Genomic DNA, 56653 nt, shown 5'->3' with positions numbered 1-56653 from the left:
GGGTGGTGCCATGGGGGTATATGGCACGCGCTATCTGTGTGAGCGGGGCCTTGTTGGCGCGCTGAACGTGTTTGTCGAGCCGTCGGGCGACGGTTACTTCGATGCCTCCACGACCTCGATGACCTATGAAATCCGCATGGATGGGAACGACTCGACGGACGACTTTCCCGAGCGGGGTGACAACGCGTCGCTGATCCTCTCGTTCATGGCGCAAGAGATGGCGCGCTCGCTGGCTGAACCGGTCAAGGCCCTGGACGTGAAGATGACACTGGCGGGAATCCATACCGGTTTGCACCATAACCGCGTCTACGGCAGCGGGCATTGCCTGTTCAATTTCAGCTATCGCAGTGCCGATGCAGGGCGCCAGGTGGCCGAGCAGGTCGACCAGGCCTACGCTGCTGCGCTGGAGTGTTGCCGGGTGGCGTTGTCCGGGCTTCATCCCTTCAGCTTCACCATCGAACGCCTGTTATCCACGTGTTCGGCCAGTTGGCTCAAGCGTGACTTGCCGGTGTTGAACAACCGCGATGCCGCCATGGAGACCGTCCTAATGAACGCCGGCATCAACCGCAACACTTGCAGTGCCGAAGCCTTCACCTGCGATGCGATGTGGGCCCAGGCAGATGACGCCTACAGCATCGTCTGGGGGCCGGGATCACTGGCACTCAACGGTGCGCATACCGCGCTCGAACACGTACGCCTGGATGACCTCGAATCATTCACCCGCGCGGTTCATCGTTTGATCACACAGTTCGCTACGGCGACTGCCCACACCCCGAATTAAGGATATCGCTATGGATTTCTATCAGGTGACAGCGCCCGCGCTGCACGCTTTTATGGTGGCAGCCTTCCGAGGGGCCAGGTTCGATGTTGCGCAAGCGCGGCGGGCAGCCGATGTACTGCATTACGCCGACCTCAATGGCCATGACACCCACGGTGTGGCCAACCTCGCCAATATTTACCTGGCAGGGGCGCGAAGCGGTGAAATCGACCCGCGTGCCGAGGGTGCCTGGGTCGCGGACCAGGGCGCCTGTGCCACATTCGACGCACAAGGCGGGCTGGGCCTGCTCGCCGGGCAAGTCGCCATGGCTCGTGCGTTGGACAAGGCGCGGGACTTTGGCATCGGTTGTACTGTGGTGCGCAACAGCTCGCATTTTGGTGCGGCAGGTTTTTACGCAAGCATGGGCCTGGACCAGGCAATGATCGCAATGGCCATGACCAACCTGGGGCACGCACCGGTGGCTCACCCGCTGGGCAGTGTCGCGCCCTTGCTGGGCACCAACCCCATCAGCTTCGCAGCACCACCCACCAAGGGGAGCGTGCCCTTCGTGCTGGATATGAGCACCACTGTGTGTGCCAGTGGCAAGATCAAGCAGGCCGTGCGGCTGGAGCAGAACGTCCCGCAGGGCTGGTTGTTCGACGCCCAGGGTGAAACGTCCGGTAACCCCCGGGACTACCTTGACCAAAGAGCCAGCTTGCCCATGTTGGGCGGTGCATTTGCCGAGCAGGGCGGACACAAGGGGCTGGGGCTTGGGCTGATGGTCGAAGTCCTCTGTGGGGCACTGGCGGGTGCGCAAACGGCTGCCGATAAAGGGCAGGACGGGCGTAATAATATCGGGCACTTTTTCCTGGCGATAAACCCTGGCTTCTTTGGCAGCAGCAACGCTTTCACCGGCAGTCTCGATGCCTTGCTGGGGTCTATCAGCGGGGCCCCGGTTCACCCCGCCTACGCTCCCCTGAGCTACCCCGGTCAACCCGACTCAGTCACAAGGGCCGAGCGCCTGAAAAATGGCATTCGGTTGGACAGCCACTTGGTTTCGCAGCTGGACGAAGTGGCGGACCACTGCGCAATTCCACGGCTGGCGAGGGCTGCATCATGACAATCGGTGTGGGCATTATCGGCATGGGCGTCATTTCCCACTATTACCTCAAGGCATTCGAGCGCAAGCAGGCCTGCCGGCTCGTCGCCGTTTGCGACAAGGCTCCCGCGCGGTTGCAGGCTTACGTCGATTCTCCCAGTGTTCGCACCTACGGCGATTATCATTCGTTGCTGGAAGACCCACTGGTTGACGCGGTCGTCATCAACCTGCCGAACAACCTGCATTTCCAGGCCTGCATCGACGCCCTCAAGGCGGGTAAACATGTTTGCTGCGAAAAGCCATTGACCCTTGACCTGGAGCAGGCCGAGCAATTGCGCGACATGGCCCGCCGGTTGAACCTGACACTGCTGACCGCCTTTCACCGACGCTATAACACCTACCTTATCAATGCGGTGGAGCACGATGTGTTTGCCCAGGCGGTGCATGTGCGCGCCCGTTATCACGAACGCATCGAAGACCATGCTGGGCAAGACACCTGGTACCTCAATGCGGCAGCGTGTGGTGGCGGGTGCATCGCAGACAACGGGCCGAATGTGTTCGATACCCTGCACGTGGCCGTGGGCCCCTTGCGTGTGGTGAACCTGCAGGTTCGCCATGGAGAGACAGGCATCGACCTGGGGGCAAACATTTCCCTGGTCACGCCCCAGGGGCTTGCTGTCAGCGCTGAACTGAGCTGGGACTACGCCCTTGGCGAGCAGAAAGACTTGGTCGTCACCTATGCCGACGGAACCACCGCCACGGTCGATCTGTTGCAGGACTCGGCCGGTTTCAAGACGTCGCTGTACCACGAATATGAAGGTGTCCTGGCCCACCTGGCGAGCTCGATCCAGGGCTTAGCCGAAGACGGCACGATGGGCGTGGAGGCAGTGCGGCTGGTGCGTGATTGCTATGCCATGACGCGGTCGCCGGCATGAACTCCGAGCTCCGCGGCACCCCGTCCAAAGGCCCGATCAAGGCGCGCCTGATCAAGCTGCTGTTCCACAAGCAACTGACGCGCGGCATGACCCTTATCGAGTTTCAATCCCGCTGTGTGCGGCGCACCGAGGTGCATGAACTGGTTACCACCGATCAACTCGATGCTCGACCGGGTGATCGCATCGATCGGGTCGGCTTCATTGGTTTTGTCGAAGTGCTCGAAGCGGGTGTGTTAGAGGCAGGCGATGCCTTTTACATCGATGGACGCTGTATCGGCCACGTATTGGGGTTCGACGAGTGCCATTTTCCAAATCACTACAACATCCTCATCGGTACGGACAGGTCGCTGTCCGGTAACGATATTGAAGGGTGTGTCCTGGGCAACGATGTCGAGTTCAAGGAGCTGATATGACAGAGATATTCGAGGTGGCGGTGACCGCCGCCGTACGTGATGCGTTTCCGGGGGCGGGCGTCCTGGCGGTCTGGCACAAAGGGGGGGCGCCGGCGTCTGCCCAGGTACTGGACTGGTCGTTGAGTCGGGCTATCTGGTCGGAGGTGGACAAGGATCAGCTATTGCTGCATCCCGCCGTCGCGCCGTTCTGTGAGTACTACCGGCAAGTTGCGATCAACCCTCGGAAGAGCCCACCGTCGGTCGCCAATTTTATCTACCGGGCCTTCTGCAGGCCTGATGCACGGCTGCCACGGATCAACGCGATTGTTGACACCGTCAATTGGGTAGCCGTGTCGACGATGACCTCGTTGGGGGCCTTCGACGCAAGGTCGATTGTCGGCGAGCTGTGCCTTGACGTGAGTGTGGAAGGCGACTGGTTCGAGCCGGTTGGCAGCGAATCCAGGGAGGCGATTCCCGGTGGGCGCCTGGTGCTGCGCGACAGGGAGAAGATTCTGTCGCTGTTTTCCATTCGCGATACGGTGCATACCGCGATCCGTGGGGCCAGCTGTGACCTGCTGTTATTGGGCTGCCTGATGCCAGGCGTCAACCCGCTGCAGGTTCGTTCGGCATTGAGCCTCTTGGACCAGAAACTACGCGGCGACACCGCTCCGCCAAGCGCCGAGGTGCCAGCCAAGGGGCCGTGGTATGACTCCTTTGGCGGCAGTTTTATCGCCGAAACCCTTTCGCCGCCCGTGGCTGAACTGAACGAAAGCTACGAGCGAATCATCGCCAGTGAGTCGTTCCAGCAACGCTACCAGGCTTTGCTCAAGCATTACGTCGGCCGACAAACCCCATTGACCCTGGCGGAGAATTTCTCCCGGCACCTTGGCGTCAAGGCTTACCTTAAGCGCGAGGACCTGGCCCACACCGGCGCCCACAAAATCAACAATGCCCTGGGCCAGGCATTGCTCGCCCAGGCCATGGGTAAACGGCGGGTGGTGGCCGAAACCGGCGCGGGCCAGCATGGGGTCGCAACGGCGGCCGCGTGCGCGTTGCTGGGCATCGAATGCGTGATCTATATGGGCCTGCGGGATATGCAGCGCCAGGCCTTGAACGTTCAGCGTATGCGCCTGATGGGCGCGACGGTGGTGCCTGCCGAAGGGGGCAGCCAGACTCTCAAGGATGCGATCAATGACGCGTTGCGGGATTGGGTGGCACATGCCGATACCACTTACTACCTGCTGGGGTCAGCCTTGGGGCCGCACCCTTATCCGGCGATCGTGCGTTACTTCCAGAGTGTGATCGGCAAGGAAGCGCGGCAGCAATTTGCAGCCCTGGAGGACGGTGCGTTGCCCGATGCCGTCGTTGCGTGTGTCGGTGGCGGCTCGAATGCGATCGGCTTGTTTTCGGCCTTTATCGATGAGCCTCAGGTCAAGCTGTGCGGTGTTGAAGCCGCCGGTCAAGGCGAGGCTTCAGGCTTGCACTCGATTCGTTTTGGCGATTCGGGACAAAGTCGCCTTGGAGTCCTGCAGGGCTGCCAATCCTACGTGTTGCAGGATGAACACGGGCAAATCATGGAAACCCATAGCATCGCGCCGGGCCTGGACTATGCCATGGTCGGTCCGGAGCATGCACAACTGCGGGACAACGGGCGTGCGCAATACCTGCAGGCGACGGATGAAGAGGCGATTGATGCGCTGAAACTGTTGTCACGCTGCGAAGGCATTATTCCGGCCCTGGAAAGTGCCCACGCGGTCGCCGGGGCAATCAAGCTGGCCAAGAGGCTTCCCGCTGGCGCCCGCATCATCATCAACATCAGTGGTCGTGGTGACAAAGACATGGAAACCATCAGTCGGCTGGTAGCCGACACTGTCCAGGAGGGTGAAGCCAATGAATCCCATTGACCGAAGTTTTGCAGGCCTGGCCCTGCAGGGGCGCAAAGCCCTGATGCCATACCTCACCGTGGGTTACCCGGCGCGTGACTCTCTGCCTGGATTGATGGCGGCCGCAGTGGAAGGTGGGGCGGATATTGTCGAGGTGGGGATTCCGTTTTCCGACCCGGTGGCCGATGGCCCTGTGATCCAGGCCACCAGCCAGCGCGCCATCGAAAATGGCATGACCTTGACTCTGGCTCTCCAGCAGATTGCCGACTTGCCCCGTGATGACCACACGCCACCGATCGTGGTAATGACGTACACCAATTTGTTGATGAGCCATGGTTATGCGCGCTTCGCGGCGCAGGCTAGGGCGGCGGGTGTCAGCGGGTTGATTGTCCCGGACATGCCGGTGGAGGCCAGCGACGAATTGCGGGCGCAACTGGAACCGGCGGGCATCCATATGATTTTCATGGTCACCCCGAACCTGAGCGATGCCCGGCTGCAGCGTATTGCTGCGCAAGCCAAGGGCTTTTTATACCTGGTCTCGGTACTTGGCACGACCGGGGAACGCAGCGAAATGGCGGATATTTCCGCGTTTATCGCCAGGGTGAGACAGCACTCCACGCTCCCCCTGGCTGTGGGTTTCGGGGTGGGCACGCCGGAACAGGCGCGGCACCTGTGGGAGCAGGTGGAGGGCGTGATTATCGGCAGTGCCCTGGCCCGTCGCCTGTATGACGTCGACCAGGCTCCCATCGAAGCTCAACGTTACCTGGCGAGTTTCACGGACCGAGTGCGTAATCATGCCGGTGCCTAGGGGCCTGATCAAAGTGTGCGGTGTGCGTTCCCTGGAGGATGTACAGGCATGCGTGGAGGCGGGGGCGGACATGATTGGTCTGGTGATGGTGCCAGGTTCAAAGCGTCAACTGCTGGAACACCAGGCATTGGTTTTGCGTGAGCGTATTGCCGGTGACGCTCAGGTGGTTGGCGTATTCATGGATCAACCCTGGGATGAGGTTCGGCGTTTGAGCGAAGTGCTGGCACTGGATCACGTCCAACTCCACGGCAGTGAGTCAGGGCAGCAGTGGGAGCAATTGGGCCGTTGCACGATCCGGCGGATCAAACCTGCGTGCTATCACGTTGGTTGCCAGGAGCCAACGATACTACCGCTGGTGGATGCAGGAGCCGGTGACGGGGTGGCCCTTGATTGGCCGCCGGGCGTGTCGTACCCCGATGCGCTGATTGCCGGCGGCCTGACGGTGAATAGCGTGGGGGCCTTGATACGACAGTTGAAACCGTTGGGGGTTGATGTTTCATCCGGCGTCGAGGCACAACCGGGCATCAAGTCAGCTCGGTTGATTCATGAGTTTTGCGCCAGTGCGAGGGCGGCTTTTCAACAGATTTAATGTTCAAGAAAGTTAGATAAAACAACAGTGTATCGGGTGTCTGCAAGTACATGACGCGGCTCCCGGCTGCGCGAATGCTAACGCGTGTGAGGATTAGAAAGTGCCAGATAATGTTCAGTCAGTTGTATCCAGGCTTATTGAAGGGTTACCAGTGTGCCAGGCAACAATGCAACAGGCGTTCAGAACGATGATGCGTGGGGAGTTGCCTGATTCACTAGTGGCGGCACTGTTGGTGAGGTTGCCGACCAAAAACCTGACCGTCGCCGAATTGACCTCTGCGACTCAAGTCGTGCGTGAGTTTCTGATTCCGGTGAACGCCCATTGTGCGCAGCCCCCGATTGATTTATGCGGAACCGGCGGCGATTCACAAGGGACCTTCAATGTCTCTACCACCGCCAGTTTTGTGGCGGCAGCGGCGGGCTGTTATGTGGCCAAACACGGCAACCGCAGTGTTAGCTCAAGTTGCGGCAGCGCCGACTTATTGGAGGCCGTTGGCATCAACCTGGCACTGACCCCCCCGCAAATAGCGTTGTGTCTTGAGCAAGTGGGCATGGGGTTTATGTTTACCCCTTTGCACCGTCCTGCTTTGCCGGGACTTAACAAGGTGCGCAGAGAACTTGCGGTTCGCACGGTGTTTAACGCGATGGGGCCATTGACGAATCCGGCGGGCGCAAAAATCCAACTGGTGGGTGTATTCAGCCGGGAACTGGTCCCCGTGATGGCTCACACCCTGAGAGCGTTGGGCAGCGAGCGCGCACTGGTGGTTCACGGTGAAGAGGGACTGGACGAAATCTCACTCTCGGGAACCACATTCGTCGCAGAGCTGCGTGGGGGCGAGATCCGTGAGTACACCCTGCATCCCCATGAGGTGGGCCTCGACACTGCGTCACTAGACGCTATCCGGGTACGCAGCCCCGAACACGCCAAGGCCATGTTTATGGCCGTGCTGAATAACGAAGCCGGTCCACCCCGGGACATCGTCCTGCTCAATAGCGCGGCTGCGCTTTACCTGGCGGGCAAGGTCGAGACCCTGGCCGAAGGGGTACCGCTGGCCGCACAAACAATCAAGACGGGTAAAGCCCTGGGCAAATACCAATCCCTAGTGGCTTACACACAAAGCTTTTTGCGCTGAACGAAGTGACTACTTCAAGGAAAGAACGATGAACAGTACATTTGGAACCGTTGCTGTCGTGGGGCTGGGGTATGTCGGGTTGCCGTTGGCGGTTGAGTTCGGCAAGCACATGCACACCATTGGCTTCGACATTTCCACCACCACGCTTGAGCATTACCGCGATGCGATCGACCCCAGTGGCGAGTTGACCTCCCAGCAATTGCAGGCCGCCATTCACCTGTCCTATAGCCACGTTCCCGAGAGCCTGAACCAGGCGGATATCATTATTGTGGCCGTACCGACGCCGGTCGATATTGCCCATCAGCCGGATCTTTCGCCTTTGCTCAGAGCCACTGAGTGCGTAGGGCGGCATATGAGGCGCGGTGCCTTGGTGATCTTTGAGTCAACGGTGTACCCAGGGGCGACGGAAGAGCAATGCGTGCCGATGCTGGAGCTGCATTCCGGACTGACCTGGAAGCGCGATTTCAATGTGGGTTATTCGCCCGAACGGATAAATCCGGGAGACCGAACTCATACGCTGACGCGGGTGATCAAGGTGGTATCCGGTGACTGCAGTGACTCGCTCGATTGCGTCGCGCGCCTGTATGAGTTGATTGTCGAGCCGGGTGTCCACCGGGCTCCCTCGATCAAAGTGGCTGAAGCGGCCAAGGTCATCGAGAATACCCAGCGCGACCTGAACATTGCCCTTATGAATGAGCTGTCGATCATTTTTTCCGGTCTGTCGATAGACACCACCCAAGTGCTGGAGGCCGCCAATACAAAATGGAATTTTCTCGACTTCAAACCGGGCCTGGTCGGTGGCCACTGCATCGGTGTAGATCCTTACTACCTGACCTATAAAGCCGAGACCACCGGCTATCATCCGCAAATTATCCTCGCGGGTCGGCGTATTAATGACGGGATGGGTAAATGGATCGCCGAAAAAACCATCAAGATGCTGATCGCATCCGGTCGCCCGATCAAAGGCGCCACGGTCAATATGCTAGGGGTGACCTTCAAGGAAAACTGCAGTGATGTCAGGAACTCAAAGGTGATCGACATCGTGCATGAATTGGTTTCCTATGGTGTGACGGTGCATATCCATGACCCATTGGCGGATACGGCGATGGTCCAGCGCGAATATGGCCTGACGTTGACGCCGTGGGAGCAGTTGCCCCAAGCCGACGCCCTCGTGGTAGCGGTTCCCCATGACGAGTTTAAGACTCGATCCATGGAAAAAATGAGCAAGAAATTAGCACCACGTGGCTGTATAGTCGATGTCAAGTCGATACTTGACCGACAGCAGTTTGTTGATCGCGGCTACAGTTTCTGGCGACTCTGATTCAATTCAAGCGGATGGTTAGCTGAGGACCGAATTCTGATACTACGAACGATGATATCTTTGCCCCTAAATATCAGAAGCCTGCTTTGCCCGCCGTACTAGAGTCCTGTGCTCCACAGGACTCAGACCTCTAAGCTCCAATCTGATTCGTAAATGTTTGTAGCGGCATGTAGATTTCTATATCGGCTTAAAGCTCATCTTGTTTTTATTTTTTACCTATTAAATAATTTAAATTTTAATGTGAAAAGGCATTGATATTGCTGTGTCGTCTTGATATTTCTTCCGCGGCGTAGATGGTGGATGGCGTAGCCAACCACTATTATGGTCTTGCCGGTTCCGGCAAAAGTCTAGTCCTTCGGCGTCTCAGCGGTAGAAGAAAAATGTGCCAATATTCTTGAATCTACTGTATGTGCAGTTCCTAAAGATATTTTTTGAAGCTTGAGACAGTGATGTAAACCGACACGCCCAATAACGACGCGCACGGCAGCAAAATAAGCAGGGGGCTGATGCTGATCGGAATGGCTAGGTAGACCGTCCAGGGCACGATGGTCAGCGGAATGATCGTCCCCCGGGCTTTGTGATACAGGTAACTTGACTCGCGGCCGGAGCCGAATTTTCGTAGATCACGCCGCACCAGACCATCGACCAAGCCAGTGAACGCCGCCAGTGCGAACAGTGGAATCGTCAACGCCAGAATGACCATTCGCACACAGAAGGTCAGCACTGTGTATAACGCGGCTAAGCCATAGTCCTGAAATTTGATCATCGCCCGACCGAGTTCGTAGCGAAGGTTCAAGGTTCCCGTTTGTTGTGGTGATGTTGAGCGAGCGTACTGTGTCAGTGCATTTATGTTGTCCTGCATGCCGGTTTTCACCATCAGCCAGTCATAGACCGTTTGTGCCAGCCAGGTTGCCGTACGCCCCGGTTCTTTGATGACAACGCTGTGCAGCAGATCCTGGGACAGCCAACCCAGTTCGTGTTGGAACATCTGCTGAGCATGTTTCCAGCCGGCATCCGGCCAGAACGTGTACATGCACAGCCATTCAACGACGATGGCGCCGAGCAAGGAGCCGAACATCACCCCCAAGAAATGAAAAGGGGTAGAGAACAGCATGCCCAGGAAGTTTTTTTGACCTTCCTGTTGTTGCTGGGCTTTTTCCGCGATATCGGCCATGGCTCTGTTCCTTCAAGCCTATGCGGCTTTTCCGTTATTGGCCATCTGGCGGAAGTCGTCTACCAAGTCATCGGGAAGCGACTCACTTAATGCGTCAAATCCCGGCGCTTGCCACCAGTCGCTGCTGGTTCCGGATCCTTTACGCATGCCCTCAACCAAGGCCTGAAGATCCTTGGGCATCACTTCATCGGGATCGCTTGCCGGCAACGGCATACGAATCTTCCACAAATTCCCCCCCTCTATCAGGGCAAAGCACTGCCCCTTGGGCAGGGCAACCACATGCGCCGGTTCGATCATCGGTACGCTGACACTTTGGATCTGATCGTGGGTGTTAGAGGTGAAAGCAGCGTTGCCGTTAATAGCGTCATTTGCACTGCTTGCGGGTGTACTGGTGAACACCTGGACCTTGGGCAACTGGTTGGTCAGCAGCTCGGCGGTTGCAGTCTCACGTACGCGTAGCATGAACAGGTTGTTGAAGTTACCGATGACCTGGCCAGCTTTAGCCCGGTTACCGATTTTTGCTTCAATATCGCTCATGGTTTGGGTGTAGGCAGTGACCTGCATGCCGGCACCGCCGCCTTTGTTGATCATCGGTATGAATTCATCGCCCATCAGTTCGTTGAATTCGTCCGCATGCACGTTAATCGCTACCTTGCCCCCGGTTGCCCCGGGCAAGCCATCATCGATGCCAAACTTATAGATGTGGCCCGCAACTGACACCAGGTCGCTAAACATCGAGTTGCCCACGGCTGCGGCCACCTCTGTATCTGATAAAGCGTCCAGGCCGACATAGACCACTGCCCGTTTGCGGATGATCTGCATCCAGTCAAAGATCGGGCGTGGATCCTCAAGATCCATGTAGTCGGGAGATAGCAGCTCTGCAATCCGGCCTGTGGTCAGTTTTTCCAGCAACGGCAGTAGGCTGGCCACGATTTTGTCGAAATAGGTTTTGTCATAGCGCACCGCTGATCGCAGACCCTCCATCACTGGGTCGGAGATGCGTTGCTGAGTGAGGTACATGTCCAGGGCCACCACGCGTAGCGGTCGGTCCTTCATGGCAAAACTGAGGTTCTTACGATCGATCTTTCCTTCCAGCTCAACGATGGTTTGCCAGGCTTTGGGATCATTTTCAGCAAAGTGCTTCTGCGCATACTCGATGAACAGCGCGTCAATGTTTGTCACATGCTTGAGGATCTGTTCATAGTCCGGCCGACGTCCCAGTGCCACGAGGGCGCGCGCGATGATGTTGACGAAACGCCAGGCGAATTCCCGGAATGCCGCGGAATTGCCTTCCCCCGAAAGTTGGCCGGCAATGCGGGTGGCAACCTCCGAGATCCGACCAAACCGGCCAACGGCGTTGTAGCGAGCGGAGTGATCGGGCCAGCCCAGGTGGAACACGTAGAATTCCTCCAGTCGGTTTGCGCGCTTGCATTCGATGTACATGCGCTTCAGGAGGTCTGCGTCGCCTTTAGGATCGAAGACAATCACCACTTCGCGGCCCAGGTCCAGTTCTACATTGCGCTGGCTTCGATGAACGGGTTGCACGCGTCGGCCCATATGAACGCGGCGCCGGGGGCTACGGCGGGTACGCCTGATGTCTTGGGTGATAAACAACTCTGCCAGGCGGGTTTTTCCAACACGAGTAGTCCCCAATACAAGGGAGTGTCCAACCCGCTCACCCAGTGGCAGGCTGACATCCGCTTCGTTCGGCTCTATACCGTGTAAGCGCGGTAGCCCCCCGACTGGAGGAAGTGGACGCGCCGGGTTAAATGGCACATCCCACGAGGTAGCCTTTGACAGCAATTTGAGTGGAAAGGGCGCGAACTCCAAACGCTCCTCAATTCTGCGAGCAAAGGTATAGATAGACGTGGGCTCGACATACTCGGCGTATTTTGGGAGGTAAGTCTCCATCAACCGCTGAGTATGTTTTTGGGTCCAGCGAAAGCCTTTACCGATGAATAGCCGCTCATTGCTGACCGGCATGTCTTTGCTGGTCATGGTGTAGTGGGGTAGGCGCCGAATATTGCGCCGGTAACGCAGCACCACCAATGCTTGTTTGAGCCGGACGAACCCTAGACCCAGAAAGCCTGTACCGGCAACCATGCCGAATAAAGGCGTCAGAGCAACCGCCCAGGGCGCGAAAATACAGAGCAACGCCGCAGCGGCACATACGCAAACTGTGTACAGCTCAACAGCAGGGCGTAGTAACGACTCAATGGTGTAGGAGGTGGCCATGGATCACTTCCTATGAGTGAAAGGGGACAGTGGCCCCACTGTTTCGAAATGGAAAACGACTGGCTTGCCTGTCTCAGCGATCAGCCCATAGGACTTGGCCAGGCGGTATATGGGGTGGTAGGTGTTGAGGGAGTTGACGTGTCCAGCAATGCGCTCTCGCCAGACCTCTAATGGCATCGCTGCCTTGCTCAAATTACACGGCACGCACGCGGGCATCATGTTGCTGATGGCGTGGTTCTCTGGCCGCCCCAGAATGATGGCACCTGAGTACTTGCCGTCCACCCTCTCTGGTTCTCGCCATACTGCTTCCATGTGGTCCGCATGCCACCGGTCACCCAACAGCACCCCGCAGTATGCGCAATGGCCCGCGAATTTAGCGTGAAGCTCGCAGCGTTGCTTCTTGGTCAGCTTCATGGGGCCGGGATTCTCCTTTGATGGGTGATGATGAATTGGCCAACTCTTGCCTCGCTTGCTCAACTGCCTCGGGCAGGCGTTCTTTTAGCCGCTGACATAGCTCCACCTCGTCACCAGGTACGCGGGCGATGACGGTGCCGCCATAGAGCTTGGCGACATAGGTGACCTGTTCAAAAAGCAGTTGGCCTGCTCGTGGGTCATCTGGTTGCTTGATGACCAAGGTGATGTGCGTAAGAGAGGCCATACCCTGGTTACTGCTGGATCGTTGTGGCAGTGATCAGCAGCGGGTAATGCTGGATTCCCAGGCGCTGTGCCAGATCATTTGATGGTGCCGGGACCACCTGTAGATTTCCTGCCCATCGTTGGATTTCGGCAAACCGCTCGGCGCTGGCCACGTTAACCACAAGGCCAACGGCCTGCAGTTGCTGTAACTGATCGAGGCGCTGAGATAACCACTTTCTGGAGCTTTCATCGTCGCCTACAAGAAACAATGGTTGCAGGCCTGGTGCATTGATTACCCGGCCCTGGACCTGCCCAGGCGTCAGTTGGTCAGAGCGCACTGGAAACGAGCCTTGCCCACGCACACCAATATTGTCTGACTGTGCGGACTGCTCGGTAGGTTCTGGAGCCAAGTCCTGGTAGTAGGGCAGAGCGGAAACACCCCCTCGGTCTTCAACAACAATCAGCGAGGTGGCATGCACCGCTATGGGGGAGGCCAAACACAGCAAAACAGGCAGATGCAGCAATCTATTCATGGATTATTCGCCATCAGGTTGATACCGGTGACCCGGCTGAGGTGTTTGGCAAAAGCTCGTCGGTAGCGGGCAGCGGGTTCACCTCCGGCAGGGCGGTGGTACCGGCCAGCAGCGGTGATCCAATCGCCTCCTTTAGCTTTTTGCTCAGCCAGGATCTGGGCCGTAACCGAGAGGTTTTTGTACGGATCCAGCCCTTCGCAGGGATAGCTATAACGGTGGCCGTTGGCACCGATGTTGGTTTGTCCAAGACCGACGTCGACCCTACTTGGGCCTGCGGTCTGAAGGGCGATCATCAACGCTCTGCAAGCATCGCTGCGTGTCGCAAAGCGATATCCGGCGCCGGCGACATTCAACGTCCAGGGCCAGGGGACGATCTGGCCGCGAAGTCGGGTGCCACTCTCTTGCAGTGCAACGGAGTACAGCACCTCGGACGGAACGCCGGCAGGCAGGGCAATCAACTGATAGGCCGGTGGCGGAACCTCGGCACCGTTAGCAAATGCCGCGGTGAGCAGTAGCCCCCCCGTTAAAGCCGCGCGAATTACAGACGCTGCCATTGACCATTCACCTCGCGTACCACGGCCGGCAGCTCACCGCCGAGTCCAAGGCCAAGCCATCGACCGGCATCGTGATTCAGTGTGATCTGTCGGCTTCTCACGCTGGCCGGTTCGACTCCGGCCAAGATGGCCCAGCGGCGAATTATTTCGTCATCACCTTGACTACCAACGAAGTACAGATCAAAGGACTGTTTCTGGTTTTGTAAGTCTTTGACGCGGTCAATACATGCGTTGCAACTGTCTTGAACAAAAACGGCTAGTCGTCCAGTGCCTTTCACAGCAGTTACCGCTCCCGAGCCTGGAGCAGATGCAGGGTTGGACGATAGTTGGATGACTTTTTCATTGGGGTAAAGACGTGCGAAGGCTTGGTCATAGGCCCTTTGGTACGCCAGTTCCTTATCGATACGCTGTCGCTCGGCTCGCACCTGCAGCTCTGCATAGCGTCGGCGCTCCTCCTCCGACTTCGCTTCGATGCCAAGTGCTGTCAGAGGATCCAGGCCTGGCGAATAGATTCCGCGAGGACCCTCCATCACAGTTTGAAAGCGGGACCATTCTTGGGGGGTTAATCCCCACTCGCGGGCGAGTTCTGTCTGACTGGCTCCTTGAGAAGAGTTGTGAACTTCACTGTTCTGAGTGTTCGAGATCGACGTTGATTGCCCCGAAGCCGCATGACAGCCGTATGTAAACGCGAAGGTGACCAAGCCTGCAATGAAACCCAAAATGTTCCTGGGCTTCATTGTTTTCGAGGAAGTGGTAGGGGAGTGCATAAAGGAGGTCCTATTGCGCGACGGTTACGGTTTGAGGTGTTCCGGCCACGTCAAAGCGTGCGGATCTTCCGTCCAGCGCGTTGAGTCGCCAGGCGGTGCCCGCCACAGCGTCACCAGGTCGGATAAGGTAAATTTGATTCAACTGCGTGCTGCCAGGCGGTGCTACTGACAAAAAGCGTTCACCGCCGCGATACTCGATACCGACAACGGTAAAAGGGGGTGTTTGCGGTGTGACAGTGGTGGTAGCGGGCGGTGTTGGCCGCTTTGGTTGGCGGGCAACGGGCTTAGGCTTGGGCTTGAGGGGAACAGCAGTGGTTTGTTTGATTCGTGATTGACTGAGTTCTTGAAGACGGCTATCGAGTGTTTCGACGCTGGCTTTGAGGACTACCAATTCACCAGCAGACGCAGCATTTTGAGAGATTTCTTGCGCAGACTCCGTCGCTTGCTTTGCATACGCTTGTGCGGCATCAATTCGATTCGATAAAGCCTGCTGCCCGGCTCGGAAGTCCTCATTGGTCACCAGGTGGTTGCCGGCTACCGTGTCCAGTCGCTCATCGACTTTGCCCAGCCGCGTCAACAACGCATCGAGCGACTCTTTGTCTGCAGTCGCAGCCAAGCTGTTGCTGAGTTGGGAGAGTTGATGATGCTCATAACCCAGAATGCCTGCCAATAATGCAAGGCACAGACTGAGTATCGCTGTGGTTCGAGTAGGGCGTGGTAGGTTCATGGGCGTCCTCGCGCAAAAGCGAATACACCCTCTCAAACCGGTCTCTTAGGTGCATCAGGAAATAGGTTTTCCAGGACGCATGGTTTTTGAAGTGTCGAGTTGGCCGCTGGTAAATTGGGATCGTTATAAAAAAATGGCCACCCGAAGGTGGCCGTCAAACTATGAAGCAATGAGCTGCCTTGCAAGTGTCATTTCAACTGAATCACCATCTTGGTTCAGCGAGTCGAGACCAGAATCTGGCACATCTCCCGACGTGCTTTGAGCCACGGCGATTTTCTTGGCCATCAACTGCAGGCAAGTAATCTGAGAGCTGCCGGCATAGCCAAAAAAAACCACCCGCACCGGCTGCTTTTGCCCAATCCGCCATGACCGTCGAGCTGCCTGTTGCAAGGTGTATACGTTGTACCCCGTCTGCAGGAACGCAATGGTCGGAAAATCGAGCAAATCCAACCCGGTCTTGACCAGCTCCGGGTTAGTGATCAGTACGTCGACACCTCTGTCTACCTGGTCGAGGATCCAATCCTCGCGCCTGGCGGTATCCACTGACGCCCTCAGGACCGCTACTTTTAAACCAGATTGCTCCAGCAGTCGTTTCAGGCGAGAGGTGGTGTCTCGCGTGCCGCTGTACACGGTATAGGCCAGAACCTTCCGGCCTTTGGCTTTTTCCGTGAGGCAGAGGTCGAGCAGTGCTTTCTCCTTCGGCATTATTTGCTCATCTGCAAAGATCGAGGGGACGAACGCCAAGGTATCTTTGCTACGAGGGTGCTTAACGATCTCCGGTCGAAAGCAGCAGTCAGGCCAAGCCAGCAGCACGTTGAGTACTACCCCTAGCAAGGTAGTGTCTCGACGGGCCAATGCTTGGCGAAGTTCCTGCGTCAGTTTTCCTGCCAATTGCTGATAGGCCGACGCTTGTTGTGCAGACATGCTGATATCGACAAATTCCTCCTGGTACGCCGGCAACACGTTGCCACCGATATCTTTAAGTTTCAGAAACACGGTGAACGGCAACACAAAGCGGTGAATGCCTTTAGGGCCGAAGCCTGGGGCTTTCACCGTTCGCACCGAGAGTTTTTTTCCCTTGGCTGTTTTGTGTGACACGTTGTCCCGCTCGGTGTAAATGTCCTTCAATACGCCGTGGTCGCGCATGAATGACATCGCGGCCGGAGCCATACTTCCGCGCGCGTTTGGTTTATAACCGTCCTCGATCATTCGCCGGGTAAGTATTCGGAACAGGAGGTAGAACAGATCATCGGCATAGCCACCCATGAGGGTGCCTGTCAGCAGCACGGTTTTACGTGCTTTCGCTGCCAATACACCCATGGCTTGACCCTGGGCCGAGCCACTGTTTTTGTATTCATGTCCTTCATCCACCACCAGCAGGTCGAAATATCCGTCTGGTAGGTAGCGTTTGATGAACTCGGTGGGTTGGTAACCGCCCTCGCCAAAGCCAAACTCAATGTTGGCCATGGCGCGCTCCATGCGTTTGGCTTGGCGGTCGCTGAAGATGAAATTGCCCTGGGCGTCCATCAGATTGATGAATTCGCTGACGTTGTCGATCAGCATCGAGGCGAGGAAGTCCTCCCCGAAGTCATTCAGCAATTTGTCCGCACGTACTGGACCGATAGTCGGAATCCGACACATCGATTTTAGTATGGTCGCACGACGAGTTCCGTTGTCGGCTTTGCCCGGGCGCATCAGCGTCCAGAGTTGTCCTTGGCAATAAGGGCAGCTCCGACGGCGTTCCTCTCGGTGAAACTCTTCGACAGTCACACGGTTGCCTTCTAAGTCCTCCAGAAGGCGTCCGCAGTCGGGGCATCCTGCGAAGTTGTATCCGCCGCTGGCGCGACGTGGCCAACATACCGTACGCCAGTGATACCCCATGCGCATTCGCACGCGTCCGAGAATGAAGAACTCTTTACGGCCATCGTAAGGATCCCCCAGTTGGTCACGTAGCTTGATCAGCTTAACCAGCGTATCGGGTCCATTGAGAACCCACACGCGTGCGTCTGGGATGGTTTCGAGTATCTCCCGTCGCCATTTGTAGACCAGGTGCGGAGGCGAAACCACCAAAGTGCGGCGGTAGCCCGCACTGTGCATGACAGCGGCTACAGCGATGGCCATCATGGTTTTCCCAGTGCCCATTTCTGCATTGATAACGGCTGCCTGCTCGTTGCGGTCTAGCAATAAAGCTGCAACGGCCTGCACTACATCAGCTTGAGCAGGGAACGGCTGGCGTTTGAGTTCGCTCATAACCCGTTGATGGGCTTCGTTGATGCTGCCGGAATAAACCGGTGGGTTAGAGCGATTGAGGGAGTCCAATAATTCATCACCGAATTCGTCGATGAACTCCGTCAGGCCGATGGCCAAGGGCGATACAGAGACTTGGGATAGGTCGTTCATGAGTGTTTCTCCAATAGGAACGAAACAGGGCATGCACGACACCCCGACGGGTATGGTGAATACCCTGCGGGTTGGTTAACGGATGGCCAGGTTGGCGTGGTGGGTCAGTAGTCCGATGGCAGCAACACGGTTGTTGCACTGCGGTCAGCTTCGGTGATGATCCAGAGCCGGGTCTCATCGCCGGCGCATATGTCATAACAGGAGAACAATCGATCCCCGTAGGTCAAAGCCCGTTGGTTACTGCTCCAGTCTTCTTTGGGCAGTTCCCCCCAGTCACCGGAGAAATGCCGTCGCAAGTAAGTGCTTGGATCGAGATGTCCATGCTCAATCAGGTGGTGCACTGACTGGGTCAGCACCAAGCGGCCAGGTTCAAATGTCACTCGTGGTGGTGGGGTCAGTGTTGGCTGTGTCACCGCCTCATCAGGCTCATGCGGCGTATCCGCCGACGAACTGATGGTGATCACGCGGCCTTGGTTGGCAGAGCCTGGCGTCATGTCCCATGCCCGAATGATGGGCACGAAACGATCAGTCAGGATCCTTACCTCGGACACGTTGCCGTCCTGGTCTTCGGTGAACTCGGTCTTGCGGACCTTATCTTTGTAGGTATCGCCTTTGAGTACCAATACTCGGCCGGTTTTGGATTTCACTACGCCGGAAATCGCACCGGCAGCCAATGCCAACGCCAAGTGCCAGCGCGACAGCTCCCTCACGGGAGGTCGCGGCTGAGCGCCGCTTTGACCAAAGTGCAGTGTGAAGTCAGGCCACATGCCACGAAGTCTTTTGATTTCTTCGCTGAGCTGTTCAGGTTCAAGGCTGATACGGTAGAAGTGATCCAGCTCGTTGGATGCCGGGAGAACCCTGTAGGGCTCCCATGGCCAACTGGTTGGTAACGCTTCCGCGCTCAGTGTGCCGGCACCGATCGCCTGAAGGCGTGCGCGTACGTTTTTGACTTCTTGCGGTCTAGCGAGGTCCTGCCGGCGGATTCGTATACCGAAGATCACTACCTGTTTAAAGGTTGGATCAGCGGCTTTGTAGATCCGCAGTTCAGTAAAGTGATTGCATAGCCAACCACACAGCTCATCGTCCAGCACGTAGTGCGGAACAATCAGCACCAAGACTCCCCCGTACTGCAGCAGTGGCAGCGTCCGTTGATAGAACATCTTCTCCAGGCGCCGACGGCCGTTACCTTGGTACTGAGATGCACCTGCATGGTCAGCGACCAGGTCACCGTAGGGCGGGTTGAGCCAGAGCAAGCCGAAGGCCTGGCGGCTGATCATGGTGTCCATCAAGTCGCTGTGCAGCACGCAATCCAGCAGTGTCTTGCTGTGTTTGGCACGCTCCTGGTCATACTCGACTGCGTAGGTCTCAACGCGGTCACGCCCGAGTGCATGAGCAGCTTCAGCTAAGGCAACGCCTTCGCCTGCACAGGGATCGAAGATCCGCATCTTCCCGCTTGGGGATGGTGCCAACGCTAGTAGGGTGAGTTCCAGCGTCGTTTCGTCAGTGGGGTAGTAGCCATTGCGAGCGAAGTTGCGCGCCAATCGTGGGAACATCAAAGCCATGGTGAGGCTCCTGGATCAATGCTCAAACTGAGCGTGGGTTGAGAGCTGCCCCTGGCGAATGAGCTCGCCTAGGGCTCTTTCGAGAACGTCGAGTTGCAACGTCAAACGCCATGCCGCAACAGCACCGGACGTTCCAGGTAACAGCTGCAGCATGTCGTGTTGGGTGAGCAACCCCATTACCTGCTCCTGCCAATGAGGCAGTAGCGGTAATGGACAGGTGTCCTGTATCAACGGCCAAAGCCGTTGATGAGGTGACTGCCCGTTCTCAAGAAGGGCGTAGGCGAAGTGGTTGGCCCGATCCGGCTGTACGCAGCGTCGGTCAAACAACCAGAGGTGAATCAAGCTGCCGAATAACGTACCGCGCATTTGTCGCGTGGTGCGCTTCTCCAACAGATCGATGTTGGGGAAAACAGGAAGACTTCGGCCATCTACAACGATGTGAAACTGGCTTAGACCATCTTCTGTCGTGCCGAGGGTCAGCCTGGCAAGGAACTCCTGCAGCGCCGTGTCTCGACCCCATGCAGAAAGGAACACCAGGTTGCGTTGTTCGTCACACGCGCAAGCGTCGACGAAAAGATCATTGCACTCCTCGATTGGGAAGAGCGGGGTAGGGCTGGGCATGGGAACCTCCACAATGGAGGGGGAACCCGCCCGGAGGGGCGGTGAGCCCCTCGGGGGTGTTAGCAGTAAGTGTTATTGCTTGGGAAACAGCAGGTTGTCCGATTTGAACGTTTTATCGTTCGGGTCAAACGAGACCGTCTCGTCTTGAAATAGAGGGCTGTGCCCAGTGAGAAAAATTTGTCCTAGGTATTTGTGGCGAAGGGCAACGGCGGCATCGGCTTGTTCTGCCGTCATTTCGAGCTCCTCTACGAAGAAGTCCCAAAGCTCCTCATTCGTCGACACCTCGTTATTGGCGAGCTGATCTTCGATGTTTTCAAGGATTTCTTGGGTCAGGTTATTGAAGATTGGATTCATGTGCTGCTCCTGCTAAGTCGAGGAGCGCCCAAGAGGGAGCCCCTCATGGGTTGTGCCGATTGGCTTGGCGTATCGCGGGCTTCGTTAGGTATTGGAGATATTCCATACCTGCAGTTTGAAGTTGTGTACATAGCCGAGCTCAGAGAGCCGACTGCACTGTTGGCGTAGTTGCTGACGATCAACAGTTGTGTCCAGCCTGACTGTATCGCTTAGAGGCCAGATTGTGCCGAACAACTCGGCATCTGCCTCGAGGTCGTTGGTTCCGCCGGTCGGGGTCATTCCAAACGGGGCATCCTCTTTTGATACCTGTTTACGGGTAGCCGGGACGGCGGGCGGATTATTCCGCTGCACTGGCTTGGAGAGGTTGGAGCAAGACTCTTCATCCATAGGGTCAGGCTCGTTTGGCGAGAGCCTGGCGGCGTCTTCTGGTGTCAGATTGTCGACGTCGTCGAGGCTCATGCTTTCCAGCTTTGCACGGATCTCAACGACCAGGCGGCCTGCTGTGGAGTAATACGAAGGACGGATCTCCGTTATCAGAAAGTCGCCTCGGTATTTGCCTTCATCGTACTGATCGAGGAGTGCGTCTTTGATCACGAACTCACCGATAGAGGTCGAGAGCCGTCCGACGTTGAATTCGCCATTACGGCCGCTGATGGTACGGATGGCCAGTTGGCCGGGGATGTTGATCATGGGCAGCTCCACACTGCTACGAATGAAAAAAGCCCGACAGATGTCGGGCTTTGGGTAGTGCTGTGAATGTCGAAGGATTACGGGCAAGAAGTATGAGTTTCATCCTTGAGTGAGATGTACAGATAGAAAACGCCTGGCGGTGATTCTATGCGGTCAAGTTTTAGGTCCAGCCAGACCCGATCAGTGCTATTGCCGGCAGGCAATAAACGATAGAGGCCGAAATGGATCTGTGTGCTGTCAGGTTGCAAATGCAGTTCTCGGTAGGCCTCCAGGACAACTTCGCCCAGTCGCTTACTGACAACACTTGCATCCTGTGGGTTTTCAATATGCACCGCTTCCTGCCAGGCCCGAGGTGTTAAAACGACCGGAAGCTTGAGCAGGTCAGACGACACGAGGTTAGTGGTGGTTTGCATGTTTATCTCCAGGTGCGAAAACCACCTGGCCCGTTCGGGAGATGGTTCCCGGCGGGGTATTGTTTGCTGTGTGATTTATGCTGTCTTTCGAAGGCTTGCTAGAATCGATTGGTACTTAGTCACCTTCTCGGCCGATAACTCTGCCCAGAATGTGTCGCCCATCCTTTCCGCTTCTGCCCCTTGAGAAAGCCAGAGGTTGATTGATTTCTGCGCCTTCTCCATTTCCGCTGCGCAAGTAGCAGTTGAAGAGACTGATGCAGAGTTTGCAGAGTGTGTTAATAGCGAGTTAGTAGTATTCGGGATGAATATGTTCATCTTCCAGTTCCCAGCGAGCTCTTCGATATTCCTTGAGAAGTCCGTACTCCGATAACAGTGGGCTGTTTTTGGGAGTGAATTCATCTCGATGGTCCATCTTTGCCAATGAGATAACGCCATCCAGAACTTCTAACCAAAGGTCAGAAGTAAGGGTGTAGCGCGGGTCGTCATCGGGATCGAGCGCCGGGTTGCTCGGAAGTAGTTTATCCAGCTCGCTGTAAACACTAGCTTGAGCAGCTAAAAGACCAATTTCGGTCAGCAGCGGCAGTCGTTGAGGATTCATCATCATGGTTTATCTCCAGGGTTCGGAAATCACCAATCCCGAAGTGAGGCGTTCCCTTCGGTAAGAATATTGAAAGGCGCCCAGGGGGGCGCCATGATTTCAATCATGCAGATTGACGTTGTTCAGGTTCTGGTTGTCCTTGGGCGTCATCCGAATCATCTCCAGCAGCGCCATCCTGGGCAGGAAGGGGCTCAGCAGAGTCTTTCGGTTTGGCTTCATAGACAGTTACCCCATCCACCTTGATCCAGCCGATAAACAACAGGCGTCCCTTGAGGCTTGCTCCAGGTTGACCTTTTTTATCGCCTTTTTCGTAGGTAAATGCGTCGGTCCAGATATCACCGATTCGGAAGCTCACAAGGACCTTCTTTCCGGCTTCAACGGCTGCTTGGCTGCGACGAATCAGCTTTTCAGCTTCAGCGCCGACCACGTTGCAGTCGATATAGGAATACTCGGCATCATCCATCGAGCCGCGCAGAGCCGCAACGGTAACTGCCATGAATGGCTTACCTTTGCCGCGAGGTTTCACTTCACGGATACGGTTGAGATAACCGATACCAGTGGTGTGAAGGTCGAAGAATTTTGCTTCGTTGGATTGATTAGTGCTCATGGTGATTCTCCAGTTTCGAAATAACAGAAAGCGGAGAAACACTTCGCCCTAGGGGGAAAGTATTCCCCGCGAGGGTGGGTGGAGCTTAAGGTTTTAATGCATCAGCTTCATTGCAGCAATCATTACACCGACAGCTGCAGACAACATGACGCCCATGCGAATGGTGAGCTTGACTTCAAGCTGTGAAATCTCAGATTTGAACTCTGCAGCAAGAGCAGTTAAATCTGCCTTGGTAGCCAAACGTGAAAGCATGTCGGTCTCCAAAGCTTCAATAACAGCATTTGCCTTCTGTTCCGGGACGTTAATCGAAATCAACGCCTGGTAGAGAGCCAGTTCAGTTTTCATCAGACCTCCAAAAGTGAGAGGCCTGCCCTGACGGGGTAGGCCCGTCATGGGTGGGAAAGGTGCTTCCATCGACTAAGTCGACTGATCGCGCTACCGGAAGCTATGGCGATCTTGGGAGTGGATCAATGCGGAAAACCGCATCGTAGTCTTGCGGATCCAGACTACTTGGGCATGTTGCTGACGACGTCAGCGATACATGTGCAGATCATGGAAATACGATTGTCGCTTGTCAAGCCCCTACCATGAAAACTCTGAGGAAACCTTCCCATTGGGAAGGTTCCCTACAGAGGCGAAGGGCGCAGACTTAGCAAGTTGCTGGCACCAAAGAGCGTGCAGCTGGCTTCTTACGCGGTTTCCGAGCAGGCTTTTCGACCACTCGAGTGTTAGCCGCGTACCAAAGGTTCAGGTCGACACCTTTACGAGTTATTGCCGGCACATGATCCATCTCACGTACGAGACGCTCAGGTACGCAGGGCGGTGGAAGCAACGGAGCTGCTTTGGTATGGATAGCTGTGGGCGCAGCGCTGGTTTTCTTTACCGCACGCAGAAACTGTCGCGTGATGGTGCCAAGCGCGAAACCGAAGCCATAAGCAAGTTTGGACATGGTGATTCTCCTGCAGGTTGAATGCGGAGAACCCACTGACCCCGTTGGGGAAGTGATTCCCCGCGAGGTGAGTTGCATAAGGTGCTTCCATCGACGATTGTCGACCGACCGCGCTACCAGAAGCTCAGCGGTCTTGGGCGGATCTGACACGAACATCGTGTCGCAGTCTTCAAGATCCTGACTGCCTGGGCATGATGCTGACGACGTCAGCAAAGCACGTCCATATCATCGAAGGGGGGATGGTGATGTGTCAAGCGGAGAGGGATATTTCGCGGAGGGCAAAGCAGATTCAGGTCGACAGGAGAAGCTACCGAGAGTAGCTGGGTCAACAGTCACTCTCGGATGTAGTAAGTAGCGTCTTTCAGAAAAAAATACCACCTGTGCGGGGTGAAGGCGTTGTTGATCCCTGGGCTGTGATCTGAACGTCTTACTTCCAACACCTGGCCGATTATCGTGGCTGAGGCCAGCTAGCATAAGGCACGCATCCGCGCACAAAGGGAGCCCTGCGTTTCGCCGGCGGGCCACCGGCAAGGAAAAGCAGCTACCAATAGGTAGCCTGATCATCCTTTGCAAGATGATCAGGCTACCTATTGTGTGAGCTTTAAAAAGTGTGGGCCACAACACCAGTGTGGCCCTTAGACTACGGTGCTTCGAACCTCAACAGAGCCCTATGTGCCTTTGAACTCGCAATTCACGAGTTAGACGGCTGCGTGTCTGGCTTGAACAGGGAGACACAGGGAGAGCTCTGAACCAGGTCCGCACGCCCTTCCCGGAGCTAAGCGTGCTTTGGGGTTGGTGATGAGGCAAGCCGCATCACCGGGCGCTACTGATGACCGCCAGTAGCCAACGGGGTGGAAACGTTGTTGTGATCATTATGTTGATAGGCCGGAGCTTATGCAACCCGGGGCCTTTCAAAGTCGGTCGACCCAGACTAATTGACGGCGACGACCGCACCTTCGGGAATGGGGGACGGAATTGCTATACCGGTCGCCCCAGTTATCTGTGAAATCAGCATTCCTGAACGCTTTAAACCAATGGTAGTTGTCTTTGTCAGGTCTACCAGCACAGAAGGCAAGCCTGACGGTGCAGCCCCATCAAAATAAGTATAGGCCGTTCCTGATGAGATGTAAGAGCCAACGCCCACAGGTTTCACAAACCACCCAGGTAGGTTGAGCGCAGAATCGCTCGGTACCCCACTGAAGCCCGGGTTGGCCTGGGCATATTCGGTAGCGGCAGATCGGTACACCAGAAAGCCGCGACCCAGCGAGTCAAGGGTAGCGTAGTCGGATATACGTTGGTCCTGATGTTGGTTCTCCATGAAAATGCTGGAGGCAATGAGCACAACCATCAAAACGAGCCATTGCATTGTCATGATATGAGCTCCATCCACAGAATGGTGGTTGTTACCACCTACGCGTCAATAACAAACCTATTTCGTGAGGAAAATCAATGTTAAGCAAATTCCTACTAGGCCAAGCGCAACGACAGTCCACTTTGCGGCTCGCTTGATGCTCATTGGTTTGCGTTGTGGATTAATTAATTCCATAGTGGCGATCTTCTTCACTAAATAACGGCCAGAGGGCGTTGGGTGTAGCTTGTAAGTAAAGTCGCCGACCTCGAATGCCTCTTTTCCTTCTAATGCGCGACGCCATAGCACAGTTGAGCATATCCTGCTTCGGGTGCTTAGCCAGGTCTGTAATTCTCCAGCGCTATACTCAACGTTATTCTCAAGCGTCTGCACTGCAATAATCCCCATAAACATACAATAAAACGTTTTTTGAAATTTTATAAATGGATGCTTTATTTGAAGCAGCTCCAATAGAAAAGACCTGGCCAGGAAAGTCGAGATGTGGAGAGAAACCATCCACTTGCATTTCTGAAGATGTACCCAGTCTCGCTATCTCCGATGCCAAAAGCGCCAGTTAAAGAACATGACTTCCATGTAGTGTCGCCAAGCGAGCAGGTCACACTTCCTCTGGCAGGCGCCTGGCAGGTACCCTGGATCAGCTGGAATTCCCACCCACCTGGTCTTTTCCATAAGCCTTGTTCGCAGGACAATGTTATTCCCGCGGCGCTTTTTGCAAGAAGGGTTCGGTCACTACACTGTTGCCCCTCGGTAGCAATGCCTCCCAGAGACAAATATTCATTTGTCTGAATGCGATCATAGGCCGTTATCTTGCCAGTCGAGGTTATCTTTCCACCCCATAGTTCACCACCGGTTGAAAAGTTTTTGTCGTTGTAAACTTGGACCCAGTTGGGGCTATTTTGATAAATTCCGCCTCCCCATTTTTCGCTGTACCATCCTGTGTCACCACGTGTTCTGAACCAACCACCTGTGCTGGTATCACCGGTAATGGTTGCAGTAGCGGCATTTACATTGGCTGTGGCGATGACGTTTCGAGCTGTAATGTCGGCATTAGCCGTTATGTTGCCTGAGGCTGTGATATTTCCTGCGTTGTTAATATTGTGGTTGCCCATCGTGATATCAGTATTCATCGTGTTGAATTCTGGACGGTTTGGCACTGCGTTTCGATATAGATAGTCATTAGCCAACACACCATCCATAAGGAAAAGTGCGCTAGCTGTATGTCCTGGGCCAGGAGCTATAGCATAGTTACTCAGTGCTACCTGCCATCCACCCCTCACGCCCTGGACGATGTTCGGGTTGGCTGAAGAGATGAAGCCACCAGGCCCTCCGAGATTTTCGGCGATGGTTCGGATACCCATTTCTGGAATAGTCTGCCCACCAGTAGTAACCACAATCACTTCCAGTTGATTGGGGTTGGGTTTCCGGGCGAGGCCGAGAATGGTCTGCCCAAAGGCGTTAGTGGGGCTGAAACCTGCAGGAAGGTAGTTGGTGTTGACGAGCATCGGAACGGTTATTTGCACCGGTACGGTTGCTGCCGCGTTGGCCAGCACCACGCTGTAGTTATCCTTCAGATATTTGGCCAATGCCTCTGAAATGGTTCTCTGTTGATCAGCAGCAATTCGATAGTCCTGAGAGTCCATCTGCTTGATTTGCCATGCGATCGCCAAAGTGACGACGACGGAAAAAACGGCCAATCCGATCGCCATGTCCAAGCTCAAGAAGCCCCGCTGCTTGTTCCTACTGGTCATTCCAGAGACTCCTTGATGATTGGTGAGCGATGTCGTGATCGAGCATCGTGATCTTTCCTGCATGGACTTTCTCTCGGATGCCCGGTCCGTCATCGCCCGTGAAAAGCAGGCTCTGGAGGGTTAATCGACGACTCCCTTCGTTGCCGCTTGATAAGGACTGGTGAAGAACGGCCACTAACCCCTTGGAGAGCAGCTCTCGGGCGTTATTGAGTAACGGCTGAGCCAGGGCTGATATACGCTCAATGCCTTGAGTAACGCTGCCTGCATGGCCTGTGCTGATGATGAGATGGCCATTGATCGAGGCTTGAATTACTTGTGCTGCTGTCGAGCTGTCGCGAATTTCTCCCACGAACAGGAAATCGGCTCTTGTGCGCAGCGCTAGAATCAACGCTTCCTCGTATCCCCCCATCCGGCGAGAGACCGGAACTTGAATGCAGCGCCCACTGCCATGCCGACCATTCAAAAACGGTTCTGGGGGATCCTCGACAGCCACACAAATGCCTCCCCAGGCCTCAAGGCGAGCTTTCACCAGTGATGCAGCACTGGAGGTTTTCCCTGTGCCCATTTCCCCACAAATGAATATCAGGCCGCGAACCGTGTCACTCATCAGCGCGTCCTGCAGATAGTCGGGCAGACCCAGCATGTCCAATGGACGGATCTGGACTGAGGATTTGCTTACGACAAACACAGGCTTGCCATTCAAATCCAGCAACTGGGTTACACGAAGGACGACGCCATCTTCAATTAGGGCGAACTCTGGATCCTGGGTTGCCTTGTGCTTTTCCTCGCACTGCGCCCGTAAGCGCTCAAGGTCTGCCCGCCATTCGGCGGGCGCTTCCACCCTTCGTGCCTGCCCAGGGAGACCTTTGGCGTCGGCAAATCCATCGCCGAGGTACAGGTCGACGAATTCAGCATCAGAGATCACGCTCACACTGAATTCCTTAGTACGAAGTCCAAGCGATGGTATTGGCGTCCGAGGAGCAGCTGGTCGCAGCTGCCACCGCAGTGATTTCGCCGGCAATTGCAGTGCCGCCGTTGATCGCCGTCGTTGTCTGTTTGTCCTTGGCCATGTTCGACGCAAGGGTGATGCAGGCATTTTTTGGAAGGTTGGATTCTGTGATGGTGAAGGTCATGCCGTTGCTCATCACGGTCACTGCGCCGTTCCAGCGGTTGGACAGGGCATTACCGTTGATGCTCATGCCGCCAGTTGCCTCGAGGTTGATCAAAGAAGGCGCCAAGTTGGTGCCTGCCGTGGCGTAACCCGTGGTGCTTTTCAGTCGTTTTGTATTGCTCAGCAACGTGCCGAGATTGCTCTGTTCAATAGTGACGTCAGAGCTGCCGAACGTTCTGTAGCCCATGAACACGATGAAACCAAGTGCCACCGCGATCAGCATCAACCAGAACATCCCGTCCAAGGAGAGAAATCCGCGTTGTTTGTTTGGAGTGTTTGTTGGCATTTCCAGTACCTCATTTAGGTTTGATTTAAAGCGTTGCAGTCACATTGCCGGCCAACTGGAAGATCCCGATCACTACCAGAATCATCATGACCCCCATGGCCATGGAGGACATGCCGATAAGAGATTTGGCGATGGCTTCGACGCGCTGAAGTGTTTGCTCCAGCCACCGATTGGAAAACCGTTCCATCGACTCAGCGAAGCCTTTGCGGGTGGCGAGCACTTCCAGAAAATGCATCGCCATGGGGTCTGGGAATTGATGACCCGCAAGCTTCAATGCGGTACCGAAGTTTTTGCCGGCGCTCACTCCGTAATGAATGGCGCTCAGGCGCTCTTTCAACCATGGAGAGGCATTGCGTTGAAGAGAGGTCAACGCATCGAGTTGGTTGATGCCGGAGCGCAGCATCACAGTCATGTTGAGCAGAAAGATCGAACCGTGGAGTGCCTTGTAGACTGACCAAGGCGGGAGCCTCTCTGCTCGCACTCGCAGGATCTGGAGCAGCTTGTTCAACTGCAGCTTCCACGACGGACTGGCGGCCGTGATCTGAAGTCCGCAAAAGACGGGGAGAGTCACTATCGATATTAGGATGAAGACAATCACAGCTATCAGCGTCACAAGTCCGTAGTGGGTCACGAAATTCGATAGGGCGTAGAGGAAGGCCGGCACGCCGGTCCACGCCTCGGGATTGGAGCGTCGTGTCATGGAGGGCACCATCCACACTGCAATCACATACAGCAATGCCGCCATGACGCTCCACACCACGGAGGGGAAAACTGTGGCTGATGCCACGAGTTTGCTAATCCGCTGACGTACTTCGATGATCCTCACGCAGTCCCGAAATGCCTGCACCAGGTTGCCGGTGTCTTCCCCGGAAGCGATCAGAGAGTTCTCGTCATAGGGAACCCAGCCTTCGCAGGAAATGCTCAGGGATTTCCCGCCTTTCACCGATTGCGCAATATCCCTGCATGCAAGGGATACCGGATGTAGCTTCTGGCCGTTATCGCTGAACGCTCTTGCCACCGTATGCAGCGCGTCCTCAAGCGACACACCATCCTCAAGGATGCCCATCAGGCTCTCGTAGAACTGGATTCTTTCGTTTTTGCCAAACTGCTTGGCATAGAAGGTCTCTGCCCAACGATTCAGCATTGCTCTGAAGTCACTCAGCATGAGCGAGCTCCAGGATTTGCTTGTCAAAGTCCAAAGGCCCCACCGTCATCTCGGCGTGGCGGGGGTCTACTAAGCCTTGTTTCAGTTTGATGATCGTGTGTGCGGTCTTGGTTATACCGCCCATTTCCTTGACCCAGTGGCGACGTGCCGCACTTGCACCCTGCCCATTGAAAACGCGCATGAACTCAAGGTCGGTGAGCAAAGTTTCCGCAACCACTGTGCGGCCGGTGATGCCCAAGCCTTTGCAGTGCGGGCAACCAGGACCTTTGAGGTAGGTCTCATCAATAGCTTCCAAATCGCGCAAGCGCTGCACCAACGCACTGTTGAGCTGCCCGAGATGGTCGCGTGCGGGGACGCGGCAGTGGGAACACAGCACGGGCAAGAGGGATTGATTGACCACGCTTGTCATCAGTGCAGGATCAGTAACCAGGTGTCGGTCTACACCCATGTCGATCAGTCGTTGAAGAGCTGCTACAGCGTTGTTGGTGTGCAGTGTCGTCAGCACCAGATGACCAGTCATACCGCCGCGGAAAGCCGCTTGTGCTGATGCAAGGTCCCGGATCTCCCCATACATGAGAATGTCAGGGTCGAGTCGCATGGAATTGGTGATACCGTCATTCCAGGTTTCACCGGCGCCCAGCGGTGACTGATTGGCGAGAAGTGGATATTCAGGTGGATCTTCCATCGTCAGAATGTGTTTTGTTCCACCGCACTCTTCGTGCAAGAGGTTCAGGTTTACCTGCAGCGACTTCGATTTGCCGGAACCGGTGGGTCCAGTGATCAGGTTCACCCCATAAGGCAAGCTGCGGATGCGGCTGAATGCATCAATTTGCTGCGTCAGGAAACCGAGATCACTAAGCGTCATTTTGGTTTTGTCGTCATACAGCAGACGCAAAACCATCAGAGGGCCATCTACGAGCGGCCGAGTGGCGACTCGGGCACCGAACAAACCGAGTTGGTCCACATAGGCGCGTTTTACCCTGGCGTCCTGGCTCACCTGCGGCTGGTAGTGGTCTTTCGCGACATCGCACATGCTGTTGTAGAGGGACGAGCAGAGCTCCATGCCCACCTGGCTCTGGTGCTGTTCTGCCTCCCACAAGAGCCCGTGGATGCGAAAGAAGATTCGAGTGATATCGTGACCTACGACAAAGTGGACGTCGCTGGCATTGCGCCGGTGGGCTTCTCCTAAAAGCTGCACCACCTGGGCCTGGCGCTTCGTCTCAGTCGCCGATAGTGCTTTACCATTTGCATCATCATTGGCGCGGTAGAGTGCCTTGATCGTGCTCATCGAGCAGACCTTGACCTCAAAGTGGTGATTCTCGTGTTCCAGCTGGTCCTCGAATGCCATGACATAGGCATCCGTTTGGTGTTGGGCTGACACATACAAAATCCCATCGCTGGTCAGCGCACATAGTTGACGCAGCTCGGGTTTCAGCTCAAACGGTCCACCAGGGGCCGTCAGCAATGTTTGGTGCGACGTCAGTAGGACTGCAGCAGACTCATCACTGTCAGGCTCTATGACATCTGGTTTTTCAGTCAGGATCGTCATCGAACTTCTCAATCAACGTTGGCCAGGGATCAGCCCAGGCGGCATAGGTGCTGATGGGGTAATGCTGGGGGCTGAATTGTTGACGTTGCTCAAGCTGGCCGGGGGCGTACTGGAAAAGCCGAGGGGGTAGCGCTTACCGCCACGCTCGAGAGTCACGTTTTCGACGGAGAGGATGGCCACGCGATAGCCACCGGGTAACTCCCGAGATGAGGCATCTGCGTCTACTTCAAATCCGCTGCTGTAGAGCAGGGTTGCACGCAGCCGTTTTGCTGAGCCGAATACCGCTTTCACGACAGGCAAGTCAGACTGTGTATCACTGCTGTGCGCCGAGGCTGCAGCCGGCTGTGTGAGGTTTCCTTGAGAAAAAAACATAGTTGACGGCTGCGTCGTCGCACTTTGGTCTTCGCCCTTGATCGATCTTTCGGCCTTGGCCTTCTCGGCTTTGGCATTCAACAAGATCGTCTGGCTTTGAATCTGGGCCAGCTCGCCGACGTTCACCCCAGATAGGGTGTTCTCATCTGCCCAACTCGATGGTGCCCCTAACGCAAGGATGGAGCACAAAAAGCACAGCGCTTTATTTCGCATAAAGGTCACCTCTTACTGACCAGACAAGGTGGCCAGTCTCATATTTGGTTGTGATTTCGCGCAGCCGTAAGCCCTGACTGGGTGCGCCGGATAATGAGTCCAGCGGCGTAATGCCAGTGGCATAGCTCAGCTCGAATTGCTTCCATTGAGGCGGTGGGGGCGGCGGTGGCGCAGGTTGGCCCGGTATCGCTGGTTGAATGGGCACAACGACCGGCACTTCTTTCAGCACTGGGGTTTGAGTGAAGCTGTGCAGCCAAGACGACAGGTTCGCCAACATCACGATGGCGTCTTTTAGAGGCTCATCACCGGCTGCGGGTAGCGAGATGTCGAATTTCAACGTGGCCGAGTTGCCCTCGTCAAAGAAGGCCGGCCGATCAGAAAAGTGGCCCTGCGTCGCCTGTATCAGTTTGTCGGCCGTGCTATTGCCCGAGCGCTTATAAGACGACAAGACCTGTGCACCGTCGCAGACGGCACTCGTGAACTGCCATCCCTGAATGGACAGAGGCAACTGATAAATGACGTTGCTGCAACCCTCCAGGAAATCTGCAACAGATGGACGTTTGGCCCAAGGGTGTTCAAGCGCTTGGGGCGTCTGTTCCATACCGGATTCTTTCTGCAGTCTGGCCAACTCTGCCAGGCGTTGTTGTTCAGCCTGGAAAGCCGCCTCTTTGGCTATCTGGTCCTGATGGTTCTGCCATTGAGCCCATCCGATGATGCCGGCAGCGATCAGCACGCCAAGAACCGCCAGCTGTACAAGTTCTGGTTTGGATAGCCCAAAGACGAGTGGCCGTAGCCGGTACTCGCGTTTTAGATGCGACGGCTGAAGCAGCTCTTCCACGTCCAGTGGTTGACCGCCCATATCGAACTCTGGGGGCAGGTACTCGTTGTCGAAGTTGATCCCACGACTGCGTTGTTGCGCGACTCGGCGGCGGACCTCAGCACCAGTGCCGATCATGTCGCAGCCAGAGATCACGCCACCTTGATACACAGCAACGAGGGCATATTGGTCAATCTCGCTTTCAGTTTTCCAGGCCGCGATCCATGAGTCCCCCAGCTGTCCAGCCAGGGTGGCCGCGAGCGAGTACATCCCTTTGGTGACCTCCTCGCTGCGCGCTACAAAACCTGCCTGAATAATGGCTGGTGTTCTTCTAATGGCGACAATGTCGAGGTGGTGCTCACGACCGTACTGGCGCGCTTCCTTCATGTGCCCGGTGACACTACCCAGCGGATGCCAGCGCAGACCGGTGACAAATGATTTTCCTCGATACTGGAGTACCTGGACTCGAGCAGAGCGTGCATTTTTTGAGGTTTCCGCAACCATGGCTTACCCCTTGGAACCTGTGCAATGCAGCAGTGGGGTAGGGCAAGAGCCCCAAGGCTCGTTGGCAGCAGGTGAAATCACCGCGCTGGGGCTGCCTGTGTCGCTATCAACAACAGGAGTAATCAGCACTACGAGTACGCTGTGCCCTGTGGTGCGGACACGGCTGCCGCCCAAACCGAAGAATCCAGGATCCCCTACGCCAGACTTGGTTGCGTTTTCGCTGTTCTCCTCAAAACCAGTCAGTACGAGGGTTTGACCGCTGCGCAATTTGACCTTGGGCGACAGGTTCTTGGTGTCGTAATCCGCTGTCTGGACACTGGAGCCGTTGCTCGTAAAAGTGGTGAAGGTCGGTTTGCTACTCATGCTCAGGGTGATCATCAGCAACATGTTGTCCTGGTCGATGATTCGAGGGAGCAACATCATGTTGAAGCCGCTGGTGATAGTCGCGGGGGTGAGCGAAGTAGACGATCCAACGGAAGCCGTAGTGGTTGTCGAGCTTGATGCGACATAGCTCTTTACGTTGCCGATCTGGATGGGTGCCGGCTGCAGATTTAGCGTGGTGACCGACGGCGAGCGAACGTTCGAGATTCGGCCCTGTTCGGAAAGTGCTTTGATGATTAAGTTGGAGCCAGCCCAAGGAGACTTCGACGTGTCCAAAATACTCAACGAGCCCGACACCGCGCCCGTGCTTATGCCGGTTGTGGCATTCTTCAGCGAAAAGCCCCATTTGTTGCTCAAGGACGTATAGACAGCCGTCCAGTCCAGGCCGGTCTGGTCTGTGTCGGTGAGAGTTACCTCGAAAACTTTGACGTTGAACAACACCTGACGGGTGATACTGCTGTTGATCGAATTCAGGTATTTAGCAACGTTTGAGAGTACTTCTGGTCGATCACTTACCGTCAGGGTGCCAGTGGAACGCGAGAGGAACATCCGACCTTGGGGCTGTTGGCTCAGCATCGCCTTGACGTTTTTTTCAATGTCTCCGATCAGCGAGGTCTTGATGGTAACGGTGGTGCTCTGGTTGCTGCCTGATTCACCCGATGCACCTGTCGACGAAGATCCGCCGCCACCACCACCGGAACTGCTCCCGCTGCCTGTAGCGGTCAGCAAGCCCGACTTCACTGTGCTTTCAATGACCTGGTCATCACCAAATGCCCAGACGTCGAACGTCTTGGTGTCGAAGTAAGTGACATGCACGCTTCGATCATCGGAGGAATAATTCCACGCTAAGCCCAACTGGGAGGTCGCTTGATTCAACAACCCTGACAGCTTGCCGCTGTACTTAATGGGGAATGTGTTGGGTGCAGTCAGCCCAATCGAATTCATTGAGCGGGCGTTGCTCGGAACATTGCCGATGACGCCGGCGGGCATGAAGTTGGTCAGGTTGTCGGCAGAGCCCAAACCAGGTGGAACTGCAGGTCCTGAGTTGCCCTGCGTCGAACTGGAAAGGACGCTTGGGTCGATTGCATCAGGGGCTACGATGACCGGAACACCACATTCGCTAGTGATGTACTGCGCGATCTCAGCGATCCCAACGTTATACGAAGGGCGGTAGGTGATGTCGCAATCCATGGTCAGCGGTAAACCACGCTTGGCGACCAGCGGTTTTTTGGATACCCATGGTTTATCGCTGAACACCACCGTAGCGCGCGCGGACTCTTGCTGCTGATTTCTCAGAAATCGGCTGTATTGGGAGGCTGTCGCAGCGTCATTTTCAGCTCGGCTGGCCGATTCATTCACACGCTGCAGCGAACAGGAACTCACCAGCGTGACCATAAGTGACAAGGCTGTGCCTTTGATCCAGAGACGAGCAGTCATCATTTGTTCCTCTCTGTAATAAAAATCAGCCGCTGTGAGGAGTTGCTGTCGACCACGTCGACCAGAAAGGACCGTGGAGCCGAGTCGTAGAGTGGGAAAATCGACCCAATGGCTTCTTGGAAACTGCCCTCAAATCGAAGTGGAGCGTCAATTGAGTAATCCAAATCATCGACTTGCCACATCAGTTTCCAGCCCGCTTTTTCAGCCCAGCCTTCGACGGTTTGACGAAGGGTTGAGCCAGTTGAAGCCGTCCATGTCTGGGCCAACGGCTTCGGCGCTGCAATGTCCGTCGCAACCGGCTTTGGCGCTGCAGAAACTGCGGACGGCGCGGTGACCAGTTTCGGAGTTGAAGCGGCCTTGGCATTTGGGTTGCTGGACGAGGTCGAGGCCGGACTCTGAGTCGGCAAGGCAGACGTTTCTTTTGTAGAGCCATCCTTGGTAATTACCGTAGGAGGGGCCACGGTTTTGGCTGGTGCAGCGTTCGCCACAGGGGTAGCGGCTGATGCCGTTGTTGTGAAAGGCGCTGTTTGGGGAACGGCGGCGACTACTACTTGGCTGCCCGCATCATTGTTATTGCTCTTCGCTGCGATAGGCTGTGCAGCTGACGATGTGTTGAGTTGAGCAATCTGAGTTGATGCAGGACGTGGAGAGTCCGGGAGCTGGTAGCCAGGGCGCAGGACGTAGCACACCTGACGGTTGACCTCGTCGACCTTCACCTGCCAGGCCGGACCTGCGAGCACCTGCAGGGTGTTACGCAGGGTCATAGGGCCAAGTTTATATTGGGCTGCTGGGAGTGGTCGGGTGTAAAGGATGTTGACGTGGCCAGAGTCTGCCGAGCAAAGCGTATAACCTGAACGGTCCACCACGTACTGCATGGCCTCACGCACATTTGGGTGCATGTTGGCTGGAATGCTGATGTCGATAATCTGAGCCATCAGGTCACGTTGGCCAGAATCTGGCAGCGTGCTGACGAGGGTGTAGCGGCCATAGCGCACTACTGGTTCTTTTTCAGGAACGGCGCCGCCAGGATAGAGGTCTGGCGTCAACATGTCCGGAGTGCGACTGCTGTCGAAAGCGGGCTTGGGTGTCTGCGCCGTTTGGGTCGTGCAACTGGCGATTAACGCTAGAAGCGAGAGCGTGGTGACGTGCCTGATCATGTGCCGAGAGGCCCCCTGTAATGATAGGGGAACGGTGACAGGCTGGTATCAGCTGCGCAGTAGGAAATAGAAAACTGCGTCTTTAGGTATTTACGTAACCGCTACCACGGCTCTCGTTGCTATTTCTCACACCAAGGAAAATGAGCGATGTGCTCTGGCGTGTTGAAGGTTTTTTTTAAGAAGTACCCTCATGCATAAACAAAATGCGAGAGCACCCATGAGATCCATACCGAACTGATCGAGCTGGAAAAAACCATGCTTCTCGATTTGGCCGACCTCCCACGCTAAAGATATTACGATGTAAGCGCTTGCAAGGATTGCCGTCCAATGAGTGATGTAAGCTGGGCGGGTTCTGGTCATTAACCATCTGCGGAATTTCCCAAATGCCAATACTCGGATAGGACTTTTTATAAACCGGGCTTTTGATGTGACGGACAATGCAAAAAGCAGTATCGCCAGAAAGACAGCAGTGGCCGCAAATCCTCCTGTGAAGTGTTCAATCAAGCTCGCATTGCCGAATCCGATGAGCTTGAATACTTTTCTTACGGGAAGATGAGTTTCATAACGACTTAAATAGGCGAGCACTCCCCATAGTAGAGCAGTGGCTAATAAGAAATACAGTTTTTTGGGGAACGCCGTTTTGCGCATAAAAACTCCAGGGGCATTGCTGATAGCCTCGCGAGAATTCTTTCATAAAAAAAATCGTATGAAAACCTTGCCTCATGACCTTAGTCTCGGATTTCCGCACCGTGCAGGAGCAAGAATGTAAAGTTACACGTAGTTCAATAGGTCAGATCTGGCGTTGGCTACAGGATCGGGTTCAATGAGGTCACTTGCCAACTGACGCTTATCCTGCAGCATTTGCCAAAGCATCTGGTCGATTGTGTTTTCCACCAGCGGAATTTTCACCACGACCATGCGCAATTGCCCATTCCGATAGGCCCTGTCCTCTGCCTGGTCCTGCAATCCTGGCGTCCAGGGCAGGCCCAGGAACATGACATAGTTGGCCGCAGTGAGGTTGTTGCCGGTGCCGGCTGCGGAGGTAGTGGCGGCAAAGATTCGCGTTTCTGGATCACTTTGGAATTGATCGATCGCTTTCTGCCGTTTACCTACAGAGTCACTGCCGACAACCGTGACGCACCCGTACTCAGCTTGCTTGCACCGAGTGCGAAGTGTTCCTACCGTATCCTTGAACTCACAGAACAAGATGACTTTGTCCTCCGCGTCCAGTTCGCACAGCAAATCCATGACAACCCGAACCTTCACCTGCTCGAGTAACTGGCGCAGTGATCCCAACCTGGCGAGGCTGGGTCGATCTTCAAGGCGAATCTGATCGTATTGCTTGCGCTCTTCAGCAGTGAGCTCGACGGGTAACGTTTGGCGCTGTTTGCCTTTGAGACCGGGCAAGACATCCTTGCGTCGACGAAGCATCCAATCGCCGATTGCGTCCCGCAGATTCATGCGGAAATCCTGACTGCCGGCGAACTGTTCGCAGAATTCTTTCAAGGGCAGTTTCCCAACGGGGTGGCCGGATAGCCGTAGCAGCGTGTGCAGCTCAGATTCTCGGTTGAGGACTGGCGTACCCGTCAGCAGGTAGCGGTTGGGTATCTTGGCGGCAATGTCGAAGCCGTGACGTGTCCACGCGGCGGTCGGCTCTTTCAGGCGGTGCGCCTCGTCGATGATCATCACGTCAAAGTGTCCTGCATGCAGAACAAAGTCGCCCAGGCGTTCGTAGTTGGTGATAATCCATTGCGAAGAGGGATCAAAGACCTGTTGGCCGATTGTGGCCTCGGGATACACCATCTGGATTTCGCGTTGCCAGTTGATGATCAACGTCGACAGCGTGATTACCAAGATGGGCCTATCAGCTGCTCGAATTGCAGCGGCAATGATTGCCTGGCGAGTTTTGCCCAGCCCCATGTCATCCGCAAGCAAGGCGCTTGTGCGCTGTAGCAAGTGACGGATGCCTGCCGGTTGATGGTCCAGCAAAGAATAACCAGCCAATGCCTGGTTAATCTGTTCGGTGGTGAACCCGGTGCGCTCGATTGAGGGCACCGCGGCTAGATACACATCGGTTGAGGTGCTGTCATCAGCCGCTTTTACAGCGCGCTCTTGTGGAGGTCCACCAAGACTGATGCGGGTGATTTCATCAGCTGGAACAACGGATCCGTCGGTCAGCAGCTCTTGCACGGTGTCGAGGATCTCGAACTGATCCTCCGACATTCCAAGCTCCAGGATCAGGTTGCTTCGCACCACTTCCGCACCAGCGTCGATGCGCCAGGACTTGGAATGCCCGAGAAACACGCCGTGCATGCGCCTTGAAACGGCGACCGCGCCAGGATGGTAGTCACCTGACAGCAGGATCCCGCCCTGAACGAGTGGAGCTATCCGAAAGGTCAGCCCCCACGTGAATGCCTGCCGATCTGGGTCGTTTTGTGCGGCTGTGATTTTATGTGAAAACGTCTCCCAACTTTCATTGAAACGGTCCTCGGACAACTCCATCAAACGGTGGAAGAGCACATCCAGGTCATCCAGCAACTTGCCTTTTGGTAATCGCCAATAGCGATGTTGAGGATGCTCGGCACGCCGAATATAGAAACCATTACGTTCGAGAAACAGCCGGTTCGCACCCTCAACGTATTGCATTAAGACCCCGAAGTCATAGCCGTCAAAAATGACTTTTTCGACCAGGTCCTGCCGGCGGTTCATCAGACGTGGACGACTCATGTCCTGCTCAATCGTTGGTTGATCCATTCCGCACAGGCCTGGGCATGCATTTTTTTCCGGTTTCGATTTGTATAGCGCGACATGGATAGTGTTTGGTCAGGCCATTCCAGGTTAATGGCGAGCTCACCCGATTTGATCTTTGCCCAAAACCATTGATAGGCCCGGTCAACCCTGGAGCCCGACTTAGGTGTGCGATTGCGGAGCCCTCTCAGTTGTATCGTCACCAGGTGTTTGGGAGTCAATTTTGCTAACGTTTCGCCCCAGGCACTTTCATCCATTTGGATTTCTGCAGAGGCCAACGATTTCCCGTTTTCGCGAACCGAAAAAAGACGGCAGATGCCCCGATAAGCACTGTAGTCGTAACCATCAATGCAATGGCCCAGCGCTCGATGTTCCGCATCAAGATCGGCGGGGCACTTCAGTTCGATAATTTGCAGCCCATTTGGACTCACGAGGGGTGTGCTGGTTGAATAAAGCAGCGGCTTCCAGGGCGTTAAAGAGTCTGTTCTTGTTTGTGGATCTACTGCATCTAAAGCCTCACGGATGTCTATCAACGCGAGGTGAAAGCCATTCACCAAGCTGGCGATCTGGTGATAGGAAGCAGTAGCAATGAAGCTTTTGAGTTTCTGCAGTGCTTCACCAGAAGCTGGTCCGTCGCTCTCATCAACGTTGTTAAAGAGCTCGTTCAGGTCTCGAAAGTCGTCGGCGATTTTGGACCAATTGTCGTCCGACCAATCAGTTGGACACCCTGACAGCAGCCTGTTCCAGTCCTGCGTTTGATCCAGCAGTTGATACGGGATTTTATCCAGCAGCGCGAAGAGAGTGATCCAGTGCGCTTTTTTAAGAGGACGGCGATTGCCCAGTGAGGCTCCCAGCAGCAGTCGATGCCAGGGTCCTTGTGGCCCCTCGCGGCTGATACGGGTCAATGCACTGCCGGTATCGTATACCCGCTGTTGACCCAGGTAGCGCACTGCAGTGCGCGGCGCCTGTAGCAGCCAAGCCAGTGTGTCGGAAAGGGGGAGGCCCGCGTCGGCTATGCGACCTAGCAGGCACTCTTCAGCGGAAATCAAATAACGGTCCTCACTCCAGTATGGGCGCCACGCCTGAAGTTCATCCCATGGGCAGTTCATGTATACCTGCTGCTGCCCATCCCACGGCCACGGCCATTGATCTGCTAGTACCAGAAGTGGAATCAGTACTGGCTGGGCTTTTAGGGCCTGAAGGCGGCGTTTTCGGTCACCTTGAGCCAGCCAGTTATAGAGCTTGGGTGAGGGACATTGCGCTGAACGAATGGCGAATAAAAGCTCTTGGTCCAGACACTGGCAAAACTGCTTCAGCGTGCTGCCAATCTGCTTCAGGTAAAATCGGGTGCGGGGATTGAAGTACCGATTGTTGCTCGCCGTCCAATCGAAGCCGCGGCGATTAAAGCTTCCTAGATCTTCAATCGAAAGGGCTTTCGCCCTCTCTCCAGCCGACTTGCAGAAGGAGGTCAGTAGGACGTCTGCATACCAGCGTTTTTCAAACCTGAGCAGTAGCTGCTGGGCCACCATTGCGGTGGGTTTTCTCTTATGCACGCGGTCCTTGCTGAAGATTTTGCAGGCCTTAACCTGATGACCATCGAAGTACTGGAGGTGATCGCCGATTCTGGCCAGGACCGGCCGTGTTTGATCATCTGTAGAGGGCAGGGCTACGCACCAGCAACGAGTATGGACAGTGGAACTCAGATAGGTATCGATGAAGGAGGTCAGCTGGGAGGGCGGTACGTTAAATTGTAAAGCCCAGGTCTGGGCGACTTCAATTTGCCGGTCTGAGAACTTCTCCAGCTTCGGCGCTAAGATGCGCAGCCCCACCACCGATTGTCTCTTCTGTACGCTCACCCATGACCTCCTCTGCAATTTCGCAGAGGACTGTCAGGTATAGGAATGGTGGGCTTCTAGGGTTAATGCGTAACGGCGTTGTCGGTGATTTATATCGGCAATGGCAGAAGTCACACCCCTCTGGGTTTATTGAGATCTGGTTTGCCATTCAAGTTTGGAAAACTCACCTTGCATCCATTCGATTTGAAGCCTGTGCAACCCCAAAAGTCATAGCCACCGTCCCCTTTTTTTTGTCGCCTTGCGAGGGGTTGATTGCACTTGGGACAGTTGAAAGCGCCACCTGCTGTGGCTGGGCGTGGAGCGGACGCCATCGGCACACTCGGCATTCCACGTTGCTGAGACAGTTCCTCTTCCAGGCGTCTATGCAGACGCGCAACGACAGCTCCATAGGTGTCTTGGCCCTGGGCGATTTTGTCCAAATCGCGCTCCAGCTCCCTCGTAAAATCGAGCTCCACGAAACTGTAGAACCCTTCCAGCTTCGCGATTGTTTCCTCCCCCAGCGGCGCCGGTACCAGCTTGCGGCTTTTTTCCTCAATCATTCCTTTGCTGGTGATGTTCTTCAAGATCGAGGCGAACGTACTGGGACGACCAATACCGCGGCGCTCCATTTCTTTGATTAGACTGGCCTTGGTGTAGCGGGATGGCGGCTGAGTTTTCTTCTTCAGCAGTTCTCCGTTGTGCACAGAGAGGATCTGTTTTGGTGTGAGTGCAGGAACTGGGTTGCTCGCTGCTGCATCTTCCTCATCGTCTGTGTCATCGCCCTTGAGCAGTTTCCGCCACCCAGGATGAAAAAGGGTTTCACCAGTTGCATTGAATCGCAGTGCCTTGCCATTTGGGCCAACCGCGAGCAGTTTTACAGCACGCACGTCGAATACCGCCGCTTCGATCTGGCTGGCCAGCGCCCGGACCCAAATCAACTTGTACAGGGCGAGCTCCTCGTCGTTTTCACCGGCTTTTGCATCAGCCCAATGCGTCGGCGTAATAGCGGGGTGGCCTTCCTGCGCGCCTTCGGCGGCCTTGAATGTACGTCGCACGTCGACGGTCTTCAACCCGATAGATCTAGCTACGGTTCTAATATCCTCCATGGTCTCGTCTGGTACGTTGGGATTATCCGTCCTGTGGTAGGTAATGACGCCTTGTTCATACAATCGCTGGGCGACTTGCATGGTCTTGTCCGGGTCCCATTTCAAGGCGTTGCTGGCTGCTTGTTGAAGTGTGGAAGAGATGAAGGGCGCGGGTGGGTGACGCTCGGCCTTGCGGTCTTCACAGGACTCGACGACGACATTACGTGTGCCGGCGACGAGTTGGGCCAGGTTGGCGTCTTGAACGTAAGGAAAGTCTTTGCTCGCGAAATCCGGTACCGGTTGCCAATCTGCATACCAGGTGGTGCCCTGATTCATATCCGCAAAGTTCAGACGCACACCGAAGTGGTTGACTACCTGAAAGTTGCGGATCTCGCGCTCGCGCAAAACCACCAGGTATACGGCAGGCGATTGCACGCGGCCTGCAGAGGTGGGCTTGCCCATCAGTCGGCGTAGTTCCTGAGTCACCAGGTAACCCACCAAGCGATCAAGTACACGCCGGCATTCTTGTGACGCGACTCTGTTCAAATCAATTTGGCGAGGATTGGCTAGAGCCTCTGCGACACGCTTGAGGGTGATTTCATTGAAGGTGATGCGTTTGTAGGATTTGACCGCCAGTACCTGCTGGATGTGCCAGCTGATGCTTTCACCTTCGCGATCCGGGTCGGTTGCGAGGTAGATTTCATCGGCCTGTTTAGCTGCGGCCTTGATGGTCCGCACGGCCTTAGCGCTCTTATCCAGGATCTCGTACACCGGTGTGTAATTTTTACGGACGCCTGTGGTGATCATGCTGTCGTCCTGCCCTCTGGCCGGCAAGTCACGTATGTGCCCACCACTGGCGACAACCAACCAGTCTTCGCCTGGGCGCAGCTTCTTCATCATTGGCTGAAGCTTTTTGAGCTTCCCAGGTGCCTCGATGATCAATAGCTTCACGGTGTGCCCCTTCTCAATTATGCAGAGAGGGACTGTCACGTCATGGCAGGTAGGGCTTCAATGGGAAATGGTCAATGCACAACGGGAGGCTTTTAGCGGCTAGAGGTTCAGCGTCAGCTGCTGTTCCTGGGCAAAGCCCTTTAGCCACGACGCGCGCATCGCAGGATGGTGGTAAGGGCAGTCATACACCCGTAGCCCTTTTCGGGCGGCGTCAGCACCGGCTGTTTGAACGGCAGTATGAGGGTTATTGAATTGCCGCCTATCTGCTGGTTTCAAAAAAGTTCGAGATTGCGCCACTGGCTATCGGTCCCCGAAGAACAGATCTATTAGACTGTAACATCACGAATAGAGCATTTTTTGCCTCAAATACAGAAGTTTTAAACTTCTGTGCTTGAGATAGTCGAATGGAAGTATGACTCAACCTGAAAGTTAACGAATGGCGCGATTTTTTGCCAACCAATTGGCGGGCTTTATGTCAATTCGTAGCCGGCTCGTCCGTCCAGTTCGCAGCTCTGATCCACGCGATGAAGTCCCGAGTAGATTGTCCGCTTTGAACACGTAGTTGTTCCAGCGTACCGTATAAGTGTTCAGTATCGTCATCCATTTCGTGAAAGTCGACGCGGTATTCAGTATCTAAGCGGTATTCATCGAGCAAGGTGTTTATAAATCGGCGGGCTTGCCAGGTATCAAGGTCGGTTTCTCCACGCCCCCCATCAGATACTCTCCCGTTCGCCACCCAACTGGAGCCCATGATGCTCGGTTTAGGTCCAGGGTGAGCCCGTAGTAGTCCGGAGCATTCACCTCGCTTTCATCAAAGTAAGCCCAGTAAACACGGCCTAAAGCTGGGTGCTCTGCGCTAATGACAACGTACCCTGTTGGGTCCCTCAAAACTTCATCCATCAGCACGTCCTAATTTATAGTGGTTCCCTAATGAGGTTGGGGGAAACGATGAGCTGTTTCCCCCAACACCGACAGCTACACGAATGGGCCGAAAAATTAAGCCCCCTGTTTTCAGAATTGCGGTGGATCGGTATCCGGATATTCATCCGGGCCTGGAGCTGGCTGCGGCCGCGATTCGGGTCTGTTGGACTGTTGCGAACTCTGGTTTTGCGAAGGCGCCAGATTCACCATGGTCACGCGGTGCGGCAGCATGCCGACCCGGCTGGCCTGAATTTTCAAAGCTTCGAATTCTCCTTCGTCGTTCTTCCAGCGGTCCATAACAGCGCGACCGGAAACCAGCACTCGCATACCTTTCTGAAACAGTTGGGAATAATGCTCGGCGTCCTTGTGCCACCACTCCACGTTCGCCCAAAAACCGCCACGATCTTCGTAGCCGCCTTTGCCATCCGGAATCGAATTGTCGAAGTAAACGTTGGCTCGCATAAGTCGACGTGGGTCTTTATTGCCGTTGGGGAATTCTTTGAATTCCGGTGCAGAACCGATATTGCCTTCCCAGCCTTGTACGGGCGTGCCCATGAGTATTCTCCGAGGTTATTGGTGTTGCGTTGGGTTGTTGAGCTGCTGCAGGCGAGCGGTATACACGGCCTCTGCCTGGCCCATTTTTTCTGCGCACTCGGCGGCCTGTTTGGTGATTGAGTGCAGCAAACTCATTTGCATGTTTAGGGTGATGCGCTGCAGCTCCATCACGTAAAGATCCTGCAGCATGGATTCCGGTGTTCTGGGTGAGCCCATCATTTCTGCCCAAACCCCTACGCCCATCCGCCGATCTGTCACCTGCTGCCATCTCAAAAACTGGGTGCCGGCTTGGGTGTTCTGCTCAGTCAACCGCACTGGAACAAGGGTGAATGGATATCGACGGGCCTGGCTCAGCACTTCCTGGGCAAGAGCTTTCAGGTCCGATTCTTGAGCTCGGCAAAGATCGGCAAATTGGGTCAGCTCCCCCTTACCTTTAAAAGGCTTTAAAAGGCCCTTTAGTGAGGCAGCCTGTTGCAGTCGCTGAAAGGCTTCCTGTTGCAGTGGCCGGAAGGCGGTCTGTTGCAGCGACCCATCATTGGAGGGAATCTGGCCCATGCTCTTTAACCCTCAACGGAGTCATCGAGATGATCATCCGTCTCGGTTTGCTGCTGACCGCGGATGATCGGTGGCGCGAAATTCGAACGGCGGGTGCCTTCCAGGATGTCCTGTGGCAGCTCACCGTACCGCTCGTACATTTTGCGGGCTGCTTCAGCCTTGGCATTGTTTGCAGCGAAGTCGTCGCGGGCAGCGCCTGAGTACTTATAGATCTGGGCCAGACCAAACAGTCTCCGCAGTACCGCTGCGCCTTCATCGATCCAGGTTTCCATATCGTGCCGCCCGACAAGACCAACGTGCTGGGCCAGCAGAATGCGTCTGACAATTTCGTCATAGTTCGTCAGCAGGTACACCGCCTGAAATCCCAGGGGGTTGGAGATATACAGCGGGAGGCTGACAGGCTGGATCGACAGGTTTTCGCTAATGCTGATGGCCGGAGGAAGGGAGGCCATGGCTGTGTCCAGTCGATCTTCGATGGTCTTTAGCGCTTCCTTGGAATCGTTGATCTTTTCTTCGAGGAGGATCATCCACCAGTCAGAGTAGGGATCATCCTGTTGGGCGCCACGAGACATCCGATTGACGACAGTGCAGAACCCTGACAGACCGATGATGCCGGCTTTGAGGTCATTTTTAGGGCGCCCCATCCATATACGAGCGGCATGGTGAGTGTGAAGGGTGAGCTTCACATCGCTGCGCAGTGAACCGATGTTGAGCCGGAAGTTATCAGCCATGGTGCAGTGTTTCCTTGGGAAGAGGATTGACGTACCCATGCTGCAATTTGGCTATAGGAGACGCAGCATTAAATGCGTAGCCCGATGGAAGGGGATTTGTTGATGCTTCTATATATAGGAAGAGATGTAACTCGCCTGTGAGCTGATAGCCACCACCGATGCCGGATTCTGCGAAGGTGGTGCGGGCCGCACCACTTGCGTGTCGACCACCACCGATGCCGGATTCTGTTGGAGTGTTGCGGGCCGCAACACTTGCGTGGTGACCTCCGCTGAATCCGGATCCTGTTGGAGTGTTGCGGGCCGCAACACTTGCGTGGTGGCCTCCACTGATGCCGGATACTGTTGAGGTGGTGCGGGCCGCACCACTTGCGTGTCGACCACCACCGATGCCGGATTCTGTTGAAGTGTTGCGGGCCGCAACACTTGCGTAGAGGCCTCCACAGATGCCGGATACTGTTGGGGTGTTGCGGGCCGCAACACTTGCGTGGTGGCTTCCACTGATGCCGGATTCTGCGAAGGTGGTGCGGGCCGTACCACTTGCGTGAGGGCCTCCGCTGATTCCGGATTCTGTTGGAGTGTTGCGGGCCGCAACACTTGCGTGGTGGCCGACACCGATATCGAATTCTGCCAGGGTGATGCGGGTCGCATCACATGCATAGCTGCCGCTACCGATATCGGATTCAACCGAAGTGATGCGGGCCGCATCACTTCCATAGGCTGGCTCTACACCAAACTTCATGGAGGTGTACCCCGATTGGGCTTCAGCAAATTCAACATCCCGCTGAGTGTGTGTTTCGCGGTTTGTATCGACTCAGGACTACGATGCAGAGCTAGCGTCTTTGTCGACTGCGCTGCATCCTCTGGCGGTGCTGAAGAGTCTTGACGTTCGGGAATTACTTTCGCCTTCTCGTCAGGGCTCCATTGGCTGTTGAAGTCGCCACGAACGGCCATTCCGACGAGCGTCATCAAGTAACCCAGCGGGTTACGGACCCCTCCCGAGTCACAGCGGTGGACCCATTGTTTGATGAGCGCCGGTTTCAACTCTGCAGGAACCTTTTGCAGCGCCAGGACCGCGTTCTGCTTCTGATCGACCGGTAGTCGATGCAGTGCACCGAGCAAATCGGCAGCGATGTCGTTTGGTGCGGGCGGTACATGTACAGAGCTTTTACAAACATCTTTGTGTGTATCTGTATACGTACTATATGAGTTCGGATGCCGAACTAAGCCCGAACTCAGTGATTTCCGGCTGAGTCCGGCATCCGAACTCTGCTCCAAAGCGATTCGCTCTTCGCCTTTTCCACTGAGTTCGGTATCCGAACTCAGTGGAGATAGAGCTATATTTTGCTGAGTTCGGATTCCGAACTCAGTCGCTTTAAGAACGACTGGCGCCTGTGCTTTGGTCCAGGCCTGGCTATTCATGCGGGATTCGATGATGTCCAGCCTGCTAGGTAAGCGTTGGCCAACATCAGGATCAGATGCAAATTCCTTCCAGGCAATTTCTGCCACTTCGCGAATCACCTTGGTCTGGTGCTGCATTGACTGCGCGAGTAGCTGCAAGTAGTCCTTGTCGAACTCTAGAGCTTCGGCCGGTGTGACCGGTTCGTCATGAAGCAGGTAGACGTTGCCTTGCACTTGTCCACTCAGATCATTGCGCACCCGTCGCCCCAGGCTAAGCCAACGGGTAAGCCTTAGGGTCACTAATGCTTTTGATACAGTTTCACGTGAGGCAGGCCTACCGGGTTGCATACCCAAATATGGCCGCAGTTGGTCATAGGTAGGGAACGCCGTAAGGCCGTCGTCATTGATCAGTAGGCGAAATACCTGCCAGGTGTTTCTTTCAAGCGGGGTTAAGCGATCATCCAAAAGCAATCGGCGAGGTACCGTTTCGTGTGGGTTCCCGCTGAAAATAATTCCGGAGTAGGGGGAAGACCCTTCAATCCCCGGAGGCGCCGACTCTTTTTTCTGAAGCAAATGAGCTTCAAGGTGACCCGAGGCCGAGTCTAAAAGCGTCGACAAGGGGAGCCGAGACAACCTCATAATACAGAGTCACCTTCCACCGATGTCGCTGCAGGCTGTGCAAGTCGTTGAGAAGACACAAGCTGTAGCCTTCTCGGAAGGCCAGGGTTTGCTGGAGGGTAAAGCCCTTCCTTTATCCAGGACTGAATGCGATGCCAGATGATGGCCAGGCTGAGGTTCTCGTGGGTTTCATCTGGGCTAGTATCCTGTGGAGCATTGAGTTCCTCGGCGACTAACATGGCGATGTCCAGCAACGCGAGACTGTCGCCAAGCTCTACCTGATGCTCTTGCATTAGGTGCGTCCATCGGTACCAAAGCTGAGCGTCCATCTCCTCACTGAATTCGCGCCAACGGCCACGACGTGCCGTCACGCCGATCATGAGGCGTTGAAGGGCCACATCCTGCGGAGACAGCCCGAAGAACTGTTGCAGCATTTGAGTGGTCGCGCCAAGTCGCAGCGCACGTTCAATCATGCGCACTTCTTCATCAGAACGCTGCGCGCCTGACAGTAGTTTTTTTACCATGTCCCCATCAATGGTGACGTTGCACCAAGACACGGGAGTGTTAAGCAGCAAGCTCAGTACTGAAGGTTGTTGGAGCTGAGCCAATATCTCTGGCTCCAGGCCCATTTCGATGCAGCGCCGAAGTTGGCCATTTCGCATGTGATGAAGCACCTGTGACAGGATTGCTTCATTTATTGGTGTCTTGGACATGACGACTCCCCCTTGTAGAGTCCGTGTGTTAACTGGCTGAATTCGGACCGTTGTTGGCGACTGACTGGATTTCCAGGTCAATCAAACGTCTTGCGAGACGAATAATGCGGAACAGCTTCACTAAAGCGCCGTCGCTGAGACGGCATTCACTTTCAGGGGGCTGATCTTTTGTGTGAGGCTGGCCCAGTAAGATCTGGCCCAGCCCGGCTGCGAACTCGAAGTCAGCCAAAGCGTCGATTTGAAGCTCGGGTTGCTGCTGAATCATTTTCAGTACGATGGCCATTGAGCTGCTCAAAGACTGGAGCAGCGTCAAGGTATGTTGGGCTGTGGCAGTAATTTCGACTTCCGCTTCGGGGTGTCGGTAGCTGAATCCGACGCCACCATCGATATCGATAAATTGACCTGGGGCTTTGACCGAGCTGGCTATTTCGCGAGCCAATTGAGCGATGTGCTGACGCAGGGTCGCGGTATTGTCTATTTCGCGTTCGATGTACCAAAGGTCGGAAATGGGATTGAGTCCGCCAGCTTGAACAGGGATGGCCACCAAGGCATTGGAGGCGAAGTCGGGCAAGACCTCACCGTCAAGCGCAGCGAGCTCCCGTTTCATCTTGTCGACTCTGGGAGAAGTCTTCACAGGGCTCGCAACGTGCCCATCGATACGTGCTTGGCGCTCTTGTGGGCTCATTTGCTCCTGCGGAGCAGGTGCCAGTTGCTGTTGCCCCCCTTGAGGTGAAGGACTCTCTTTGGAGGGCGTCGTCTTATGTGTGCTGCCCCCCGAAGTAGTAGGGGGTAGTTGTAGAGGGTTCTGATTAGCCTCAATGCCATTGTTTGAAACGTTAAGTTGAGTCCCCCCCTCAAATTGCGATGCAGGGTACTGTGGCAGCTCAAGAACCGGCGTAGACCGGCGCAACTGGTCCTGGTTCTGAGTGATTTCCAACAGTATCTGCTCGTAGCCGAGGTTCAGCGGTTTTTTTAGCTGATCTATCAGTTCGTCCTGAAATCGCTGGAATAGGAATTCTTCAGCGTCGCCTTCAAACTGGGACAGTACATCTTGGAAGAGCGTATCGAAATCAAGGTGCTGCTCCTGCTCTTGATAATTGCGATCCCAGCACTGAAGAGCTGTTTTGCGTAGCGCAAGCAGTTTCGAGATCCGATCTACGCCCAGCCCTGAGTAAAGTACTCCAGGTATTGCTGGGAGCAGGTAACGGATGCTGTCCTGCATACGACTCAAGTGAGATGCAGAGACCGGGTAGCCATCCGATGACAGCCGCCGGGAAAGCTCTCGCAATGAGATTGATTCCCCTGCCTCTGTTTCATACAAGGCTCTCGCTTTGTCGACCCCAATAGCCCGCTCAATGAACAGGAGCTGGCCTTGCAGGTCGTTTTCAGCCAAGTGGCCGGTGAGCGAGATGATTTCGCCCCGAACGGCGTCCCAGGGGCGAAATAGGCAGTGAAACTTGAAGTACTTCTCGTCGCCGGTCTCACGATACAACTCGTTTAAAATTGCCAGGCGAGTGTTGCCGCCGTTGCGGATCCGGTACTTATCTTCCCCAGGTTTACGGGTGACGGGAGGTGGCGTATCGAGTCCCCGATTCCGTATCGACTCTTTAATTTCATCGTACTTGGGGTTACGAGTCGTCCTTGGGTTCTCGTCATACGGCAGTGTTTCGTCGAGGGTCAATAGCATAGGGGTATCGACGATGGGGTCGCTCATTCGCGCTGCCACCGGCGACTTTGATTCAAACGCAGGCAGCAGCAGCTTATCTTTCATGGTCTGGGCCAAAGACGGTTTCATACTCTGGCTCCAGGTTGCTCGTAAGCTGGGCTTGCCGCCAAAAGCTGGTCAATGATTTTTAAAGCTCGATCCAGAGCGGCCTCAAGTTCGACGGTGGATTCCAAGCGATGAACGATTTCCGAGTTCATTGATCGGGTGTTTTCGCGCGCCTGCATTGCGATACGTTCGCGCATCCCATCGGGAAGGCGAACAACGAATTTTTCTTCGTGCAGACGTTTTGGTTTGTTGATCATGGTGGGCTCCGATGCCTAGGGTAGAAAGTGTGTTCAGCGACGTTTCAACTGATCAGTGAGTTGGGTTGGTAGCCCCTTGATGACTAATGAATTGGACGCCTCGTCGTACTCGATCTTGTCCCCTAGCAGATGGGCTTCAAAACTGATGGACAAGCCTTCGGCACGGCCGGTGAACCGCCGGAATTGGTTGAGAGTGCGTTTATCCAGGGGGATTTCCGGCGACAGGCCGTAGTCCTTATTGCGGATATGGTCGTAGAACGCCTTGGGGCGATCTTCATCGATCAAGCCTGACAGTTCCTCCAGGCCCATGGGTTCACCGAGCTTGGCCTGGCTGGTGGCGTAGTCCACCAGGGCCTTGGTTTTCTCGCGGGCCGATTCGTCTGGCAGGTCTTCGTTTTCAACGAAGTCGCTGAACGCCTTGAGGAGGGTGCGGGTTTCGCCCGGGCCGTCGACGCCTTCCATGCAGCCAATGAAGTCGCTGAAATACCCCGAGATCTTCTTACCGTTCTTGCCTTTGATGTACGAGATGTACTGCTTGGACTGCTTGTTGTTCTGCCACTCGGACAAGTTGATACGCGCCGCCAGGTGCAACTGGCCTACGTCCAGGTGGCGTGAAGGAGTGACGTCCAGATCGTCAGTAACCACCACGCCTTCACTGTGATGGAGCAGGGCGACAGTTAGGTAGTCGGTCATGCCTTGCTGGTAATGGGCAAACAGTACGTGGCCACCGGTGGAGAGGTTGGATTCCTCCATCAGCTTTTGCAGATGCTCGACCGCCGTGTGGCTGAAGGCGGTGAAGTCCTGGCCACCTTCAAAGTACTGCTTTAACCAGCCGCTAAACGGGTGCGCGCCAGACTCGGCGTGGAAGAAACCCCAAGCCTTGCCTTGTTTGGCGTTATAGCTCTCGTTGAGGTCGGCAAGCATGTTCTCGATGGCGACCGATTCGGATAGCTCCGAATCGCGTGCCTGGAGAACAGCTGGTGTGCCATCGGGTTTTTTGTCGATCAGGTGGACGATGCAATGACGGATAGGCATTAGATTGCCTCCTGCGAGTGTAGGGTTTGAGCTCGATCAGCACGACGAATACGGGCTTTGGCGTTGAGGCCTGAGCGGTAATCGCTTGCGGTTGATGAGGTGTAAATCGATCCAAGGCCAGATTTCGTGAACTTGATATGGCCACCTTGAGTGCGAGACACCGTCCAGCCATTCGCTTCAGCAAACTTCACGAGTACACGAAGGCTCTCGCTTTTTCCGCGTAGGAGATTGGTGGTCATAGCTCTGCATCCCTGTCTGCCAGAACGTTACCGGTCTGGATCGCGATGATTTCAGCCTGGTCGCCAGGAAACTTGGTACCGAGCTCATGCAAAAAGTGACGCGTAGCCTCACGTGCTCCAGGCACGCGGAACACCACGCTGCAGTGCTGAACTTCCGCGGGGTGTTGCAGGTGAGACATGACGGCCACTTTCAGCGAGCAGCACTGGAGGTAGCGGGGCACCCAAACCGACCAGAAGTAGCTGGATAGCAAGGCGCCCGCACAGAGCAGTTCAACGGTAATTGTTGCGCTGGGCGTGTTGGTCAGCTCGACGTAGCCGAGCTTCTCAAACTCCAACAGATCCTCACGCATGCTCATTGGGACCACGGTGCTGTGGTCACGAGCAAGGCGGCCGATCGCTTGAGCTAATGCGTCGAGCTCCACCGGGTTGATCCCAGATTTATGGGCATGAGCCACAGCAGAGGCTTCGAACACGGCACCGGCATGGATACTAGGAAATAGCTCGGCGCTACTGTGCATCCGACACCTCCTGAAGCTCCTCGATGTCATAGCTATTGCAAGTAGGGCAAATAAGCTCGTCCACTTCACCGCCGGGTAAGGCTGGAGCGCCACTCACTTGATGTTTCGGGTGGTGGCTATCGCATTGAAGGCACCAGTGAGTGATGCATACGAGAGTATTCATCGCTGAGGTGTGCTTTTTCATAGTTGAGCCCCTTGCCAGCCGGCGTTGGGACTGAGGTTGGCAAACCGGGTCTGATTGGCGATGAAGGCTGTTCGTACGGTCCCAGTTGGGCCGTTACGCGCCTTGCCGAGAATGATTTCTGCAATGCCTTTGTGTTCGCTCTGAGGGTGGTACACCTCGTCCCGGTAGACGAACATAATCAGGTCCGCGTCCTGTTCAATCGCACCGCTATCACGTAGGTCTGCGTTGATCGGGCGCTTATTTGGCCGTCGCTCCAGTTCTCGGTTGAGCTGGGAAAGCGCAACCACCGGGCAATTCATCTCTTTCGCCAGGGCCTTGAGGGATTGGGATATAGCGCTGATCTCGTTGGCTCTGTTTTCCTGACCTGGGCAGCGCATGAGCTGCAGGTAATCGATCAGGATCAAGCTCGGGTGCCCGAAGCGACGAGCTGCTCGACGAGATTTGGCTCTGATTACTGCAGGCGTGAGCGCTGATGAGTCGTCGATGACCAGGCGCTCGCCATAGCCATTGATACGAGAAACCGCTGCAGTCAGCTTCGGCCAATCATCATCATCGAGCTTGCCCTTCAATAGCCTGCCCAGATCGATATGGCCTAGGATGCCCATCAATCGATACATCAATGCTTTGGCCGGCATTTCCATGCTGAAAACCTGAACTGTACGATCAAGCTTTGCCTGCAGAGCCGTATCTATGAAGTTCAAGGCCAGAGAGGTCTTCCCCATAGACGGGCGCGCGCCGAGGATGATCAGGTCGGCTTCTTGAAAACCCGACGTCAGCTCGTCCAGGTCCTCCAGGCCTGAAGGCAGGCCGGTCACGGTGATATTGCCGTTGAAATGTTCGTCTATTTGTTCGACGACATTCGTCAGGCACTGGTTGATATTGACGAATTCCGTTGCGCTCTTGCCCTCACCCAGAGCGAACAGTTGCTGTTCAATTGATTCTTGAACATCCTCCGCACTTGCCAACGGGTCTGTCGCCTCGCGAGAGCATTGGTATCCAAGGGACATGAGCTGTCTGAGCCGAGAGCGATTACGCACGATGGATGCGTAATGCTCGATGTTGGCTACAGACGGCGTGTTTTTGGCCAGCTCGCCCAGATAGCCCAGCCCTCCGGCTTCGTCTGGCTCCTCCAACGCGTTGTGGACGGTGACGATGTCGAACGGAATCGACTTGTCAGCAAGGCTTGCCATTGTCCGGAACAGCAACCGATGGTCGTGTCGAAAAAAATCAGAGGCATCCAGTTTGTCCGCGACGAGATCCCAGGTGTTGTTGTCGAGCAGTAGCCCACCTAACACACCTTGTTCAGCCTCTACGGAGTAGGGCGGTGATAGGTCAAGGTGATTCATTTCCCTGACTCCTGACCTATCTGAAGAAAACCACTCCCGTTGCGTGCCCCCAGGGCTTTGACCATGTCGACTTCAACCTTCGCTGAATTGATCATGACCTGAGCAACCTCCGCTACCGCTTTAGCCCGTTCAATTTCCATTGGTTTTTCCGGGTCCAGGAGGCTCTCGATCGCGACGAACAGGTGATTACGTAGATCTTCAATCTTGTTCTTCATTTTCAACCTCCCGGATGGTGCGTTTGAGTTTGCCGATAGCGCGTATTGCGGATTTCAGCTCTTCCGGATACCGATGAATGGTGTTACGACGCATGCGTTCTGCTCTCGTCAGCAACTCCAGGTTATTCAGGGCTATATGGGCCTTGTTGCCGTCCTTGAAGCACACGCACATGTTTAAAGGGACAGGTCCGTGATGCTCCTCCCAGAGCAGTACGTGCACCGCTTTCCAGTCAACGGGTGGATAACCGGTATCGGTGATTTTCTTCTGCTGATAGCCGTCAGGAGTCGTGCGCAGGCTGCCAACAGGGAGCCAGTTCCCCGGTTTATTCCCCGCCTTAAACTGCGTTTGAGTCATGCGGCCAGAGGAGGGGAGCCCCTTGAGGCCCTTATTCCATGGGACGGATCCCTTGGGAAAGCGGAATTCAGCGCCCAACTTGCCGTCAAGCCGGCCACAGAGACTACTGCGAAGAAACTCGGCGCTTTTGCTCAAGCCCAGCCGTTTGGCTTTGGCGTAGACCTGATAGACGCTGAGCCCCAATTCGGCGGCTAGGACCTGAGTCGGTTCATTGGGATAGCGGGCAATGAGCGAGCGCTCTTCTGCCTCACTCCAAACATGGTGTTTGTGAACCGGGGCAAGCCCAAGTTGGGATCTGGCTTGTTCCAGCGCCGCCATGGCCAAAGGTGAAAGCGAATGAGTTCTCATTGGCTCCCCCCATGCCCAAGGGCTCCTTGTGACTGCTGTCCAACACCACGATGCAGCCTGGCATGCTTGCCCTGGTCCCATCCCGCTTGCAAGGAGCGGGTGTCATGACCTTTGGCTTCGATGGGCTTGATAATGGCCAGGGTTAGTTTTGGGTGATGCCATTCCAGGTAGGCTTGGATCTCCAGCGCTGTATTGTCGTCTATCCCGCCTGCAAACTGGTTCACCTTAGAGGCGACGGCATTGAGCCAGCCCTCGGCAAACAGTTGGCCGCGGTGACGTTTGGTTTTTAGTTGGCAGCGCTTCTGCTGGGCAACATGAGCTCGTCGGGCTGCGACAAGCTGGTGATGCAGCGTTGAATAGGTGTGAGCTGCCAGCTCGGGTGAAATGCCTTTCCCCAAGAACTTGAAGGACCAGCCAAGTAGCGGATTGAAATACGCCAAGTGGCTGCAATCGAAGGCTTGGGAGCAGATTGAGGCCAGGTTGTGCAGCCAATCCTGCGGTGCCCGACGGGTTTTGGTACCCACAATGGATTCTTCGATTGTATGGGCAGCAACTTCGGTGTGTTCCAGGTTGTACTGCTTCATCAAATGGCGAGCTTGACGAAGTGCAATTTCCACTTCGTTTGGGGCAGCGCCTTGTGACTTGGCCAGCGCCATGAGTTTGGCAACCTTGCTGAGGACTTTTTGCTTGTCCATCATTCGCCCCCTTCCTTTTGAAGGCTGGGGGAGAGCGCCTCTGACCACAGGCGAAGTGTTTCTTCCTCATCAGCAGAGAGGTGAGTCTGTGCAAGACAGTCCGCAACCTTCTGTTTCAAGGCATCAAGACGGTCTTGAACACTCGAGCCATCGTCGTAAGCAATCTCTTGCTCAACAGTTTGCACAACGTCATTACGCAGAGAGAGAACCGTGCTTATCCAAAAAGCACTTGGACTGGTCCAGCCAATAAGCTTTCGAGTTCTGGCAGGCGACAGGTAATCACGGAGCCTGAGATTGAACTCCCTAGGTGAATAACCATTCCTGAAAACGTCTGCGCGATTGAGCGTCAGCGCTGTTTTAAGAATATCTAGGAGAGGGTCCAAAGCCGTTGACTCAGGAACAAAAGGTTCTAGATATGTTTCAGCTACCAGGCGTTTGGCTTCGGCATATCGACTTTGCTGACGGCGTTTGGCTTGGCTTTCGTCGCGGCCGCGCTTTTCCTTCGCGTGCTTTATGTTCGAGTTCACAGACTCGATTAGCTTCGCGGCGTCTTGCAAAAGCTGAATCTGTTCAACGCTCAACTGGGCGCCAATCCGACCGGGTAGATGGCAACCGCTTGTCAGGGCTCTGATTTCTCGTGCGGTTCCACTGAGCTTGGCTTGCAAGCTGCGCAATTGCTGAGCGCTGTAGTACTTGCCAACCTCTAGGATGAGATCTGCAGTAATACTGCGGGCGTCGGTAATGGAGGGCTTCGCCATTTCAACGACCCTCCCTCACCAAGTTGGCTACCTTTTCCTCGGTCATGGCCTCGAAGCGGTCACGCCATTCTGGAAAAAGCTCAATGGCCAAACGGCGGATGACGACTAAGGCTGCCGGGGATATTCGGTTTGAAGGCTGTCGGTATTCCAGGCGGTGTACTGGGACGCCCAGGGAAGAACCGCTACGAAACACCACTGCGCTGGGGACGACGCTATCCAGAACGTTGATTTCGTCATTGTCCTGGAAAATTTCCCGTACCGACTGCTCGATCATTTGCGCGTCAGTGGTTTGGTCGAGATTGTTGACGACTATCCGCACGGGTGGGATTTTCATGCCCAGGCGCCCATAGGCGCGCAGGCCGTCCAACATCTGCATGGTTCCCCGGCTGAACTCCCGTGCAGCGAGCATATTGGGCGGAAGTGGGGATATGACCAAATCAGAAGCTAGGACCACCATTTCGAGCATGGCCGATCTGGCGCCTTGGGTGTCAATCAGTACCAGGTCGAAATGATCTTTGAACGCCGGCATCAGGTTGGCGAGCCGCAACCGTCCGTCAGGTGCTTGCAGGAGCAGGCTGTTCAGTTGGTTGTTGATGTCGTTGGAAATGACAAGCGACAGGTTTGGTATCGCGGTGCTGGATATGATCTTGGCTGATTCGGTGATATTGAATGCCAGCAGGTCGTAGATGCCCCCCTGAGCTTCGTCGACCAATTGGTAATACGAGGAGAGTGAGGGCTGTGCAGGATCTAGGTCGATGAGGAGCACGCGCAGGCCTGCATCCGCACAAAAAGCGCCGAGGTTGGCCTCGATGGTGGTTTTTCCTACGCCGCCTTTGGTCGAAACGACCGCAGAGATTTTCATGGTTTGGAGCCTCTAATGTGGGTTCATTAGAGGCTGCGAGGCCACGGAAACAGCT

The 56653-nt window shown here is 55.3% G+C and carries 60 protein-coding genes and 1 pseudogene (1 of these 61 running past the window's edge); 10 read left to right on the top strand and 51 right to left on the bottom strand.

What is annotated here, in order from left to right; all coding sequences use genetic code 11:
* From BOP96_RS01940 to BOP96_RS01895, 10 genes and pseudogenes are all read left to right on the top strand, one after another.
* A protein-coding gene (locus BOP96_RS01940) for a M20 family metallopeptidase (protein WP_073451712.1) crosses the window boundary here: on the top strand, window positions 1-781 show its 3' portion. The gene continues 494 nt to the left of window position 1, outside the view; 781 of the gene's 1275 nt are visible here — the last part of the coding sequence; the start codon falls outside the window, past its left edge; the stop codon is at window positions 779-781.
* A 10-nt stretch (window positions 782-791) separates the two neighbouring features.
* Window positions 792-1877, top strand: coding sequence for an Ldh family oxidoreductase (locus BOP96_RS01935; protein ID WP_060766611.1), 1086 nt, complete (start codon window positions 792-794; stop codon window positions 1875-1877).
* Window positions 1874-2791: a Gfo/Idh/MocA family protein gene (locus BOP96_RS01930; RefSeq protein WP_060765489.1), complete on the top strand. Its 918-nt coding sequence runs from the start codon at window positions 1874-1876 to the stop codon at window positions 2789-2791. Before BOP96_RS01935 ends, BOP96_RS01930 begins: the two co-directional genes overlap by 4 nt.
* Complete coding sequence (locus tag BOP96_RS01925) at window positions 2788-3204, top strand: DUF6917 domain-containing protein (RefSeq protein WP_060765488.1); 417 nt, start codon at window positions 2788-2790, stop codon at window positions 3202-3204. The genes BOP96_RS01930 and BOP96_RS01925 overlap by 4 nt, the downstream gene beginning before the upstream one ends.
* Window positions 3201-3758 (top strand): annotated as a pseudogene (locus BOP96_RS30370) (phenylalanine--tRNA ligase beta subunit-related protein); the annotation flags it as partial. The gene BOP96_RS01925 and the pseudogene BOP96_RS30370, both read left to right, overlap by 4 nt.
* A 108-nt stretch (window positions 3759-3866) precedes the next feature.
* On the top strand, window positions 3867-5087 hold the full coding sequence (gene trpB / locus BOP96_RS30365) for a tryptophan synthase subunit beta (protein WP_060766956.1): 1221 nt from the start codon (window positions 3867-3869) through the stop codon (window positions 5085-5087).
* The gene (gene trpA / locus BOP96_RS01910) at window positions 5074-5874 is read left to right on the top strand and encodes a tryptophan synthase subunit alpha (protein WP_060766610.1); all 801 of its coding nucleotides are present in this window, start codon (window positions 5074-5076) and stop codon (window positions 5872-5874) included. Before trpB ends, trpA begins: the two co-directional genes overlap by 14 nt.
* Entirely contained in the window at window positions 5861-6463 is a 603-nt protein-coding gene (locus BOP96_RS01905) for a phosphoribosylanthranilate isomerase (RefSeq protein ID WP_060765350.1), read from the top strand. The genes trpA and BOP96_RS01905 overlap by 14 nt, the downstream gene beginning before the upstream one ends.
* A 100-nt stretch (window positions 6464-6563) precedes the next feature.
* Entirely contained in the window at window positions 6564-7595 is a 1032-nt protein-coding gene (trpD, locus tag BOP96_RS01900) for an anthranilate phosphoribosyltransferase (protein WP_060765349.1), read from the top strand.
* Window positions 7596-7623: 28 nt separating this feature from the next.
* On the top strand, window positions 7624-8916 hold the full coding sequence (locus BOP96_RS01895; protein WP_060765348.1) for a nucleotide sugar dehydrogenase: 1293 nt from the start codon (window positions 7624-7626) through the stop codon (window positions 8914-8916).
* Between the two features lie 418 nt (window positions 8917-9334).
* On the opposite strand, the gene BOP96_RS01890 is transcribed toward BOP96_RS01895, so the two are convergent.
* The 51 genes from BOP96_RS01890 to BOP96_RS01640 all read right to left on the bottom strand — a co-directional run bounded on the left by BOP96_RS01890 (window position 9335) and on the right by BOP96_RS01640 (window position 56598).
* The gene (locus tag BOP96_RS01890; protein ID WP_060765347.1) at window positions 9335-10090 is read right to left on the bottom strand and encodes a TIGR03747 family integrating conjugative element membrane protein; all 756 of its coding nucleotides are present in this window, start codon (window positions 10088-10090) and stop codon (window positions 9335-9337) included.
* Window positions 10091-10108: 18 nt separating this feature from the next.
* Entirely contained in the window at window positions 10109-12325 is a 2217-nt protein-coding gene (traD, locus tag BOP96_RS01885; protein WP_060765346.1) for a type IV conjugative transfer system coupling protein TraD, read from the bottom strand.
* 3 nt (window positions 12326-12328) lie between these two features.
* A complete protein-coding gene (locus BOP96_RS01880; RefSeq protein ID WP_060765345.1) occupies window positions 12329-12739 on the bottom strand; it encodes an HNH endonuclease in 411 nt (136 codons plus the stop codon).
* A complete protein-coding gene (locus BOP96_RS29370) occupies window positions 12699-12983 on the bottom strand; it encodes a hypothetical protein (protein ID WP_073451710.1) in 285 nt (94 codons plus the stop codon). Before BOP96_RS29370 ends, BOP96_RS01880 begins: the two co-directional genes overlap by 41 nt.
* Window positions 12984-12990: 7 nt before the next feature.
* On the bottom strand, window positions 12991-13494 hold the full coding sequence (locus tag BOP96_RS01870; protein ID WP_060765344.1) for an integrating conjugative element protein: 504 nt from the start codon (window positions 13492-13494) through the stop codon (window positions 12991-12993).
* Window positions 13491-14048 carry a lytic transglycosylase gene (locus tag BOP96_RS01865; RefSeq protein ID WP_032877907.1) on the bottom strand — a complete coding sequence of 186 codons (558 nt, stop codon included), beginning with the start codon at window positions 14046-14048 and terminating at the stop codon, window positions 13491-13493. The genes BOP96_RS01870 and BOP96_RS01865 overlap by 4 nt, the downstream gene beginning before the upstream one ends.
* Window positions 14033-14785 carry a TIGR03759 family integrating conjugative element protein gene (locus tag BOP96_RS01860; protein ID WP_073451728.1) on the bottom strand — a complete coding sequence of 251 codons (753 nt, stop codon included), beginning with the start codon at window positions 14783-14785 and terminating at the stop codon, window positions 14033-14035. Before BOP96_RS01860 ends, BOP96_RS01865 begins: the two co-directional genes overlap by 16 nt.
* Before the next feature lie 40 nt (window positions 14786-14825).
* A complete protein-coding gene (locus tag BOP96_RS01855; RefSeq protein WP_038448855.1) occupies window positions 14826-15542 on the bottom strand; it encodes a hypothetical protein in 717 nt (238 codons plus the stop codon).
* A gap of 159 nt (window positions 15543-15701) precedes the next feature.
* Entirely contained in the window at window positions 15702-17942 is a 2241-nt protein-coding gene (locus BOP96_RS01850) for an SNF2-related protein (RefSeq protein WP_060765289.1), read from the bottom strand.
* A 104-nt stretch (window positions 17943-18046) separates the two neighbouring features.
* On the bottom strand, window positions 18047-19504 hold the full coding sequence (locus tag BOP96_RS01845; RefSeq protein ID WP_060765288.1) for a DUF6094 domain-containing protein: 1458 nt from the start codon (window positions 19502-19504) through the stop codon (window positions 18047-18049).
* 15 nt (window positions 19505-19519) lie between these two features.
* On the bottom strand, window positions 19520-20125 hold the full coding sequence (locus BOP96_RS01840) for a hypothetical protein (RefSeq protein WP_060766608.1): 606 nt from the start codon (window positions 20123-20125) through the stop codon (window positions 19520-19522).
* Window positions 20126-20197: 72 nt separating this feature from the next.
* Window positions 20198-20479, bottom strand: coding sequence for a hypothetical protein (locus BOP96_RS01835; protein ID WP_032877894.1), 282 nt, complete (start codon window positions 20477-20479; stop codon window positions 20198-20200).
* A gap of 84 nt (window positions 20480-20563) precedes the next feature.
* Window positions 20564-21169 carry a DUF3275 family protein gene (locus BOP96_RS01830; RefSeq protein WP_060765464.1) on the bottom strand — a complete coding sequence of 202 codons (606 nt, stop codon included), beginning with the start codon at window positions 21167-21169 and terminating at the stop codon, window positions 20564-20566.
* A gap of 77 nt (window positions 21170-21246) precedes the next feature.
* Complete coding sequence (locus tag BOP96_RS01825) at window positions 21247-21582, bottom strand: hypothetical protein (protein ID WP_060765463.1); 336 nt, start codon at window positions 21580-21582, stop codon at window positions 21247-21249.
* 286 nt (window positions 21583-21868) lie between these two features.
* The gene (locus tag BOP96_RS01820) at window positions 21869-22186 is read right to left on the bottom strand and encodes a hypothetical protein (RefSeq protein ID WP_032877888.1); all 318 of its coding nucleotides are present in this window, start codon (window positions 22184-22186) and stop codon (window positions 21869-21871) included.
* Window positions 22187-22283: 97 nt separating this feature from the next.
* Entirely contained in the window at window positions 22284-22787 is a 504-nt protein-coding gene (locus BOP96_RS01815) for an STY4534 family ICE replication protein (protein ID WP_008437365.1), read from the bottom strand.
* A 93-nt stretch (window positions 22788-22880) separates the two neighbouring features.
* Window positions 22881-23132, bottom strand: coding sequence for a hypothetical protein (locus tag BOP96_RS01810; RefSeq protein ID WP_008437363.1), 252 nt, complete (start codon window positions 23130-23132; stop codon window positions 22881-22883).
* A 304-nt stretch (window positions 23133-23436) separates the two neighbouring features.
* Window positions 23437-23736, bottom strand: a complete 300-nt coding sequence (locus BOP96_RS01805; RefSeq protein WP_073451708.1) for a hypothetical protein — start codon at window positions 23734-23736, stop codon at window positions 23437-23439.
* Window positions 23737-24667: 931 nt separating this feature from the next.
* Window positions 24668-25108, bottom strand: a complete 441-nt coding sequence (gene pilM, locus BOP96_RS01800) for a type IV pilus biogenesis protein PilM (protein WP_060765462.1) — start codon at window positions 25106-25108, stop codon at window positions 24668-24670.
* 57 nt (window positions 25109-25165) lie between these two features.
* Complete coding sequence (locus BOP96_RS29365) at window positions 25166-25555, bottom strand: hypothetical protein (protein ID WP_127880780.1); 390 nt, start codon at window positions 25553-25555, stop codon at window positions 25166-25168.
* The gene (gene pilV, locus BOP96_RS01795) at window positions 25537-26853 is read right to left on the bottom strand and encodes a shufflon system plasmid conjugative transfer pilus tip adhesin PilV (RefSeq protein ID WP_060765461.1); all 1317 of its coding nucleotides are present in this window, start codon (window positions 26851-26853) and stop codon (window positions 25537-25539) included. The genes BOP96_RS29365 and pilV overlap by 19 nt, the downstream gene beginning before the upstream one ends.
* The gene (locus tag BOP96_RS01790) at window positions 26843-27784 is read right to left on the bottom strand and encodes an ATPase, T2SS/T4P/T4SS family (protein WP_008437359.1); all 942 of its coding nucleotides are present in this window, start codon (window positions 27782-27784) and stop codon (window positions 26843-26845) included. The genes pilV and BOP96_RS01790 overlap by 11 nt, the downstream gene beginning before the upstream one ends.
* A 10-nt stretch (window positions 27785-27794) precedes the next feature.
* Window positions 27795-28310 (bottom strand): type 4 pilus major pilin, encoded by a 516-nt coding sequence (locus tag BOP96_RS01785; RefSeq protein ID WP_175562970.1) that lies wholly within the window; start codon window positions 28308-28310, stop codon window positions 27795-27797.
* A gap of 25 nt (window positions 28311-28335) precedes the next feature.
* Complete coding sequence (locus BOP96_RS01780) at window positions 28336-29475, bottom strand: type II secretion system F family protein (protein ID WP_060765460.1); 1140 nt, start codon at window positions 29473-29475, stop codon at window positions 28336-28338.
* Window positions 29465-31024 (bottom strand): GspE/PulE family protein, encoded by a 1560-nt coding sequence (locus BOP96_RS01775; protein ID WP_060765459.1) that lies wholly within the window; start codon window positions 31022-31024, stop codon window positions 29465-29467. Before BOP96_RS01775 ends, BOP96_RS01780 begins: the two co-directional genes overlap by 11 nt.
* Window positions 31025-31036: 12 nt before the next feature.
* Entirely contained in the window at window positions 31037-31609 is a 573-nt protein-coding gene (gene pilP, locus BOP96_RS01770; protein ID WP_060765458.1) for a type IV pilus biogenesis protein PilP, read from the bottom strand.
* On the bottom strand, window positions 31599-32930 hold the full coding sequence (gene pilO2 / locus BOP96_RS01765) for a type 4b pilus protein PilO2 (RefSeq protein WP_073451705.1): 1332 nt from the start codon (window positions 32928-32930) through the stop codon (window positions 31599-31601). The genes pilP and pilO2 overlap by 11 nt, the downstream gene beginning before the upstream one ends.
* Before the next feature lie 3 nt (window positions 32931-32933).
* Window positions 32934-34748, bottom strand: coding sequence for a PilN family type IVB pilus formation outer membrane protein (pilN, locus tag BOP96_RS01760; RefSeq protein WP_060765456.1), 1815 nt, complete (start codon window positions 34746-34748; stop codon window positions 32934-32936).
* On the bottom strand, window positions 34748-35905 hold the full coding sequence (gene pilL2, locus BOP96_RS01755) for a PFGI-1 class ICE element type IV pilus protein PilL2 (RefSeq protein WP_060765455.1): 1158 nt from the start codon (window positions 35903-35905) through the stop codon (window positions 34748-34750). Before pilL2 ends, pilN begins: the two co-directional genes overlap by 1 nt.
* Before the next feature lie 126 nt (window positions 35906-36031).
* The gene (locus BOP96_RS01750; protein ID WP_060765454.1) at window positions 36032-36553 is read right to left on the bottom strand and encodes a hypothetical protein; all 522 of its coding nucleotides are present in this window, start codon (window positions 36551-36553) and stop codon (window positions 36032-36034) included.
* Window positions 36554-36676: 123 nt separating this feature from the next.
* On the bottom strand, window positions 36677-38632 hold the full coding sequence (locus BOP96_RS01745) for a DEAD/DEAH box helicase (protein ID WP_060765453.1): 1956 nt from the start codon (window positions 38630-38632) through the stop codon (window positions 36677-36679).
* On the bottom strand, window positions 38629-40509 hold the full coding sequence (locus BOP96_RS01740; protein WP_060765452.1) for a hypothetical protein: 1881 nt from the start codon (window positions 40507-40509) through the stop codon (window positions 38629-38631). The genes BOP96_RS01745 and BOP96_RS01740 overlap by 4 nt, the downstream gene beginning before the upstream one ends.
* A gap of 110 nt (window positions 40510-40619) precedes the next feature.
* Window positions 40620-42524 (bottom strand): type I DNA topoisomerase, encoded by a 1905-nt coding sequence (gene topA / locus BOP96_RS01735; protein WP_060766955.1) that lies wholly within the window; start codon window positions 42522-42524, stop codon window positions 40620-40622.
* A gap of 99 nt (window positions 42525-42623) precedes the next feature.
* Complete coding sequence (locus tag BOP96_RS01730) at window positions 42624-42821, bottom strand: CrpP family ICE-associated protein (RefSeq protein ID WP_073451702.1); 198 nt, start codon at window positions 42819-42821, stop codon at window positions 42624-42626.
* A 714-nt stretch (window positions 42822-43535) separates the two neighbouring features.
* Window positions 43536-44000: a single-stranded DNA-binding protein gene (locus BOP96_RS01720; protein ID WP_032877865.1), complete on the bottom strand. Its 465-nt coding sequence runs from the start codon at window positions 43998-44000 to the stop codon at window positions 43536-43538.
* A 15-nt stretch (window positions 44001-44015) separates the two neighbouring features.
* Complete coding sequence (locus tag BOP96_RS01715) at window positions 44016-44555, bottom strand: DUF3158 family protein (protein ID WP_008437334.1); 540 nt, start codon at window positions 44553-44555, stop codon at window positions 44016-44018.
* A 5-nt stretch (window positions 44556-44560) separates the two neighbouring features.
* On the bottom strand, window positions 44561-45286 hold the full coding sequence (locus BOP96_RS01710; RefSeq protein ID WP_060765247.1) for a PFL_4669 family integrating conjugative element protein: 726 nt from the start codon (window positions 45284-45286) through the stop codon (window positions 44561-44563).
* Entirely contained in the window at window positions 45279-46025 is a 747-nt protein-coding gene (locus tag BOP96_RS29360; RefSeq protein ID WP_127880781.1) for a hypothetical protein, read from the bottom strand. Before BOP96_RS29360 ends, BOP96_RS01710 begins: the two co-directional genes overlap by 8 nt.
* Window positions 46022-47323, bottom strand: a complete 1302-nt coding sequence (locus BOP96_RS01705) for an STY4528 family pathogenicity island replication protein (protein WP_060763814.1) — start codon at window positions 47321-47323, stop codon at window positions 46022-46024. The genes BOP96_RS29360 and BOP96_RS01705 overlap by 4 nt, the downstream gene beginning before the upstream one ends.
* Window positions 47320-48015, bottom strand: coding sequence for a DUF2857 domain-containing protein (locus BOP96_RS01700; RefSeq protein WP_008437329.1), 696 nt, complete (start codon window positions 48013-48015; stop codon window positions 47320-47322). Before BOP96_RS01700 ends, BOP96_RS01705 begins: the two co-directional genes overlap by 4 nt.
* A 28-nt stretch (window positions 48016-48043) precedes the next feature.
* Window positions 48044-49810, bottom strand: a complete 1767-nt coding sequence (locus BOP96_RS01695) for a ParB family protein (protein ID WP_073451700.1) — start codon at window positions 49808-49810, stop codon at window positions 48044-48046.
* Complete coding sequence (locus tag BOP96_RS01690; protein WP_060763812.1) at window positions 49807-50043, bottom strand: Arc family DNA-binding protein; 237 nt, start codon at window positions 50041-50043, stop codon at window positions 49807-49809. Before BOP96_RS01690 ends, BOP96_RS01695 begins: the two co-directional genes overlap by 4 nt.
* Window positions 50044-50076: 33 nt before the next feature.
* Window positions 50077-51078, bottom strand: a complete 1002-nt coding sequence (gene yejK, locus BOP96_RS01685) for a nucleoid-associated protein YejK (RefSeq protein WP_060763811.1) — start codon at window positions 51076-51078, stop codon at window positions 50077-50079.
* Complete coding sequence (locus BOP96_RS01680; RefSeq protein WP_008437325.1) at window positions 51078-51317, bottom strand: type II toxin-antitoxin system HicA family toxin; 240 nt, start codon at window positions 51315-51317, stop codon at window positions 51078-51080. Before BOP96_RS01680 ends, yejK begins: the two co-directional genes overlap by 1 nt.
* Window positions 51314-51835 carry a hypothetical protein gene (locus tag BOP96_RS01675; RefSeq protein WP_008437321.1) on the bottom strand — a complete coding sequence of 174 codons (522 nt, stop codon included), beginning with the start codon at window positions 51833-51835 and terminating at the stop codon, window positions 51314-51316. Before BOP96_RS01675 ends, BOP96_RS01680 begins: the two co-directional genes overlap by 4 nt.
* 180 nt (window positions 51836-52015) lie before the next feature.
* Window positions 52016-53365 carry a replicative DNA helicase gene (gene dnaB / locus BOP96_RS01665; protein WP_060766607.1) on the bottom strand — a complete coding sequence of 450 codons (1350 nt, stop codon included), beginning with the start codon at window positions 53363-53365 and terminating at the stop codon, window positions 52016-52018.
* Window positions 53362-53580, bottom strand: a complete 219-nt coding sequence (locus tag BOP96_RS01660) for a hypothetical protein (RefSeq protein ID WP_032877851.1) — start codon at window positions 53578-53580, stop codon at window positions 53362-53364. Before BOP96_RS01660 ends, dnaB begins: the two co-directional genes overlap by 4 nt.
* Entirely contained in the window at window positions 53564-54283 is a 720-nt protein-coding gene (locus BOP96_RS01655) for an HNH endonuclease signature motif containing protein (RefSeq protein WP_060763810.1), read from the bottom strand. The genes BOP96_RS01660 and BOP96_RS01655 overlap by 17 nt, the downstream gene beginning before the upstream one ends.
* Complete coding sequence (locus tag BOP96_RS01650) at window positions 54280-54981, bottom strand: DUF2786 domain-containing protein (protein WP_060763809.1); 702 nt, start codon at window positions 54979-54981, stop codon at window positions 54280-54282. Before BOP96_RS01650 ends, BOP96_RS01655 begins: the two co-directional genes overlap by 4 nt.
* On the bottom strand, window positions 54978-55736 hold the full coding sequence (locus BOP96_RS01645; RefSeq protein ID WP_060763808.1) for a hypothetical protein: 759 nt from the start codon (window positions 55734-55736) through the stop codon (window positions 54978-54980). Before BOP96_RS01645 ends, BOP96_RS01650 begins: the two co-directional genes overlap by 4 nt.
* Window position 55737: 1 nt before the next feature.
* Window positions 55738-56598 carry a ParA family protein gene (locus BOP96_RS01640; protein WP_032877846.1) on the bottom strand — a complete coding sequence of 287 codons (861 nt, stop codon included), beginning with the start codon at window positions 56596-56598 and terminating at the stop codon, window positions 55738-55740.
* Window positions 56599-56653 lie beyond the last annotated feature (55 nt).

Origin of the sequence: Pseudomonas sp. FSL W5-0203 (assembly GCF_001896155.1) — a bacterium.
Lineage (GTDB): Bacteria > Pseudomonadota > Gammaproteobacteria > Pseudomonadales > Pseudomonadaceae > Aquipseudomonas > Aquipseudomonas paracarnis.
Note: the sequence above shows the minus strand (reverse complement) of the source record. Positions and strands in the feature narration are given on the sequence as shown.

Coding starts and splice junctions, on each gene's coding strand:
- BOP96_RS01935 (WP_060766611.1), top strand. CDS start 792: ATGGATTTCTATCAGGTGACAGCGCCCGCGCTGCACGCTTTTATGGTG.
- BOP96_RS01930 (WP_060765489.1), top strand. CDS start 1,874: ATGACAATCGGTGTGGGCATTATCGGCATGGGCGTCATTTCCCACTAT.
- BOP96_RS01925 (WP_060765488.1), top strand. CDS start 2,788: ATGAACTCCGAGCTCCGCGGCACCCCGTCCAAAGGCCCGATCAAGGCG.
- trpA (WP_060766610.1), top strand. CDS start 5,074: ATGAATCCCATTGACCGAAGTTTTGCAGGCCTGGCCCTGCAGGGGCGC.
- BOP96_RS01905 (WP_060765350.1), top strand. CDS start 5,861: ATGCCGGTGCCTAGGGGCCTGATCAAAGTGTGCGGTGTGCGTTCCCTG.
- BOP96_RS01895 (WP_060765348.1), top strand. CDS start 7,624: ATGAACAGTACATTTGGAACCGTTGCTGTCGTGGGGCTGGGGTATGTC.
- BOP96_RS01890 (WP_060765347.1), bottom strand. CDS start 10,090: ATGGCCGATATCGCGGAAAAAGCCCAGCAACAACAGGAAGGTCAAAAA.
- traD (WP_060765346.1), bottom strand. CDS start 12,325: ATGGCCACCTCCTACACCATTGAGTCGTTACTACGCCCTGCTGTTGAG.
- BOP96_RS01880 (WP_060765345.1), bottom strand. CDS start 12,739: ATGAAGCTGACCAAGAAGCAACGCTGCGAGCTTCACGCTAAATTCGCG.
- BOP96_RS29370 (WP_073451710.1), bottom strand. CDS start 12,983: ATGGCCTCTCTTACGCACATCACCTTGGTCATCAAGCAACCAGATGAC.
- BOP96_RS01870 (WP_060765344.1), bottom strand. CDS start 13,494: ATGAATAGATTGCTGCATCTGCCTGTTTTGCTGTGTTTGGCCTCCCCC.
- BOP96_RS01865 (WP_032877907.1), bottom strand. CDS start 14,048: ATGGCAGCGTCTGTAATTCGCGCGGCTTTAACGGGGGGGCTACTGCTC.
- BOP96_RS01860 (WP_073451728.1), bottom strand. CDS start 14,785: ATGAAGCCCAGGAACATTTTGGGTTTCATTGCAGGCTTGGTCACCTTC.
- BOP96_RS01855 (WP_038448855.1), bottom strand. CDS start 15,542: ATGAACCTACCACGCCCTACTCGAACCACAGCGATACTCAGTCTGTGC.
- BOP96_RS01850 (WP_060765289.1), bottom strand. CDS start 17,942: ATGAACGACCTATCCCAAGTCTCTGTATCGCCCTTGGCCATCGGCCTG.
- BOP96_RS01845 (WP_060765288.1), bottom strand. CDS start 19,504: ATGGCTTTGATGTTCCCACGATTGGCGCGCAACTTCGCTCGCAATGGC.
- BOP96_RS01840 (WP_060766608.1), bottom strand. CDS start 20,125: ATGCCCAGCCCTACCCCGCTCTTCCCAATCGAGGAGTGCAATGATCTT.
- BOP96_RS01835 (WP_032877894.1), bottom strand. CDS start 20,479: ATGAATCCAATCTTCAATAACCTGACCCAAGAAATCCTTGAAAACATC.
- BOP96_RS01830 (WP_060765464.1), bottom strand. CDS start 21,169: ATGATCAACATCCCCGGCCAACTGGCCATCCGTACCATCAGCGGCCGT.
- BOP96_RS01825 (WP_060765463.1), bottom strand. CDS start 21,582: ATGCAAACCACCACTAACCTCGTGTCGTCTGACCTGCTCAAGCTTCCG.
- BOP96_RS01820 (WP_032877888.1), bottom strand. CDS start 22,186: ATGATGATGAATCCTCAACGACTGCCGCTGCTGACCGAAATTGGTCTT.
- BOP96_RS01815 (WP_008437365.1), bottom strand. CDS start 22,787: ATGAGCACTAATCAATCCAACGAAGCAAAATTCTTCGACCTTCACACC.
- BOP96_RS01810 (WP_008437363.1), bottom strand. CDS start 23,132: ATGAAAACTGAACTGGCTCTCTACCAGGCGTTGATTTCGATTAACGTC.
- BOP96_RS01805 (WP_073451708.1), bottom strand. CDS start 23,736: ATGTCCAAACTTGCTTATGGCTTCGGTTTCGCGCTTGGCACCATCACG.
- pilM (WP_060765462.1), bottom strand. CDS start 25,108: ATGACAATGCAATGGCTCGTTTTGATGGTTGTGCTCATTGCCTCCAGC.
- pilV (WP_060765461.1), bottom strand. CDS start 26,853: ATGACCAGTAGGAACAAGCAGCGGGGCTTCTTGAGCTTGGACATGGCG.
- BOP96_RS01785 (WP_175562970.1), bottom strand. CDS start 28,310: ATGCCAACAAACACTCCAAACAAACAACGCGGATTTCTCTCCTTGGAC.
- BOP96_RS01780 (WP_060765460.1), bottom strand. CDS start 29,475: ATGCTGAGTGACTTCAGAGCAATGCTGAATCGTTGGGCAGAGACCTTC.
- BOP96_RS01775 (WP_060765459.1), bottom strand. CDS start 31,024: ATGACGATCCTGACTGAAAAACCAGATGTCATAGAGCCTGACAGTGAT.
- pilP (WP_060765458.1), bottom strand. CDS start 31,609: ATGCGAAATAAAGCGCTGTGCTTTTTGTGCTCCATCCTTGCGTTAGGG.
- pilO2 (WP_073451705.1), bottom strand. CDS start 32,930: ATGGTTGCGGAAACCTCAAAAAATGCACGCTCTGCTCGAGTCCAGGTA.
- pilN (WP_060765456.1), bottom strand. CDS start 34,748: ATGACTGCTCGTCTCTGGATCAAAGGCACAGCCTTGTCACTTATGGTC.
- pilL2 (WP_060765455.1), bottom strand. CDS start 35,905: ATGATCAGGCACGTCACCACGCTCTCGCTTCTAGCGTTAATCGCCAGT.
- BOP96_RS01750 (WP_060765454.1), bottom strand. CDS start 36,553: ATGCGCAAAACGGCGTTCCCCAAAAAACTGTATTTCTTATTAGCCACT.
- BOP96_RS01745 (WP_060765453.1), bottom strand. CDS start 38,632: ATGAGTCGTCCACGTCTGATGAACCGCCGGCAGGACCTGGTCGAAAAA.
- BOP96_RS01720 (WP_032877865.1), bottom strand. CDS start 44,000: ATGGGCACGCCCGTACAAGGCTGGGAAGGCAATATCGGTTCTGCACCG.
- BOP96_RS01715 (WP_008437334.1), bottom strand. CDS start 44,555: ATGGGCCAGATTCCCTCCAATGATGGGTCGCTGCAACAGACCGCCTTC.
- BOP96_RS01710 (WP_060765247.1), bottom strand. CDS start 45,286: ATGGCTGATAACTTCCGGCTCAACATCGGTTCACTGCGCAGCGATGTG.
- BOP96_RS29360 (WP_127880781.1), bottom strand. CDS start 46,025: ATGAAGTTTGGTGTAGAGCCAGCCTATGGAAGTGATGCGGCCCGCATC.
- BOP96_RS01705 (WP_060763814.1), bottom strand. CDS start 47,323: ATGAGGTTGTCTCGGCTCCCCTTGTCGACGCTTTTAGACTCGGCCTCG.
- BOP96_RS01700 (WP_008437329.1), bottom strand. CDS start 48,015: ATGTCCAAGACACCAATAAATGAAGCAATCCTGTCACAGGTGCTTCAT.
- BOP96_RS01695 (WP_073451700.1), bottom strand. CDS start 49,810: ATGAAACCGTCTTTGGCCCAGACCATGAAAGATAAGCTGCTGCTGCCT.
- BOP96_RS01690 (WP_060763812.1), bottom strand. CDS start 50,043: ATGATCAACAAACCAAAACGTCTGCACGAAGAAAAATTCGTTGTTCGC.
- yejK (WP_060763811.1), bottom strand. CDS start 51,078: ATGCCTATCCGTCATTGCATCGTCCACCTGATCGACAAAAAACCCGAT.
- BOP96_RS01680 (WP_008437325.1), bottom strand. CDS start 51,317: ATGACCACCAATCTCCTACGCGGAAAAAGCGAGAGCCTTCGTGTACTC.
- BOP96_RS01675 (WP_008437321.1), bottom strand. CDS start 51,835: ATGCACAGTAGCGCCGAGCTATTTCCTAGTATCCATGCCGGTGCCGTG.
- dnaB (WP_060766607.1), bottom strand. CDS start 53,365: ATGAATCACCTTGACCTATCACCGCCCTACTCCGTAGAGGCTGAACAA.
- BOP96_RS01660 (WP_032877851.1), bottom strand. CDS start 53,580: ATGAAGAACAAGATTGAAGATCTACGTAATCACCTGTTCGTCGCGATC.
- BOP96_RS01655 (WP_060763810.1), bottom strand. CDS start 54,283: ATGAGAACTCATTCGCTTTCACCTTTGGCCATGGCGGCGCTGGAACAA.
- BOP96_RS01650 (WP_060763809.1), bottom strand. CDS start 54,981: ATGATGGACAAGCAAAAAGTCCTCAGCAAGGTTGCCAAACTCATGGCG.
- BOP96_RS01645 (WP_060763808.1), bottom strand. CDS start 55,736: ATGGCGAAGCCCTCCATTACCGACGCCCGCAGTATTACTGCAGATCTC.
- BOP96_RS01640 (WP_032877846.1), bottom strand. CDS start 56,598: ATGAAAATCTCTGCGGTCGTTTCGACCAAAGGCGGCGTAGGAAAAACC.